The sequence below is a fragment of the Actinomadura harenae genome (assembly GCF_003696215.1).
In the GTDB taxonomy this organism is placed as follows: Bacteria; Actinomycetota; Actinomycetes; order Streptosporangiales; family Streptosporangiaceae; genus Spirillospora; species Spirillospora harenae.
The window spans coordinates 1-42,110 of record NZ_RFFG01000068.1 but is presented as its reverse complement, the minus strand read 5'-3'; the positions used below and the strand labels follow the sequence as shown (position 1 = coordinate 42,110).

The following is a 42,110-nucleotide window of genomic DNA, read 5'->3' as shown; positions in this document are numbered from 1 at the left end:
TCCGCCACCCGCCACCTCCCCAGACTCGATCCCGACGGGATCGAGTCTGGACACAGAACCCGCCCGAACCCGGCAAGCCCGACGGCGTGTCACCCAACCCGGTGATCATTTCCGGTCAGCGCACTAGCCGCCTCAACCTGGTCGCCGCCTGGCGCGAGTCCACAGTGTTCACCGACGCCGAACGCGCGGCGCTGGCACTGACCGAGCAGGGCACCCGCATCGCCGATGGCGCCGGCGGCGTCACCGACGAGGTCTGGGCGGACGCCGTCGAGCACTATGACGAGGAGCAACTGGCCGCGCTGGTGGCGTTCATCGCCCTCATCAACGCCACCAACCGCTTCGCCGTCATCAACCGGCAGCGCGGCGGCGACTACCAGCCCGCCCAAGCCGGATAAGCAGGTCCGACAGCCAGAGGCATGTCGTCGCCTCCGCGTTCTGCGCGCCGATGCGCCGAGCGCGGGGGCAAGGCCCACAGCAGGTCGGCTCCGGCAGTCCGTTCTCGACCATGTCACGCGCGCAAGCCGCCGTTCCCAGCGCTTTGTGGACGCCACCGACCAGTGGCGCACGGCCGGCACAGGCGCGGGGCCGTCGGCATCTCTTCATCCACCAGGCGGACGGTCCCTGCCGCTCGGGCTTGCCCCTCCGCGATCTGCGCAGGCTCCAACTACCAGGCCGGACCACCCCCACGTGCGTGGGGACGACAACTGCCCCGGATCAGGGGCAGGCGGGTCAAGCCGTCCGTATGGACCGCCGAACGCGTCCAGCGCTGGCAGGAGACCGACAGGACACCATGGTCTGGACCCCGCGCAGCCCGGCGCGTTCCTCGCTTCGCCGTCGACGAGCGCCTGTACGCCCCTTCCACCTGGTCGCCTTCCGTGGGCTGCGACGGGCCGAGGTCGCTGGGCTGTTCTGGCAGGACACCGACCTGAAGCGCTGGTCGATGCGCCTCGTACTCCACGCTGCTCCTCTGCCCGCGCCCTCCGCTGAGCTTCGATCGGCGATCCGTGCGGCGCTCGGCGAGGGACCTGCAAGGGCGGGTGAGCGCGAGGCTCCTGTGGAGGACGGAGGTCTCGACCAGGGACGGGTTCAGGCGATTGTGCCAGTTCGGATTCCGGGTGGCCTTGGGCGCTCCAACAGGCCCAGGGCGTTGATCCGGTGGGCCACTGGGGCAGCCCGATCCTGGGGCCGCGTCGGGGTCGGGATATGCGCGTGCGGCTGCTGATATCCGTCCCAGCCGGGCTCTGCGTCTGGGGTTGCGATCGTGCAGACCAGATCGAGGGCGCTGGGAGGTGGCTGCATGGGGCGGTCGCTGGGGTGCGATGAGTTGGTGTGGTGCTCCAGGAGTTGTGGGGCGGCTTGGATTGTCGGCTTGTCAGGGGACGCAGGTGGGCTCTGGCGAGTCCCGCGGGCGGCGGCTCAGGGTTAGCTGGTTCTGCTTCTCTTGGGAGGGCGGGGGCGGTTGGGCTTCAGGCCGAGCACGTTGAACAGGCGGTCCCGGGCTTCGGTGCGGGAGACGGCAGGGAGGCGTATGGGCAGTTTGCACGCCAGGGCAGGTGGGGCTGTGAGGAGGCCGTCATCGTCCACGGTTGCCTTGTCCCCGGGCCAGTCCCCGAGGAGCACGGCGGAGATCTGCGTGGGGTGGCGCGTCACGAGTTCGGTGATTCGGTCGGCCTCCTCCTCGCAGTCGGCTGCGAGAAGGAGCCGGCGTCCGCAGGTAGGGCCGTTGCCCTTGCGGATGGCGAGTTCCGTCTCGAGGTAGGCCAGGGCGGCGTCCAGGTTGCCGGGGATGAACAGGGGCTCGATGCAGTCTTCGAGCAGTTCGTCCTCGGTGAGGCCGAACAGGGCCGTGGCGTCGGGACGAGGGATCACGACGAGGGTGGTGTCCGTGCACTCTTCCAGGGCGGAGAGGGTGAGGATCCGTGCGGTTGCCGGTGCGCCGGGACCGGAGAGGCCGAGTAGCGGGATGGCGAACGGGTCGATGGCCGGGCGATAGGTGAAATGCGCCGTCCGTTCGCCGTTGAGGGGATCGCCTCCCGGAGGGGGAAGCAGTGCCGCACCTGCAAGAGCGTAGATCCGGCGACGGAAGGGATATCCGCCCATGGCCGCCGCGGAGAGGAGCAATCCGAGGAGCAACAGGGGACGGAGCGATGCCTTGAGGGAGAGGTGGCCTCCAGAATGCGGTGGGGTTCGAGCCCCTTGCGTCATCGAAGGAGACGGGCGCCTGTGTGCCGGCGGTGTCGCCCCCTGCGGAAAGCCCTGCTCTCGCTGAGCGTCTGCGGGGTGCCGGTGGAAAGGAAGGTCTGCGGGGTCTGAGGTCGCTGGGTTTCTACCGTTGTGTGTTCCGTGGTGTGCGGGCGATCGGGTCGGTTGCGGTGCGGAGAGCTCTCCGCGCAGCACAGCTGCCCAAGCGGCATGGCACATCTGCGCGGTGAACCAGTGGGCGTAGGTCTCGGACTGGAGGCATACGGCGGGCACCCTTCCGCGTGGAACGGGTTTCCATGCGGAGGATGTGTCCAGGTTCTTGGCGTCGGTGCGGCTGGAGTCGGACGGGGGCGGCGAGGTGGGCCGGTCTGGGGTCGGCCTGCTGTCGGGGTCATGTCCCGCGGCGCTGGGGAGGCCTGCGCTGCTGCTCCTGATGGATACGAGCCGAAGTGAGGCGGGGATCGCTGGGCCTGTTCGGTCACGCGTTGCCGATTCTGGCTGTACCGAGCCGACTGCGGCCGCTGACGGCCAACTCGCTGTGTCCGGCTGCGCTGTGCCGGGGTCTGCGGTGAACGCCGTGCTCAGCTGTGTCGCGGTGGTGACTGATGAGTCGGGCTGCTTGGGAGCAGCCTCCCTGACCTGGGGCAGCCTCCCTGGTCCCGTACGGGAATGCTGCGGTTGTGGGACAGCTGCCGTCGTCAGCGGCGACTGCCAAATCTGCACAGGGACTGCAGCGCCGACTTGTGCGGCGGGGAGTTCCGTGTGCGCGGGCGGGGGTGAGCCGGGAGCCAGCGGTGTTGGGATTGGCTTTCGCTTCTGCGGGGGGAGGGGCGCATTCGTGGGGGCGGGGATGGGGGTGTTGACGTGCGCACGAGGGTGGGTCTCGGATGCGTCGACCGTGAGGCTTGCCGGGAGCGAGGAGCGGTGATGAGCGGGAGGCTCAGCGGTGTCTGCGGGGAGGTAGAGCGCACTGGCCAGCGCTGTGCAGCTGAGTACGCCGCAGGTGCAGCGGGGCGGGCCGCCGGGTAGGCGTGCGTGGCCGAGCTTTGCCAAGAAACGGTTCATCTTTGCCTTGGGGGATCGCGGTGGTCACCGTCAGGAAGTCGATCGTAGCCAGTTCAACTACACAGCGTGGTGAATTGGTCACTCTTGATAATGGGCGAGTTGCCCCGCGAGTGAGGATGTCCTGTCGGTGAAGCACGACCCGAGCGAGCTTGCCTGGCCGTGTAGACCAGGAGTTCGCAGGTAACGGAGGTGGCCGGGAGGTGGGGCACCGGCAGGTGGTGCACCGGGCCGGCCCCGGAAGCGACCATTCTTCGCTCTGCGGTTCGCGACAGTGCAGTGGGTGCGGCAGCGTCTCGAGTCTGTGCCTCGGCAGGCTCGGCCGCTTCAGCCGGGCCCGGCAATGCGTTCAGCAGCCGTCTGCGTGAGTGCGGACGGGCCCATGCGGGGAGCTGCCGGTGATGATCCCCGCACCGGCCCCGCAATAGCCGGACGGCGCCGTCCGGCGCGCGCCGCCGAACCGAGTGCGAAGGCGCGTCCTGACTTGTGCCAGCGCTGATCCTGTGCCAACCCTGCCCCTCCGACGCGATTGAGAAGGCTGGGCAGGACGCCCGGCCCCGCCAGGCCGGGGCGACGCTGTCGCCGACGACCGACGACCGACGACCGGCGACCGGCGACCGGCGACCGGCGACCGGCGGCGGGGCGCCCATCACGGGTGTGTCGGGACATGGGGCGCTGGGCGTCGATTGCGAGACGGCGGGCACGGGCGCGGGGTACGGGGCGCTGGCTGTGGAACTCGGGATGCTGGGCCTGGGGCGCCATGCGTGGGACGTCGGCGGCGGGACTTGGGCGCCGGTGTTGGCGTGGGGTACGGCGTGCGGGATACGGGGCGTGGGACGTTCGGCGCGTGGACTCGGGACGCCGGGCGTCGGTGAGGGGTGCGGGGGCGTCGGGCGCGCGCGGGATGTTGGACGGGGAGGTCGAAGCGCGGGGACGCTGGGAATGGGGGCGCGGGGTGTTGTCGGGGGGTCTGGGAAGTGGTTGTTGGTCGGGTGTTTCTGCTGGTGAAGCTGGGGTTTGGGGATGGGGTGAAGGGTTTGGTCGTTCGGCGGGGCTAGGCGGCCAGGGCGGGGGTGAAGGTGGGGGGTTGGAGGGCGGTTGATGGGGGTGTGGTGTTGCGCATGTCGTTGGGGAGTTCGGGGGAGAGGAGCCAGTCGTTGATGGTGCCCTCGTGGCTGGGGGGCGGGCCCACGGTCAGGAGGTGCCGTGTGCGGGGCGTCAGGTGGATCGGGAAGGGGGAGATGCGGTGGGGAGGTCGCGGGGGTGTGCCCCAGTAGGCGTCGAAGTCGAGGCCGGTGATGGTCAGGTCGGCGGGGAGAGGGCAGGTGTGGCCGGAGGGGCCGGTGGCGAGCCAGGACCAGAGGTCGGTGAGGAGGAGGTGGGCGGTGGCGCGGAGGACGTTGAGGGCGGGCAGGTCGTGGGGGCAGGCGACGTTCGCGATCTCGAGTTCGGGAAGGCCGAAGCGGCGGAGGCCCTGGGTTCTGAGGCGGACGCAGGCGCAGGTGTCGGCGCCTTCGGGATCGAGGTGGGGGTCGGGAGCCGTGCAGCGGCCGTTGGCGCGGAAGGGCGGTAGGACGTCGCCGAGCCACTTGTCTCCCAGGGCGAACCGGGGGCGTTCCACGGGGTCCAGGTGGGGGATGGTGCCGGATGTCGGGGCCCAGAGGATGTGGCCGGTGACCATGTCGGCGACCGTGCCTCCGGTGTGACGGGCGATCGTGTAGGCGGCTGAGCGGGCGACCTGGACGGCGCGGGGCTGGTCGGTGATCGGGGCGCAGGTCGTGATGACGGCGATGCGTGCGGCGGTGCGCAGGAGCGTCTCGGTGCCCGCGTGCTCGGGGTCGACCGAGCGAATCTGGGTCGGGTCCCAGCGGTACCGGGTGGCGTCCTCGTTGGTGATCTCCAGCTGCGGGGTGTGGAGGCGGTTGACGAGGTGGTCGCCGAAGGCGCCGTCGGCCTGCTCTTTGACCAGGTTGACGAGGTCGGCGGGGAGTCTGGCGGCCGCGACGACGAAGCGGGAGGTCGTGGTGGCGGGGACGGGGAGCGTGACGATGTCGGCCATGGCGGTGAGGTCCCTTCGAGCGGAGCGGGTGGAGGTCCAGCCTGCGTCGGCGTCCTGGACCGGCGATAGCCGAATGTCGTTCTGTGGATAACTCCGCGAGCGGGCTGGGGAGGCTGGTCCATGGGGGTTTGTCTGATCGCGAAACGCCTACTGCCGTGGAAACGACCACGTGTGGCCGAGAAGATGTCGAATCGTGCGGAGTGGCGGCCAGTTTGCGGGGAATGTGTACGTTGGGGTAGATCATCAGTGCTGTGAACTGCGGGGACGTCCCCCGTCGCGCAGCGCGGTAGTCATCCAGGAGGTACTCGTGACCCGCACTCTGTCGAGGGGCACCCGCGTGACCGGTGCCGAGCGCACCAAGTTGGCCGCGGAGCTGGCGCCCCGGTACGCCGCCGGAGAGAGCATTCGTGATCTGGCCGCCGAGACCGGACGGTCCTACGGCTTCATCTACAACGTGCTCAAGGAGGCCGGTGTCCCGTTGCGGGGACGCGGCGGTAACACCCGACGCAAGAAGAGCAGCTGATCAGGCTGCCGTCGCCCCTCCCTGAAGGCTTTCGTCCTCCCGCGACCTGCCGATGAAGTCAGGCGCGTGGAGCCGCTGCCGCCAGGGGGCCAGAGAGGACGGTCACGACGCGCGCGCGTACAAGGCCGGGGACGACGTGAACGAAGGTAAGGAATGCGTCCGGTTGCTGGAGTGAGGGCCGGACGATCACAGGGCCAGGAACCGCCAACGCCAGAGGCGGGCGGCCCGGAGGGGATGTGGCCGCGGCCCAAGGGGCGTTGCGGCTTCTGAGAAGCCACTCGGCTTCACAAGCACCGGTTCAGCGTGTGCCGTGCGAGCAGCGCGGCGAGTTTGGGGTGCGCTGAATCGGTGCGGGAGTCGCCACGGTGGCGGGCATGGCGTGTCGACCGACGGGCCTGATGCCGAATCTGGTTCCAGTGGGCGGACGGCCTTGGGCGGTCCACGTCGAGAAGCGGCCGAAGCCCGGCTAGGGCGTTGCTGAGGGGATCTCGTCGTTGGATTGCAGTGCGGCCAGGTCGGCTGCGGCGCGTCCGGCGATCCAGCCTTCGTAGTTGGAGACGCGGCGGGCGCGGCCTCGGGTCAGGGCCGGGAAGAGGTCGTTCACGGCCTGGTCGACGGCTTCGTCGCGCGCGGAGAGGACGGGCAGGAGGTCCTGGTTGGTGGCGGCCTCCTGTGTCGCGCGGGTGCTGGCGGCTTGGAGGCGCTCGCCGATACGTGCCGCATAGGCGTTGAGGAAGGCGTGCCGGAAGGAACGCGTCCGCGACCGGCCCAGCATGTCCTGCTGGGATCCGGCTCGGACCATCGCCGAGGTGGCCTGTACCAGGAGCGAGGTGAAGAGCATCTCGGTCGCGGCGAGGTCGGCGGGGAAGCCCAGGACCGTGGACAGGCCCAAGTCCCGATGCCAGACGGCTCGGCACCGGTTGGCCTCTGCGACCACGGTGAGTAGAACGGCCTTAGGGGATTCGTAGGGCGCGTCCACGGGAATGCGGCAGCCGTCCGGCCCAGAGGGGTCTTCCTGGGAGACGGACAGCAGGGCATGGTCGATGCTGTGCTTCGTCATGAGTTCCTGGGCGCGGGCGCTGAGCGCTTCGGCCTCTTCAGGGAACTCAGTGGATTCGGCCTTCGCCAGAAGCGCCCGGACTTTGCCGAGCATCCGCTGATCCGGTGCAGTAGCGGGGGCCCGCCTAGCGGACGTGTCGCTGCGGGCGGTTGTGCCGGGGAGTGGGCCGATCATCGCCAGTCGCGGTAGGACGGCCAAGAGACGCAGTAGTTCCAGGGCAGCCTTTACCGAGGCCGACATGGAGACGGCCTTGCGGGCACGCCATGCTGTTAGGCGCTCGTCATCCGAGTCCCACCAGATGTCGGCACCCAGAGCCTCGAGTTGGGCTCGCCAACGGTCGTCGACGGTGGCGGCGCCATAGGAGCGCAGCTCGTCGGCGATGGAATCCACGAGAAGCGATCGATGCCTGGCGCTCAGCTCTCGTGCCGTATGGCGGGCCAGGTCCGCGGGCAGCCAGCCGCGCTCCCAGGCGGTGCGCACCGAAGAGCGGAGGCGTCGGAGGAGCGTCAGATCCACGGTTCGGGGGTCGCCGTGGAACGCGGAGAGCCGGTCGGCGTACAGCGTCCACGCGGACGCGTCGTCCAGCGTGAGGGCCTGCAAAGCGGCGCTGACCAGCGACTCCGCGGCATCCCGCAGTGCCGCGTCCGGTGCTGGCGTGGCCTGGTGGGCTGATTCGCCGGGGTGGCTCGCACCGCGCGCCCATGAGCGCGTTGCCTGCCGCCATCGCCGCGCATCCGGCACCCCGGTACTCCTCCCCGTCGCTTTCTCGCATCCTGCCACGGGCGTGGGGGCGAACGTTCCAACCGGACGGCGGGCCGAAAGGGGCAGGCTGGAAAACGGGCGACCGCCCGTCCCTCTGGGAGGTTCGGGCGGCCGCGTGCCAGAAAGGGAAGGTCAGACAGGTGACGTGTCGTCCCCCCAGAGTTCCTCGGCGACGACGCTCTGGTACTCGCGCGTCGTGTCCGGGACGTAGGTGAGGCGGGCGAGCGTGCGGCCCAGGTGGTCGCGGATCTCGAAGCGGTAGTGCTCGCGGGGTCGGCCCACGTGCGCGACCGCCTGGTCGTGGCGCAGTCGGCACATGGTGTCGACCTTCTCGAGTGCGACTTCGAGACTTCCGGCTTCCGTGATGCGCCGCGGGGGCTCGCCTATCTCCCAGATCTCGAACATGGTCGCGTCCTGTCGGCGGTACGGGGTCGGGCGTCGGGCCGGGGCAGGCGGCGTGGAGAAGGCGGGGTGGGAGTCCGCGTCGGCCACGGCTGTGGAGCCGCCGGACGCGGACCTTTGCGTTAGGGGCATGTCTGAACTCGCCAGGAGTCATGGGACGGTGTCGCGGGGTTGACCCAGACAGCTTGCGCTCAAATCGTGGATCTTTCAATCAGTCCAGGTCTCGGCTTGATCACTATTGGACGCGGCTCGCGCGCGTGGGGTGACGTCGGCTCGCGGACGCTCAGGTGGGGGAGACGACGTCGATCTGCTGGTCCGTGGCGTCCGGCTCGGCGAAACGCAGGAGGGATTCGCCTTCGGCGGTGAGCGCCTTGACGGCCTCACGGGGGAGGGACGCGAAGGGGCGAAGTCGCAAAGTTGCGGTCTTTCGCTTGCGTTCCAGCTCCCAGAGGCCCGCTGCGAAGCCGTCCCATAGGAATACAGCCCGGACGCGCAAGTTTTTGGTGGTGAGCTGAGGACGGTGCGCGTTGGAGATGATCCGCTGCCGGTCGGCATGCGCCAGGACGAGATTGTCGAACTCGGGCAGGAACCGCGCCGGGGCGGGGACGTCCTCGTGCGGGCGCGGTGCCTCGGGCAGATCGAAGAGCTCGCGGCCTCGCTCGTCCTGGAACGTCCGGAGCCGGGGGCGTAGCCGTTCCAGGGCCTCGCCACAGGCCGCCATGCCCGACCAGGTCTGCGCGTCGGCTGCTGTGGCCGGGCCGAACGCCGCCAGGTATCGCAATGCCAGCGCCTCATCGTCCGGGACGTCGGAGGCAGGCGCGTCGAGCCAGGTGTCGGCGAGGGTGAACGACGCGGTGCGCGGGAAGGCCCAGCGGTCGTCCGTCGGCACCATCGTCAGGGGCAGCCACATGCGGACGGCATAACCGAGCGCTCGGTCGTTGACCTCTGGGAAGTCCTCCTGGAGCAGGGCGCGCAGCTCGTTGAACGTGCGTGGCCCTTCTCTAAGGTGCCGCCGGGCCGCCTCGAGCACGGCGGGACGGTCGAGACCGGCCGCCCGGTCGCCGAGGACCTTCAACGCCCCGTCCAGCATGGGCTGGAGCGTCGTCCGCAGGGCCACATAGTCGGCGGCGGACGTCAGGTGCAGCGTCCCGCGCAGGAACGTCGCCCGCACCACGGACCGGTCGTGGACCGCGCCGTGCAGATCCTCCGTGCGAAATCCCTCCAACCGCGACCACAGGCCGAAGAACGGCGGCTTCGGCTCCTGCGCCTGTAGCCCGCCGAGCCGTTCGACCGCCTCGGGTACTGGAACGGCCTCCCGGGCCAGCAGCATCTGACGCGCGAGCGTCGCCCGGTTCAGCTGACGCAGGCTGAGGATCTCGGTCATGGACGGTCGCCTCTCACTAGATCGGCAGTGACCCTAACGCGCGCGCGCGCGCGTGGGGCGGCTTGGAGCTGTCCGGCAGAAGCACCTAAGAAGTGGACGGCTGAGGCCCTTTAGTCCCGTGCGCCCAGATGCTCAGCAGGATCAGCAAGGCCATGAGGACGCCGGTCAAGGCGACGGCGTTCCCGGTCCAGGACGAGGCGACGGCCAGCACCCCGATCAGTGGCATGCCCCACGCGTAGGGGGCGTCCGCCCCGTGCGGGCGCACGAGCAGCCACCAGACCACCAGCAGGTAGCAGAACACCGGAATCGTCAGGGCCAGGCCCGCCGTCGTGGACGAGATGTGCGCCTCATGGGTGACGTGGGCGGCGTTCACGGCGATCCCCGCGCCGACGGCGGCGCCGGACGCGTAGATCACGTAGTGCCCGTATCCCCAGGCGATGGCCTTGCGCAGGTTCGTGAGCAGGCCGGCCGAGGACATCGAGAAGTACACCCACCACATGCCGAACACGGTGATCAGGCCCCCGGCCGCGATCGTGTAGAGGTGAAAGGACGCGTCGCCGGACAGGGCGTCCCGCACCGCGTAGGTGGACGACAGGACGGTCTCGCCCAGCACGATGATCGTCAGCAGCCCGTACCGCTCGGTGATGTGGTGCGGGTGCCAGGTCGTCCGGCCTGCGGCCTCCGCCCACGGCGGGACGAGCAGCTCGGCGACGATCCCGGCCACGATCAGCCAGGGCTGCCAGTCCTTGGGGGCGGTGAAGGCGATCACCAGCCAGAAGATCGCGCAGGCGCCCTCGCCGGTGACGAAGCGGAGCATGGTCGTCCGGTGTGAGGGGTCGCCGCCGGCGGCCCGGAGACGCTGGGATTCCAGACCCAGCCGCATGATCGCGTAACCGGCCGCCAGGACCCGCAGGTCCTGATGGTCGAAGGCCCGCGGGACGCCCGCCGACAGGACCAGCGCGCCCGCCATGACGACCATGGTCGCCAGCCGGAAGAAGGTGTCGTCGGTGTCATAGGCGGAGGCGAACCAGGCGTAGTTCAGCCACGACCAGTTGATCGCCGCGAAGATCACCAGGAACGCGACGACGCCCCCGAGGACATGGCCCTCGGCGAGCGAGTGCTCCAGGCGCGCGGCGTCCGCGCCGACGGCGACCACGAAGCAGAGATCGAAGAACAGTTCGAGGGAGGACGCCACCCGGTGCCGCTCGGCGGGGTCGCGGGCCTGCATCCGGCGCCGCCACGGGCGGCCGACGATCACGGGGCGATCGGTCATGAGCGCATCGTAGGGAACCGGTCACTCATGATCACCGAACGGCCCCGCCCGCGTGCCGCGCCCGCCGCGTTCCGATCTTTCTTCCCCGGCCGCGCGGCCGGCCGTCCGCCGCCGGCGCCCGGTCCGGGACGCCGCGGACGCGCGGGAACCCTTATGGCATAGGGGCTGGTGGCGGATGGTGCGGGGCTCTTCGGACGGTCTCGGAGGGCAGGATTCGAGGGGCTCGGAAGGGCCGCCGGGAGGGGCTTCACGCGCAAAGATCCGTGAATCTGCACGTGCATCAGATCTTGCACCTGCACGCTATTCCTAGCAGGATTGCCCCCGGCCCCCGCACGTGAACTCCCCGGAGATCGCGATGACCGCACATCTCAGCGACAGCGACCGACAGGCGCTTCGCCTCGCCCACGACCTGCGCGAAGAGCTGGCCCGGAACCTTCCGGACCGCATCGCGTCACCGTCGATCTCCCCCTACGTCGACCCCGCAGGACGGCCGAGCGTGCTCGTCCGGCTGGACGACGAGACCGCCCGAGCGCTGATCGCGCTGCTGGGCGATCGGGGAGTTCCTCCGGCCCCGGAACCACGCCGGATGGACGGTTCGCTCCACGCACCGCAGCCCGCCCCGGCGCAGGCTCCGGCCCCGCAGCAGCCCTACCCCCACCCCGAGCCTCACTACGGCGCTCCGGAACACCCCTCGGCCTCGCCGTTCGCGGCGCAGTCGAGCGGCCAGTTCGCGACGCGGCCGGGACCGGGGATGGGGCAGGGACCCGGCATGGGACAGGGCGGGCAGGCGCCGTTCGCGGCGCAGCCCGCGGCGGCCATGCCGCCCGGACCGGCCTTCGGCGACGGCCCGGCCTTCCGCGACGGCCCCGCCTACCGTGAGGGGCCCGCCTTCCATGAGGGGCCCGGGTTCGCCCACGGCTCCGGGTACGCGGACGGCCCCGCCTACGCCGACGGCCCCGCCGTGGCCTCGCCGTTCCACGATGGCCCGGCGAGGCCCTACCAGGAGGGGCCCGGCCCGCAGGACCCGTTCACGCCCGCACCGGCTGTGAACACCGGCGGGTACCCCACCTTCCACTGAGGAACCAGGAGCCGGCCCGCCGCTGATCCGGTCGGGCCGCAGAACGCCTGGATCCCCTGCCCCCTGGTGCGTTCGGGGGTGTCGGGGCACCCAGGACCGCGCTGACGCTGACGCAGTAGCCCGGGAGACGGGAAGTCTCCCGGGCTTTTGCGTGTTCGAGAACGGAACGCCCGCCGTCCAGTGGTCCTGGACCGGCCGGGCCGCACCGGGCCCGATCCACGTGCCCGACCGGCGTGGGGGGGCTTCCGGGTTCGACCTGGAGTCCGCCCGGAGGCGCCGAACCGGCCCCAAGCGGGGGTCAAGGGCCCGTCCGAGGGTCTGATCCCGATGTGATCCAGGCGACAGCGCGCCGAATGCAAAGCGCCGAAAGGCCTATCCAGCAAGGGATCCAGAAAGAAGATCTACCTTTCGAAAGGTAAAGAAGGCCGAGATTTGACAGAACCGTGGTAATGCCACCTATAGTGGGCCATGGCTGCGGGTCAAGAACCATTGACTCGGCCTTTTCATAGCCGTCATGCCCCGTCCGCCAGACGGGGACCCCGGCACCGGAACGCGGTCGTTCATGCACGTCCGCCCAGGTAGAGCCTAGGTGCCCCTGGCCGGTGCCCCCCGCACACTTTCCCGGTCCGCCGCTGCGCGGGTCGTTGCCGCGGCCCGTCCGCAGGTGTGCGTGCGGATTCTCCCTCCCGTTGTAGCGGGGCTTTCCAAGCGTGGGTTTCCGTCTCTGATGGCTATCTCCCGAGCGACGCCTCGGGGCCGTTTCCTCACACCCTTCCGGGCCCCCGCCCGGCCTGGAAACGGCTGCCCAGTCCGCCGAACAAAGGATTTCCATGCAGAAGCGAGCGCTCAACATCGCCATCACCGCTCTCACCGGCTCCACCCTCGCCGGCTTCCTGGTGGCGGGTGTGGCGATGGCAGGCGACGACACCCCCGACCGCGGGAAGCTCACGGCGCAGCACACGCAGGCCGCGCTGGACCTCTCCCGCACCCAGGAGCCGACCGCGGCTCAGCAGAAGGCCGCCGCGGACAAGGTGGCCGCCGACAAGGCCGCCGCGCAGAAGGCCGCCGTCCAGAAGGCGGAGGCCGCCAAGAAGGCCGCGCAGCCGAAGGCGCTGCTGACCGGCTCCACCAAGGCGTCCTACTTCTGGGACGACGGCTCCGGCATCAACGGCGACACCGGCGCTCCCGCCAGTGGCAAGCCGATGCAGAAGGGCCTGTTCGCCAGCCCGAGCTGGCCGATGGGCACCAAGGTCAAGGTGACCTTCAACGGCCGCAGCGTCACCGGCTTCGTCGGCGACCGCGGTCCGGGCTCCCCGTCCAGCAGCGGCGTCATGCTCGACCTGGACACCTACACCTTCCGCTACCTGCTCGACGGCGGGAAGCCCGCCAGCAAGTACAACTCGGGCACCGGCGAGGGCCACCTCAACGGCGTCAAGTGGGAGGTCCTGTCCTGGGGCTCCGGCGCCGGCAGCAAGGGCATGCCGAAGGCCATGTGATCCCGGCCCCACGAGGCCGTGTGATCCCCGCCCCCACAGGGCGATGTGATCCCCGCCTGACGAGGACAGGTGATCTCGGCCTGGCAAAGGCCACGTGATCTCCGCCTTCAGGCGATCAGCGAACGCGCGAAGGGCGTTCCACCGACCCCCGGTCGGCGGAACGCCCTTCGCGCGTTCCGCGTCCGGCGCGTCCGGCCCTCGTGAGGCCTGAGCCCTGTGAGGGGGCTGGTTTCGGACGGGTGGAACGTTCAGGATGGCGGGTGCGCCGTTCCCCCTGCGGCCGTCCCCCCAAGGGAGGTTCTCACCCGTGACCGAACCGCCTTCCGCCGGGCCCGGACCCGTCAGCAAGATCGTCGCTGGCGTGCTGCTGGTCCTGCCGTTCCCCGTCTACCTGGCCGTCCCGTCCTACGCCAAGATCACCCCGCGGATCGCGGGCTTCCCGTTCTTCTACTGGTGGCAGCTGCTCTGGGTGGTGCTGACCGCGGTCTGCATCGGCGGCGCCTACCTGCTGACCAGGCGGAATGACGGTGGGGTCCGGTGAAGGACGTCAAGGGCCTCGAACTGACGATCTTCGTCTTCTTCTTCGCGGCCGTCACCGTCGTCGGGTTCGCCGCCGCCCGCTGGCGGCGCGGCCAGACCCTCATGCACCTGGACGAGTGGGGCCTCGGCGGACGCAGCTTCGGCACGTTCGTCACCTGGTTCCTCCTCGGCGGCGACCTCTACACCGCCTACACCTTCGTCGCCGTGCCCGCCGCCGTCTTCGCGGGCGGCGCGATGGGCTTCTGGTCCGTCCCTTACGCCGCCATCGCCTACCCGATCGTGTTCCTCGTCGGGCCGAGGCTGTGGTCGGTGTCACACCGGCACGGCTACGTGACCACCGCCGACTTCGTCCGAGGACGGTTCGGGTCGCGGGGGCTCGGCCTCGCGGTGGCGCTGACCGGCATCCTGGCGATGATGCCGTACATCGCGCTGCAGCTCGTCGGCATCCAGGCCGTGCTGACCGTGATGGGCGTCACCGGGTCCGGGCTCGCCCGGGACCTGCCGCTGTTCATCGCGTTCGCCCTGCTGGCCGCCTACACCTACACCTCGGGCCTGCGCGCCCCCGCGCTGATCTCCTTCGTCAAGGACACGCTGATCTACCTGACGATCATCGTGGCGGTGCTGTACATCCCGTCCAGGATCGGCGGCTGGGGGCACATCTTCGACGCCTCCCAGGCGTCGCTGGCCAAGCCGAACCCCGCGACCGGCAAGCCGTCCGGGTCGCTGATCACGTCGAACATGACGCACTGGGCGTACGGGACGCTGGCCCTCGGTTCGTCGCTGGCGCTGTTCATCTACCCGCACACCGTCACCGGCGCCCTCGCCGCCGGGCGGCGCGACGTGATCCGCCGGAACGCGGCGCTGCTGCCCGCCTACTCGCTCGTCCTGGGGTTCCTGGCGCTGCTGGGCTACATGGCCCGGGCCACGCCCGAGGTCGCGCAGGGGGTCGCCAAGGCCAAGAATCCGCAGCTCGCGGTGCCGCTGCTGTTCGACCACGCGTTCCCGCAGTGGTTCACCGGCCTGGCGTTCGCCGCGATCGGCGTCGGGGCGCTGGTCCCGGCCGCGATCATGTCGATCGCGGCGTCCAACCTGTTCACCCGGAACGTCTACACCGCCTTCCTCCGCCCGGACGCCTCCCCGGCGGAGGAGACGCGGGTCTCCCAGCTGGTGTCGCTGCTGGTCAAGGTCGGTGCGCTGGTGTTCGTGCTGGGCTTCGACAAGTCGCTGGCGATCAACCTGCAGCTGCTCGGCGGGATCTGGGTCGTGCAGACCTTCCCGGCCCTCGCGATCGGCGTGTTCACGCGGTGGTTCCACCGGTGGGCGCTGCTGGCCGGGTGGGCGATCGGCATGGGGTACGGCACGTGGACGGCCTACGACACCTCGTCCCCGACGCAGAAGCACTTCGGGCAGTCGCTCGCCGACATCCCGTTCGTCGGGCACACCGGGTACATCGCGCTCACCGCGTTCGTGTTCAACATCGTGGTCGCGGTGGTGCTGACCTTGCTGTTCCGGTTGGCCAAGGTCCCGGACGGGACGGACGAGACCACCGCGTCCGACTACACGGCGGACGCGGACGACCGTCCGGCCGAGCCGGGCGAGTCCGGCGATCCGGGCCGCGAGCTGACCCCGGCCGCCGGCTGATCCCGATCCCCGCGCGGCCGGCTGCAGCGCGGGAGGAGGCCCCGGAGATCCGCCAGTGGATCTCCGGGGCTTCTCATTCCCGCCCTCCTGAGGTAAGTATGTGCTTACTATGGTGGACACCTCGACGCTCATCGTGCGCGGCCCCGAGACCGTCACCTGGCGGGTCGTCCTCGACCCGCTGATGATGGTGGCCGGGGTCCGCGCGCTCATGCTCCAGGCGCTCCAGCCGACCACGATGCGCGGCGTCTGGCAGAACTCGAACTTCCTGGAGGAGCCCCTCGAGCGGCTCTTCAACACCGCCCACTTCGTCACGGTCACCGCGCTCGGCACACCCCGGCAGGCCGACGAGCTGGGGGCGCGGGTCCGGGCCGTCCACCGGACGCTGCGGATCAAGGACCCGGACACCGGCCGCACCCACCGCGTGGACGAGCCGGAACTGCTGCTGTGGGTGCACTGCGCGGAGGTGTCGTCCTACCTGGAGGTCATCGAGCGCGGCGGGCTGCGGCTGACGCCGGCCGAACGCGACCGGTACTACGACGAGCAGCGGCGGACGGCGACCTACGTCGGCCTCCACGCCGAGGACGTGCCGGGCGGCGTCGCCGCGATGGCCGCCTACTTCGACCGGGCCCGCGCCGAGCTGGACCTTCGGGTGATCTCCGAATCCCGGGCGACGGTGCGGTTCCTGCTGTGGCCGAGGATGCCGCGCAAGCTACGGCTTCTCGCGCCGTTCAAGCCTCTCTGGCTCCCCGTCGGCATGCTCGCCTACTACACGCTGCCACGCTGGGCGCGGGACGAGTACCGGGCCCTGCCGGAGGTCCCGGGCGTCCAGCCGCTGGTCACGCTGGGCCTGCGCGTCGTCCGGTTCCTCGTCGGGCTCGTCCCGGACAGGATCGCCGGACGGCCGTTCAAGCCCGAGACCCGCGAGCTGATGGCCGATCTTCCGCGCCGCCTGGCCGACTCGGGCGTCCGGCCGCACCGCAGGCTCCAGAAGGTGCGCGTGCCCGCCTGAGCCCCTGGGGGGATCAGGCGTCGGCGATGAAGGACTGGGCGCGGCGGAAGAGACCGAGGGTGATCGAGTGCAGCAGGTCGCCGGTCTCCTTGGGGGCCTTCCCGGCGCAGGCCCGCGCGTGCGTGCCCTCGAGGACGATGCCCAGCTTGAAGCAGGCCAGCACCGCGTACCAGGTGATCGACGACAGGTCCCGTCCGGCGACGGCCTCGGGCCGCTCGGCGTAGGCCGCGACGAGCTCGGCCGCCGACGGCAGGCCGCCCGCGGCGCCGAGCGGACCGGCGAGCAGGGCGCCCTCGTCGTCCCGGTCGGGCCAGGTGGCCAGCAGCCAGCCGAGGTCCAGCAGCGGGTCGCCGATGGTGCACATCTCCCAGTCGACGATCGCCGCGACGTCCGGGCCGTCGAAGGAGAACATGAGGTTGGCGAGGTGGTAGTCGCCGTGCATGATCCCCGGACGCCAGGTCGCCGGGCGGTGGGCCTCCAGCCAGGCGGCGACCGCCTCCAGGCCGGGGATCTCCGGGCCGGGGTAGCCGTCCAGGGACGAGTAGGACTCCAGCTCGGCAGTCCAGCGCGGGACCTGCCGCTCCAGGAAGCCGTCCGGCTTGCCGAAGTCGGCGAGGCCCGCGGCCTCGTGGTCCACCGCGCCCAGCGCGGACAGCGACCGCGCGGCCGACAGGCCCATCGCGCGGCGGATCCCGGCGTCCCCGGCGTGCGGGTCGGGGAGCGAGACCGTCGCGTTGAAGCCCTCGACCGGCGTCATCAGGTAGAACACCGCGCCGCCCAGGACGGTCTCGTCCGGGCAGGACGCGATGATCCGCGGCGCGGGCACGCCGGTGCCGTCCAGCGCGGTCAGGACGCGGGCCTCGCGGCGCAGCACGTCGTTGGTGCGGGCGCGCAGGTGCTTCGGGCCGCGCCGCAGGACGTAGTCGCGGCCGCCGCGGCGGAACCGGATGAGGATGTTCTGGGTGCCGCCGCTGAGCGGCGTGACCTCCTCGAAGGGCCCGCCGGGCAGGTCCTGCTCGTCCATCCACGCGCCGAGGACGTCGAAGTCCACCACGGCGGGGTCGATCTGCTCGGGCTGCGGCACGGTCCGGTCCTCTCCACGGGTTCTACCGGAGAGTAACAGCGGGTTCTCCCTGGTCGGCGTCCGGGTCGGCCCGTCCGATCGGCGGTCGAACCAACAGAAATCCGGGTGATCCGGATACCGTCCGGTGCTACGGTCTCCCCTGCCGGCCGCGGGACTACGGTGCGACTTCCGGAAACCGCCTTTAATGCGATCATTCGCTGCTCGTGCCCTCACGCCCCGGCCGGCGCCTTCGACCTGGAGCGCCCATGACCGAGACGATCGCCGACCTGGTCGCCTGCGAGGACGTCCTGACCTTCGTCAACGCGGCGATCACCGGGACGGGACAGCGCGAGTTCCACCACGGGGCGTACGAGCAGAGCCTCTCCCTCGGCTTCCTGCACGAGTACATGCAGGTGAACTACCGCGAGCTGTACGCGGCGACGCTGGCCCTGGACATCAACGACCACAACGCGGCGCTGATCGTCCGCGGCCTGCTGACCACCGCGCGCGACGCCGGTGAGGCCCAGCGCCGCCTGGAGGGACGACTCGTCGCGCGCCGCCTGGAGACGCTCCCGCCGCAGCGCGTGTACCGGCTGTTCCGCGCCCTGCGCCGCGACGGCGTCAACAACCGCCGGACCCGCGCGATCATGCGGGACTGGCTCCGCGCCCGCCCCGACCTGGCCTTCGACGCCGTCAAATACCGCAGCGCCCTGAAGGACGCCGTCCGGCACGCCCACCTCGACCCGCGCGCCCTCGTCCCGAATGCCCCCGGGCACGTCCGGGACGAGATCGGATGCCTCCTCTACGGCGCGACCGGCCGGCCGTTCACCACGCCGATCTTCGAGACCTGGCGGCAGGCGCACTACGCGCAGGAAGCGGTCTACAAGCTGCCGTTCACCGTCGCCGAGGGCTTCGCCGCCGCCCACGGCATCCCGCGCAAGCGCTTCCTGGAGCGCGCGGAGAAGAGCATGACCCGGCTGGAGCGCCTCCGCCTTCAGGGACACGCGGGCCAGAACAAGACCACGATCGACATCGACCTCGCGACGGTGTCGCTGACCCGCCTGACCACCTACGTCCTGTCGCTGCCGCTGGACGAGCGGTCGCGTCGTCGCGGCGAGCTGACCGGAGCCCTGCGCGCCGCCGCCCGCCGCGCCGCCGGACCCGAGGCCGGACGCTGGGGACGCGTCGCCGCCGTCCTGGACGACAGCTTCTCCACGGTCGGCTCGGCCGAGAAGCGCCGCCGTCCGCTCGCCGTCGCGCTCGGCGGCCACTTCCTGCTGGAGGCCCTCGCGGGGGAGTACGTCCCGCTCTGGACGTCCGGCCGCGCCGACCCGCTCCTGCTGTACCCGTTCGGGCCGACGCCGCTCGGCACCCGCGTCCTGGACGCCCTCGACACCGCCCCGGACCGCCTCGTGATCATCTCGGACGGCTTCGACAACGCCCCGTCCGGTCTCGCCACCGAGGTCCTGCGCGTCTGGCGGACCCGGCTCGACCCCGGCCGCCGCGTCTCGATCACCCACCTCAACCCGGTCTTCGACGCCGGCGACTTCGACGTGCGGCGGCTCGCCCCGACCGTCCCCACGGCGGGCATCCGTGACGCCGAGGACCTGCTGACCCTCGTCGAGCTGGCCCGCTTCGCCGAGGGCCGCGTCGGCCTGCCCGAACTCCGCGCCCACCTCGACACCCGCGTCGCGGCCTTCCTCGACCCGGCGAAGCCCCGCCCCGCGAAGCCGGTGAGCGAGGCGGAGCCGGTGAGCGAGGCGGAGAACCAGATCGGCGAAGCGACCGCGAAGACGGAGGCGTCGTGAACACCGACCTCCCGCCCGACCCCAACGGGGACACCGCGCCCTGGAGCGGGCCGGGCTGGGTTCGCCGCGCCGGGCTCGTCACCATGCCCGCGCAGACGTGGAACTCGATCCGGCTGGTCCCGCTCGTCCGGGAGACGCCGATCCCAGGGCTGCGGCTCGACCGGCGCGTCTACGACGAGCCGTCCATCGTGGACGTCGGCGATGGCGCTCACTACTTCTCCTACATCCCGCACGCCTTCGTCGCCCGCTGGGAGGACGACGGCGACGGCATGACCGCCTCCTACGGGACGCGCCTGCTGGACCGCGACGACAAGGGCATCGGCCCGGCCGGAATGCCGATCCGGGTCCGCCGCCGGATGGCGCGCCGCCTGGCGGGCGACCGGTTGCGGTTCCTGCCGCTGCACCTGGCCGTCGAGGGCTACCTCGCGCTGCACTTCGGCGGCCCGCAGATCGCGTGGGAGGAATGGTCGAAGCGTGCGGTCACGTCGGGACTGTCCCCCCGCGAGGAGCAGACCTACCTGGGCGCGTTCGTCGGGGGCCTGGCCGACGCGCTGCGGCTCTTCGAGATGCACCCCGGCCAGTGCGGGGCCCTGGTGTACGTCGCGGACGCCTTGGCCAGCGCGTTCGTCGTCCCGCACCCGGACGACTACCGGGCCCTCCACGCGACCCTGATCGAGGACCTGTTCGGCGAGCTCGTCTACCAGTACGGACGTCTCTGGCTGCCCGTCTCCGAGCTGGCCGAGCCGATCGACGAGACCGCCGTCGGCTCCCTCGCCGACCTCCGCGCCGAGGCCGAACGGCGGATGGCCGACTGGGCGGACTTCCATGACGAGCTGATGGCCGAGGAGGTCTTCGACCAAGCCGGACGCCACGAACTCGTGCAGCGGATGCGGGACGTCCGGCTGTACCGGTTCCTTCCGTCGTTCACGCCCGGCCGTCCCAACCACATCGGCGAGCAGATCACCGTGGGCAAGGGGGCCGGACAGCGCCTCGCCTACCTCAAGACGTTCCGGTTGTCCGAAACCCAGATCCGGCGTGGCCATCTGCTGACCAAGCTGGCCGCGCACGACTGGCGGTTCGCCGACACCGCCGCGTCCCTGGGCATCGACCAGGGCGCGCTGGCGCTGCGGATCCAGCGTGCGGGCTTCGGCTACCTCCTGCGCCAGGACGTCCTCGACCACTACAGGGCCGCGGCACGCAGCCGCGGGCGGTCCCGCCGCTGACCCCGGACTCCCACGCCCCGAGCGGCCATGAGCGGTGCGAACACGTAGAAGGCCTGGGCCGCTGTCGCGAGCCCAGGCCTCATACATGAGGACGCGGATCAGTCGTGCAGGCCGGCGAACAGGTCCTGCTCGGGAAGCGGTGAGTCGACCTTGCTGAACCGGCGGACGAACGACTCGGAGCCGAACACCCGCGCCTGCATCTCGTCGGGGAGGCGCAGGAGGAAGATGTTCTCGCCCTGGCTGGCGTGCGCCTCCAGGGCCTTGAGCTTGCGCTCGGCGTAGGGCGCCACGTCCACCACGGTCGTGATCAGCTCGTCCGGGGTGCCGAAGTCGTCCGGGAGCTCGTCGCCGAAGTCGAGCCCGGCCTTCTTGCCCTCCTCGAACATCATCTTGATGCCCGAGCGTGGGACGGCCGTCTCGTAGAACTTGCGCGGGATGCCGGTGCTCTCGGTCGCCGCGATCGCGATCCGGTGGGCCTGGATGTGGTCCGGGTGGCCGTAGTTGCCGTTGTCGTCGTAGGTGATCACGACGTCCGGGCGGTACCGCTCCATCAGCTCGGCGAGCCGGGCCGCCGCGTCATCGAGGGGGATGTTGGCGAAGGCGCGCGGGTCCTCGTTGGTGGACCAGCCGACCATGCCCGAGTCGCGGTAGCCGAGCAGTTCGACGTGCTCGATGCCCAGGATGGCCGTGGACTCGCGCAGCTCGGCCAGCCGGACGCGTGCCACGCCCTCGGCGTCGTGCCCCTCGTCCTGCGGCTTCAGCCCGCCCGCGTCGTCGCCCTGCTCGCCGTTGGTACAGGTCACCAGGACGGCACGGTGGCCCTCGGCGGCGGCCCGCGCCAGCACGCCGCCGGTCCCGAGGACCTCGTCGTCCGGGTGGGCGTGAACCGCCATCAGGGTCAGTGGGTGCTCCATCGTGCGGATACTCCTTGTTGGCTGGGGGACTGCCGCCCGCCCGTGGATCGGGCGGCACCCACTCTACGAGGAGCCTCCGACATAACCCGCTAGTCGAGCACGCCGGCGGAACCCGCTAGTCGAGCACGTCCGCGGAACCGGGGTTGCCGCCCGCGTTCACCCGGCGGCGGACGAGGAACCAGCCCGCGACCAGGGCGGCGATGATCAGCGGGACGGCCAGCACCGTCCGGTGCCCCTCGCCGTCGAAGTCGAACCACATGAGCACCACGACCGCGGCCAGGAACGCCAGCGTGACGATCTCGGTGTACGGGGAGCCGGGCAGCCGGTAGGACGGCCGGTCCAGCTCGCCGCGGCGGCACTTCCGCACGAACAGCAGGTGCGAGATCATGATCATCGCCCAGGTGCCGAGGATGCCGATCGCGGCCAGGTTCAGCACGATCTCGAACGCGTCCTTGGGCACCCACGCGTTCAGCCCGACACCGAGCACGCAGACGACCGAGGTCATCAGGATGCCGCCGTAGGGCACCTGGTGGCGGCTCATCCGGGTGGTGAAGCGCGGGGCCGAGCCTGCGGCGCCGAGCGAGCGCAGGATCCGGCCGGTCGAGTACAGCCCGGAGTTCAGGCTGGACAGCGCGGCGGTCAGCACGATCAGGTTCATGACGTCGCCCGCGGCGGGCACGCCCAGCTTGGACAGGACGGTCACGAACGGGCTGACGCCGTCCTCGTACACGTTGTACGGCAGCAGCATCGCCAGGATCACGACGGATCCGACGTAGAACAGCAGGATCCGCCAGACGATCGAGTTGATCGCCTTCGGCATGATCTTCGCGGGGTTCTCGGTCTCGCCCGCCGCGACGCCGACCAGCTCGGTGGAGGCGTAGGCGAACACCACGCCCTGGATGACCACCAGCATGGGCAGCACGCCCATCGGGAAGAGCCCGCCGTGGTCGAGCATCAGGCTCGGCCCGGACTCGTAGCCGCCGACCTTGTGCCCGGTCGCGAGCAGGACGATCCCGATGACCAGGAACGAGACCAGCGCGCCGACCTTGACGATGGACGCCCAGAACTCGAACTCGCCGAAGAACCTGACCGAGACCAGGTTCACGGTGAGGACGACCGCGAGGGCGATCAGCGCCAGAACCCACTGCGGGATGGTCGTGAACGCCTTCCAGTAATGCATGTAGAGGGCGATCGCGGTGATGTCGACGATTCCGGTGGTGCTCCAGTTGAGGAAGTGCATCCACCCGGCGACGTACGCGCCCTTCTCGCCCATGAACTCGCGCGAGTACGACACGAACGAGCCCGAGGACGGCCGGTGCAGGACCAGTTCGCCCAGCGCCCGGACGACCATGAACGCGAAGAAGCCGCAGACGGCGTAGGCGATGGCGAGGGACGGTCCGGCGTTGTGGAGCCGTCCGCCGGCGCCGAGGAACAGCCCGGTCCCGATCGCGCCGCCGATGGCGATCATGTTCACGTGCCGGGTCTGGAGGCTCTTGCGGTAGCCCTCGTCGCCGGCGTCGACGATCGTGCCGCGATCGGGCGGCGACGCCGCGGTGGACGGGGACGTCCGGAGGTCCTGCTCGCTCACGCTTCGTTGCCGCCTTTCCACGGGATGTGCTCGGTCACGGCCCGGTGCAGTTTCGGTCAGCAGACCGAAACTGTCAAAACGCTGTCCCAAAATCGGGTGATCAAACGGGATATGGATCACCACGGGCCACGCGTCGTACCGTTCGGGAATGAGCCCTCCGCTGGTGCTGGTCGACGTCGACGGCGTGCTGAACCCGTTCCGCCGTCCTCACCGGCGTTTCCGCCACCACCGGGTGCACCCGGACGGACAGAGCTTCCGCGTCTGGCTGGACGCCCGCCACGGCCGGATGCTCCGCGCCCTCGCCGCCGAGGGCGGCGCCGAGCTCGCCTGGGCGACCTACTGGGAGGACGAGGCGAACCAGTGGATCGGGCCACGGCTCGGCCTCCCGCGGCTCCCGTTCGTCCCGGTGCCGGCGTTCCCCGGCGTCGAGGAGGGGCGCAGCCTCGGCGCCTGGAAGGCCCGCCACGTCGCCGCCTGGACCGGAGGGCGCGCCTTCGTCTGGTTCGAGGACCAGGCGGACGCCGCCGAGACCCTCGCGGGCACGCCCGGCGTCGGTGATCACCTGCTCGTCCGGGTCGATCCTGTGACCGGTCTCACCCCCGAACACTTCGAGGAGGCCGCCGCCTGGCTGACCGGCCGTCGGCCCGGGCCGCCCGCCGACCGGTGATCGCCCCCGTGCCGGAAGGCTCTTATGCGGGCGCCCCGATCCGTGCAGGATGAGGAAGGCCGCCCAGGACGCGGCCGCCCAGCACATGGAGGATCGATGAGCGCTCTCGCCGGACGCGTCGCCCTGGTCACCGGGGGAAGCCGGGGGATCGGCAGGGCCATCGCCCTGGCTCTCGCCGAGGACGGCGCGGACGTGGCCCTCGCCTACCGCCGCGACGAGGACGCCGCCCGCAAGACCGTCTCCGACCTCGCCGAACTGGGCGTGGAGGGCCGCGCCTACCGCGCCTCCGTGGACGCGCGGGACGACTGCGAGCGCCTCGCCTCCGACGTCGCCTCGGACCTCGGACGCCTCGACATCCTCGTCCACAGCGCCGGGATCGCCAGCCGCGGCAACACGGTCGCGGACACCGACCCGGCCGAGGTCGTCCGTCTGATGAACGTTCACGCGATCGGCCCGCACCACCTCACCCGCGCCCTGCTGCCGCTGCTCCGCGCCGCCGGCCGCTCGGACGTGATCTTCGTGTCGAGCGTGATCACCGGCGTGTTCCCGCCGTTCAGCGCCCCCTACGCCATGGGCAAGGCCGCCATGGAGGCCCTCGCGCACACCCTCGCCAAGGAGGAGCGCGCCCACGGCATGCACGTCAACATCGTCGCCCCCGGCCTCGTGGACACCGAGATGGGGCAGCGCCTCGTGCGCGCCACGATGGGCGTCGAGGACATCCGCCGGCAGGACGCCATGTCCCCGTACGGCCACGTGTGCTCGCCTGAGGAGGTCGCGAACGTCGTCCGCTTCCTGGTCTCGGACGCGGCGTCCTATGTCACCGACCAGCGCGTCGTGGTCGACGGCGGCACCTTCTGAACCCGGCCCGGAAGACTGGCGCGTTTCTCCAAGACCGCGGCCGGATCAGGGGCTAGGGTCTCCGCATGGTCGAACAAATGATCGAAGGACGTGCCTGGTTCGGTCCCGCGACGGAGGCGATCGTCGCGCTGCTCCGCCAGGTCCCCGACGACCGGCTGGACGCCCCGGCGCCCTGCTCCGACTGGGACGTCCGCACCACCGTCAACCACGTGATCTTCTGGAACGGGCGGGCCGCCACCGCGGCCGCCAAGCGGAAGCCCGTCGGCCCGGAGGAGGACCACGACTTCACCGCCGAGCCCGGCTGGGCCGACCGGTTCGCCGAGCAGGCCGCCGCCACCGCCCGCGCCTGGGACGACGCCGACGCCTGGACCGGCAACACCAGCCTCAGCGGCGCCGAGCCCGGCATGCCCGCGCCCACGATCGGGTCGATGGTGATCGGGGAGTGCGTCGTCCACGGCTGGGACATCGCGACCGCCCTCGGACTGGAGCCGGACTTCGATCCGGGCCTCGTCCAGTACGCCTACGACGGACTCGTGGGGATCGCCGACATGGGCCGCAAGCACGGGGCGTTCGGGCCGGAGGTCGCCGTCCCCGAGGACGCGCCCCTGCTGGACCGCCTGATCGGCATGTCCGGCCGCGACCCGAACTGGAAGCCCTGACGCCACATCGGCACCCGTCCCGCGCCTGACGCCCCACCGCGCCGGACGCGCCACGCACGCCCGAAGTCCACGCAGTCCGGGGGCCGAAACCCCTGGGCGCGTCCGGAAATCCCTGAGAACGCGTCAGGAAGGCCCGTGCCGCGCGGGTCGCGGTGCGCGAGCGGGGCCCGGAGCGCTCTACGCTGTTGGGCATGTCTTCCGCGTCTTCGATCCGAGTACGTTTCGCGCCCTCGCCCACCGGCATGTTCCACGTGGGCGGGGCCCGGTCAGCCCTGTTCAACTGGGTGATGGCCAAGCAGTCGGGTGGGACGCTCGTGCTGCGGATCGAGGACACCGACGCCTCCCGCAACAGCCCCGAATGGACCGAGGGAATCATCCGCGCGCTGGCGTGGCTCGGCATGGACGGCGGCGAGTACGAGGGCCCCTACTTCCAGTCCGCCAACGCCGACAAGCACGCCGAGGCCGCCGCCACGCTGCGCGAGCAGGGCCGCGCCTACTACTGCGACTGCACCCGCGAGCAGATCGTCGAGCGCACCGGCGACTCGCACATGGGCTACGACGGCTTCTGCCGCGACCGCGGCCTCGAGCCGGGTCCGGGCCGCGCACTGCGGTTCCGCACCCCGGACGAGGGCGAGACCGTCGTCGTCGACCTGCTGCGCGGCAAGCCGGTCTTCAAGAACTCCGCCCTGGAGGACTTCGTCGTCGCCCGCGCCAACGGCTCGGTCACGTTCCTGCTGGCCAACACCGTGGACGACATGAGCCAGGGCATCACCCACGTGGTGCGCGGCGAGGAGCACCTGTCCAACGCGCCCAAGCAGCAGCTGCTGTGGGACGCCCTCGGCGGCACCCCGCCGGTCTGGGCGCACGTCCCGGTCATCGTCAACGAGAAGCGGCAGAAGCTGTCCAAGCGCCGCGACAAGGTCGCGCTCGAGGACTACCGCGACGAGGGCTACCTCGCCGAGGCCATGCGCAACTACCTGATGCTGCTCGGCTGGGCCCCGTCCGGCGACCGCGAGATCGTCCCCTGGGACGTCATCGTCGACGAGTTCCACATCGACGACGTCAACGCCTCGCCCGCGTTCTTCGACGTGAAGAAGCTGCGCGCGATCAACGGCGACTACATCCGGATGCTGCCGGTGGAGAAGTTCGTCGCCGCCTGCCTGCCGTTCCTGGAGCGCACGCCGTTCGAGGTCGACATGGCGGTGTTCGACCAGCTCGCGCCGCTGGCGCAGACCCGGGTCGCGGTGCTGTCGGAGATCGAGCAGATGATCGACTTCGCCTTCCTGCCCGAGCCGCCGTTCGACGAGCAGTCGTGGAAGAAGGCCATGAAGGAGCCCGCGGCGCAGATCCTCGCGGACACCGCCGAGGCGTACCGGGACGCGCCGTGGAAGGCCGACGAGCTCAAGGAGCGGCTCGAGGCGGTCGGCGCGGCCCACGGCCTGAAGCTCGGCAAGACCCAGGCCCCGGTCCGCGTCGCGGTCACCGGACGCACCGTCGGCCTCCCGCTGTTCGAGTCGCTGGAGATCCTCGGCCGCGAGCGGACTCTCGAGCGGATCGCCGCGGCCCACGCCCGCCTCACCAGCGAGGCGTCCGCCTCCGAGTGAGCCCCGAGGCGTCCGCCCGCTGAGCGGTCGACGAGGCGTCCGCCTCCGCGTGACCGGTGAGGCGGGCGCCTCCGCGCGACCCGCCCGCCCCTGGCGGGGTCACCTGAAGGTGATCTCGCCAGGGGAGTGGCCGGACGCGCAGACGTAGCGCATCCGTCCGGCCTTCGGCACGCCGAGGTCGACGCGCGTGTCACCGGTGACCGGCAGCACCACGTCCTGGTTCCGGCCGGGGATCGTGAAGGCCCGCGTGTGGCCGTGGGTGTTGCTCGTCCGCAGCACGAGCACGGTGTGGACGCCCGCGCGGGCCGTGAGCGCGGCGGGCCGGTACCCCTCGTCCAGCGCGTACACCGTGATCAGCTGCGTCCCGGACGCGTCGGTCGACACGAACCGGGCGGACGCGGCGGCGGTGGCCTCGGCGCCGCCGGACGGCAGCCATCCGCCGAGGCGCAGCCCGGACAGCAGCGTCCAGCCCGCGACCCCGAGCAGCGCCACGGCCACCAGGGCCGTCAGCCGTCCGCGCAGCAGCGTCAGCGCCCGTCCGACGGTCACCCCGACGAGCCCGAACAGCGGCGCGGTCCCCAGCACGAACCCGGCCATCACGGCCGCCCCGCCGAACGGCGACCGCGACGACACCGCGAGCAGCTCGGCCGTCAACGTCAGCGCGCACGGCACGAGGACGGTCGCCGCCCCGAGCGCGACCGGACGACGCGTCCGCGCGGAGGAGGTCGTCGGCGGCGCGCAGTGCGCGTCCTCGGCGGCATCGCCCTTCGGAGCCCTCCGCAACAGGCGCCTGACCGGCGCGAAGCCCACCAGGTCGAGCGCGAACAGCACCATCAGCACGGCCGCGCCGACGAGCAGCACCGCACGGATCCGCGGGCCGGGCTCCACCGCCGACCCGGCCAGCCCCAACAGCGCGCCGAGCACCGCGTGCGTGACGAGCTTGGACGACAGGAACACCGCGACGGGCCGGACGGCCCGCGCCTCGCCCCGTACGGCACCCGTCAGCAGTCCCAGCTGCACGGCGGCGCACGTTGTCCCGCCCGCGATCAGTCCGGTGCCGAATCCCGTGGCGAACAGCGCGGCGGCGTCCATGGCCTCACCTCCGCAGCGGGATCGTCCCCGAGGCCGATCCCGCTGACGCGTCATGGTTGGTGACCTCTACGTCACCAAATGGGTGTTATGGCGGTACTTGCCCGTCTAGGGATGTTCGGCGGGGAACTCCGAAGAGTCCGCGCCGGGCATCCCACCGGGCACGGCACCGGCGCCGGGCGTGGCGTTGAGGGCGATCGCGGCGTCGGCGAGACCGCGTTCCAGCTCCACCACCTCCGGGCGCAGGGCCTCGGAGACCTGGTCGCGCAGCCGGGCCGCCCGGTCGCGGGCGATCGCGATCCGCTGCGCGGCCGGGCCCGGCGACGGCGTCGCCCGCAGCAGCGCGGCCTGGTCGCGCAGCAGCGCCGCCTGCTCCCTGAGCTGCCGGTTCTTGTTGTGCAGCTCCACGAACACCGACACCTTCGCGCGCAGCACCCACGGGTCGAACGGCTTGGAGATGAAGTCCACCGCGCCCGCCGCGTAGCCGCGGAAGGCGTAGTCCGGGTCGCTGTCGACCGCGGTGAGGAAGATGATCGGCAGGTCGCGGGTCTTCTTGCGCCGCTTGATGTCCCGGGCCGTCTCGAACCCGTCCATGCCGGGCATGATCACGTCCAGCAGGATCACCGCGTACTCGTCGGTGAGCAGCGCCTTCAGCGCCTCCTCACCGGAACGGGCCCGGACCAGGTCCTGGTCGAGGGAGCTGAGGATCGCCTCGAGTGCGACGAGGTTCTCCTCCCGGTCGTCCACGAGCAGGATCTTCGCCTTGTCGTCCACGCCTTGCCTTCCCTTTGCGGCACCTGCCGTTGTGCTGGGGCGGCCGCCGAAGCGCCCTGCCGCGCCACCCGGCCGGAACCGGCCGCCGGGGGGCGGTGCCGGGTGCGCCGGGGCGCGGCGTCAGCCGATGACCGAGCGGCCGAGCCAGACCCGCATGACCTCCAGCAGGCGGTCGACGTCGACGGGCTTCGGCACGTAGTCCGACGCCCCCGCGGCGAGGCTCGCCTCCCGGTCGCCCTTCATCACCTTGGCCGTGATCACGATGATCGGCAAGTCCGCGAACTGCGGCATCTCGCGGATCGCGGCGGTGGTGGCGTACCCGTCGAGGCCCGGCATCATCACGTCCATCAGGACGAGCGCGACGTCCGGGTTGCGGTGCAGCAGGTCGATGCCGGCCTGCCCGTCCTCGGCGTAGAACACCTCCATCCCGTACCCCTCGAGCACGCTGGTCAGGGCGAACACGTTGCGGACGTCGTCGTCGACGATGAGCACCTTGCGGCCCGCGAGGATGGTGTCGGTGAAGTCGGTGGGCGGCTCCGACAGCAGGCCCGCGATGCCCGTGCCGCCGTCGTCGCCCGGCACCGAGTCCGACGTCCCGGAGGCGTTCCCGTTGGCGCCGTTCTTGGCGCCTCCGTTGGCCGACTCGGCGGGCGCGAGCGCCGGGACGAGCAGGTCCGGGACGGACGCGCCGTCCCCGCCGCCGCCCCCGATGAGCACCGGGTCGACCGGGGACAGCTCGGGCGCGGGGGACGCCGCCCCCTCCAGCGGGACGGCCGGACGCCGCCGCCCGTCCGGCTCGGCGTAGTGCGCGGGCAGGTACAGCGTGAACACGCTCCCCTTGCCCGGCTCGCTGCGGACCTGGATCTCCCCGCCGAGCAGCCGCGCGATGTTCCGGCTGATCGACAGGCCGAGCCCGGTGCCGCCGTAGCGCCGGTTGGTGGTGCCGTCCGCCTGCGTGAACGGCTCGAAGATCACCTGGAGCTTGTCCGCGCTCACCCCGATCCCGGTGTCCATCACGCGGAACGCCAGCACGTTCGGGGTCTGCCACAGCGAGGCCAGCGCGAACTCGGTGTCCCCGGCGGGCTCGATGGCCAGCTTCACCTGCCCCTCGGCGGTGAACTTCACCGCGTTGGACAGCAGGTTCCGCAGCACCTGCTGGAGCCGCTGCTCGTCGGTGAACAGCGTCTCCGGGACGCCCTGCGCGACCTCGACCCCGAACTCCAGCCCCTTGTCGACCGACAGCGGACGGAACGCCGCCTCCACATAGTCGACCAGCGCCGACACGGGCAGCCGCTGCGGGTGCAGCTCCATCTTGCCCGCCTCCACCTTGGCCAGGTCGAGGATGTCGTTGATGAGCTCCAGCAGGTCGGTGCCCGAGTCGTGGATCGTGCGGGCGAACTCCACCTGCTTGTCGGTGAGGTTGCCGCCCGGGTTCTCCGACAGGAGCTTGGCGAGCACCAGCAGGCTGTTCAGCGGCGTCCGCAGCTCGTGCGACATGTTCGCCAGGAACTCCGACTTGTACCGCGACGACACCGCGAGCTGCTCGGCGCGCTCCTCCAGCGTCCGCCGGGCCTGCTCGATCTGGAAGTTCTGGATCTCGATCGCCCGGTTCTGCTGGGCGAGCAGCGCCGCCTTCTCCTCCAGCTCGGTGTTGGAGTGCCGCAGCTCGCCCTGCTGCCGCTGGAGCTCGTCCGACCGCTCCTGGAGCTCCTGCGCGAGCCGCTGCGACTCCGTCAGCAGCGCCTCGGTCCGGGTGTTGGCCCGGATCGCGTTCAGCGTCACCCCGATCGTCTCGATGAGCTGGGTGAAGAACGCCAGGTGGACGTCGGTGAAGCGGGAGAACGAGGCGAGCTCGATCGCGCCCAGCACCTCGTCCTCGAACACGATCGGCAGCACGATCACGTTCGCCGGGGACGCCTCGCCCAGCCCCGAGCCGATCTTCACGTAGTCGGCCGGGGCACCCGCGATCAGCACCGTCCGGCGCTCCAGCGCGGCCTGCCCGACCAGGCCCTCACCGGGCTGGAACCGGACCCCGCGCAGCCGCTCCCGCGGGATCCCGTACCCGGCGATCAGCACCAGCTCGCGTTCGCCCGGCTGCCCCTCGGCCAGGTAGAACGCGCCGTACTGGGCGCTGGCGGTCGGGGTCAGCTCGTTCATGATGAGGTTCGCGACCTGGTAGAGGTCGCGGTGCCCCTGCATGAGCCCGCCGATCCGGGCCAGGTTGGTCTTGAGCCAGTCCTGCTCCTCGTTCGCGCGGGTCGTCTCGCGCAGCGTCGTGACCATCAGGTTCACGTTGTCGGACAGCTCGGCGACCTCGCCGCGCGCCTCCACCGTGATCGTCCGGGTCAGGTCGCCGCGCGCCACCGCGCTCGCCACCTCGCCGATCGCCCGCACCTGCGTCGTCAGGTTGGACGCCAGCTCGTTCACGCTCTCGGTCAGCCGCTTCCACGTGCCCGACACGCCCTCGACCTCGGCCTGCCCGCCGAGCCGTCCCTCCGTGCCGACCTCGCGGGCGACGCGGGTGACCTCGGAGGCGAACGACGACAGCGTGTCCACCATCGTGTTCAGCGTCGTCTTCAGCGACAGGATCTCGCCCTGCGCGTCCACGTCGATCCGCTTGGTCAGGTCGCCGTCGGCCACCGCCGTCGCCACCTGCGCGATGTTGCGGACCTGGTAGGTCAGGTTGGACGCCATGCCGTTGACGTTGTCGGTCAGGTCCTTCCACATGCCGCCCGCGCCGGGCACGCTCGCCTGTCCGCCGAGGCGTCCTTCGGTGCCGACCTCGCGGGCGACGCGGGTCACTTCGTTGGCGAAGGCCGACAGGGTGTCGACCATGGTGTTGATGGTGTCCTTGAGCTGGAGGATCTCGCCCTGCGCGCCGACGGTGATCTTCTTGGTGAGGTCGCCGTGCGCGACCGCCGTCGTGACCTGCGCGATCCCGCGCACCTGGACGGTCAGGTTGTTCGCCATCGAGTTGACGTTGTCGGTGAGGTCCTTCCAGATCCCCGACACCCCGTGCACCTTCGCCTGTCCGCCGAGGCGTCCTTCGGTGCCGACCTCGCGGGCGACGCGCGTGACCTCGTTGGCGAAGGCCGACAGGGTGTCGACCATGGTGTTGATGGTGTCCTTGAGCTGGAGGATCTCGCCCTGCGCGTCCACGGTGATCTTCTTGGTGAGGTCGCCCCCCGCGACCGCCGTCGTCACCTGCGCGATGTTGCGGACCTGGTAGGTCAGGTTGGACGCCATGCCGTTGACGTTGCTGGTCAGGTCCTTCCAGACGCCGCTCACGCCCGGCACCCGCGCCTGCCCGCCGAGGCGTCCCTCGGTGCCGACCTCGCGCGCGACGCGCGTGACCTCGTCGGCGAACGCCGACAGCGTGTCCACCATCTGGTTCACCGTCGACTTCAGCTGCAGGATCTCGCCCTGCGCGCCGACGGTGATCTTCTTGGTGAGGTCGCCGTCCGCGACCGCCGTCGTGACCTGCGCGATGTTGCGGACCTGGCTCGTCAGGTTGTTCGCCATCGCGTTCACGTTGTCGGTGAGGTCCTTCCAGACCCCCGACACCCCGTGCACCTTCGCCTGCCCGCCCAGCTGCCCCTCGGTGCCGACCTCGCGGGCGACGCGGGTCACCTCGTCGGCGAACGCCGACAGCGTGTCCACCATCTGGTTCACGGTGAGCTTCAGCTCCTGGAGCTCACCGGCCGCCTCGACCGTCACCTTCCGGGTCAGGTCGCCGCGCGCCACCGCGGTCGTCACCTCGGCGATGTCGCGGACCTGGCTGGTCAGCCGGTCGGCCATCACGTTCACGGCGGTGGTCACGTCCCGCCAGCGTCCCGCCATGCCCCGCGCGGACGCCTTGCCCCCGAGCCGCCCCTCGGTGCCGACCTCCCGGGCGAACTGCGTGACCTCCCAGGTGAACTGGTCGAGCAGCTCGACCATCGCGTTCACCGACTTGGCCATCCGCAGCAGCTCGCCCCGCATCGGACGGCCCCCCGCGCGCAGCTCGACCCGCTGGGTCAGGTCGCCCTTGGCGACCGCCTCCACCACCTTGTACATGCCGTTGGCGAGGTCGGTCAGCTTGTCCAGGATGGCGTTGGAGTCCTCCACGGCGCCGGCCCACGAGCCGCGCAGCGTGCCCGGCGTGAGCCGGCCCCGCAGCTGCCCGTCGCGTCCGATCTCGCGGCGCACCCGGGCCAGCCCGGAGGCGACCTGGTGGCCGTTGTCGCGGATCTGGTCCAGCACCGCCATGGCCTCGGCGACGGCGCCCTCGCCGGTCACCTCGACGGGCGTGCGCAGCCTGCCGTCCCGGACGGCCGCCAGGGCCCGCAGCAGCGGTTCCAGGTCGGCGTCGCTGTACCGCGGGGTGGTGTCGCGCGAGACACCGTCACCCGCTCGGGATCGCGTGGCGCTACGGGGCATCAGTTCATCCTCCTGGCCGACGGGTGCCCGCTGGCTCGGGCGCCTCGTCCGGCCCGCATCTGTACTCTACGTCGCCACTGGCTCGGCGGCCGTGTGCCGGAACCCTCCTCCCGGCCGGTCCGCGGCACCGCCCCGCGATGCCGCCACGGGCGACCGCACCCGCCCCCCACAGGCTTCGTGTTACGGTCTGTCCCGGCGCGAGCACGGCGGACGGTCCCGGCGCCCGGCTGGTCGAGCCAGTCTGTCACGGCGGCCGGACTCGGATGTGCGGCCGGACTGAGAAGTGACGACGAGCGAGGGACGGCATTGGATCGGCACACGGCGGCGGCCACCTTCCCGTCCGCTGCGGCCTCCGTGGCGGAAGCCCGCCGCTTCGTCCAGCGGACCCTCCGCGAGTGGGGGCTCTCCGACGCCGCCGACGACGCGGTGCTGGCGACGAGCGAGCTCGCCACGAACGCGATCGCCTACGCGGGCACCGCCTTCGACGTGATCTGCAGCCTCACCGACGACGAGATCCAGATCGAGGTCCGCGACCGGCACCCCACCCGGACGCCGGTGATGCCCGGCGTGACCGCCGCGAGCGGCCGCGGCCTGCCGTCGATCGCCCGGCTCGCCGCGTCCTGGGGCGTCGACTACGACCACGAGAGCAAGGGCATCTGGTTCCGGCTGACCCGCCCAGGGCCTGAGCCGGAGGAGCCCCCGACGGACGACTTCGCCCGCCGTCCGGGCTTCCCGGTGCGTCCCGACCCGGCGGGGACCGACGCGACGACGTCCGCCGCTCCCTCGGCCGGACGCCCCGGACGGACCCCCGCCGACCCCGGCTGGGGCGCCCCCGAGGTCGACCCGGCCACCGCCCGCCGTCCGGCGGGCGGCCCCGGCGCACCGAACGGAAGCCGTTCCCATCACACGGACGGCACCGCCGCGGCGCGGGCCGCCGTCCACAAGCCCGCACGCGGCTCCGGAGCGCCCACGGTGCGGCGTTCCGAGCCGCCCGCGCTGCCCGCGGCGAGCGACCGGCTCCTGCGCACCCCCGCGGGCGTGGAGTCCCTGGAGGACGCGCTCTCCTCCGTCCGCGACCTGCTCCACGCCGAAGGCGCGGCCGTCCTCCTCACCGAACGCGACGGCACCCTCGTCGTCGCCGCGTCCGCGGGCCTGACGACCGAACCCGGCCCGGACGAGCTGTCGGTCGTCAACCTCGGCCCCGACGCACGCGCCGGAGCCCCCTGGATCGCCGCCGACGCCTCCGACCCGGTCGCCGCCGCGCTCCGCGCCCGCTCCATGGCCGCCGCGCCCCTGGAGAGCCAGGGCCGCCTCACCGGCCTGGTCGTCGCGGTGTCCGCCGAGCCGGGCCGGTTCGACCCCGCCGACGCCGCCCGCCTGGGCCGCATCGCCGAGGAGATGGCGCTCTCCCTGGAGAAGGCGCGCGTCGGGGAGCTGGAACGGTCCTGGCGCGGCTGGCTCAGCTTCGTCGCCGAGGCCAGCGACCTGCTCGCCGGCACGCTCGACCAGGAGCGCACCATGGCCCTGGTCGCCCAGCTCGTCGTGCCCCGCCTCGCGACCTGGTGCGCCGTCTACACCGACACCGACGCGGGACCACCCGCCCTCGCCTACGTCTGGCACGCCGACGAGACCCGCGCCGACGCCCTGCGCGCCCAACTCGACCGCGCCGCGCAGGGCCCCCGCCCGGACACTCCCGGCCCCTGGTACGGCCTCGCCGAGGTCACCGGCCCGGACGTGGCGGGCACCGTGTTCGCCTTCCCGCTCGTCGCCCGCGGCCGCCGCATCGGCGCCCTCGTCATCGGCCGTCCGGTGGGGGACCGGTTCCCGCGCAGCGCCATCGAGCTCGCCGAGGAGCTGAGCCGCCGCGCCGCCCTCGCCGTCGACAACGCCCGCCTGTACTCGGCGCAGACCGCCATGAGCAGCGCCCTCCAGCGCAGCCTGCTGCCACCGGACGTCCCCGACATCCCCGGCCTGGAGGTCGCGGTCGTCTACGAACCCGCGGGGGAGGGCAGCGAGGTCGGCGGCGACTTCTACGACGTGTTCGAATGCCCCGAGCGGGAGGGCGGCCCCGGCGGCCCGCCCGTCACCGGCCCGGTGGACCGCTGGCGGTTCGCGATCGGCGACGTGTGCGGCACCGGCCCGCAGGCCGCCGCCGTCACCGGCCTCGCCCGGCACGCGCTGCGCATCCTCGCCGCCGAGGAACTGCCGGTGCCCGGTGTTCTGGCCCGGCTGAACCGGCTGATCCTCGGCGAGGGCGAACGCGGGCGCCTGCTCACCCTCCTGCACGGCGAGATCACTCCGCGGCCCGGCCGGGACGGCGTGACCATCGCCCTGACCAGCGCCGGGCACCCTCCGGCCCTGATCCTCGACCCGGACGGCACGGTTCACGAGGTCGGCACCGCGCAGCCGCTCCTCGGCGTCTTCGACGACGTCGACTTCCACGCCGACACCGTCGAACTGCGCCGCGGGCAGGTCCTGCTCTGCGTCACCGACGGCGTGACCGAACGCCGGCACGGCGGGCGGCTGCTCGGCGACGACGCCGGCCTGGAACGGCTCCTCGCCGGATGCGCGGGGCTCAGCGCGGGCGCCGTCGCCGCGCGGATCCAGCGCGTCGTCCGTGATTTCGGCCCTGAGCCCTCCAACGACGACGTCGCGCTCATCGTCCTGCGCGCGTCATGATGAGAACGGCTATCGGTAAGGTGGTGTGGCGTGGGTCTGGCCTTGCACACGACACGAGGTGACGGCCGCGCGACGATCGCCGCGCGCGGCTCCATCGACCTGCACTCCTCCGACGAGCTGCGGGCCCGGTTGACCGAGCTGCTCGACGCCGGAGAGCGCGCCGTGGTGGTCGACCTCACCGCCGTGGACTTCTGCGACTCGTCCGGGCTGAACGTGCTCGTGCGCGCCTACAAGCACGCCCGCGCCCAGAACGCCTCGCTGACCGTCACCGGTGCCTACGGACGGGTCGAGAACGTCCTGCGCACCACGGGCCTGGACCGGTTCCTCATCGGTGGGGCCGAAGAGGGAGTGGGTTGATGACCGGAGTTGTGACCGAGACCACCCTGCGCGCCGCGCCGCAGACCGAGGCCGTGGAGTACGCGCGCCGCCTCGCCGCCCGCACCATGCGCACCTGGGCGCTCATGGAACGCGAGGAGCTCGTCACCGCGATCGTCGCCGAACTGGTCGCCAATGCCGTCCGGCACGCGGGGACGGCCCTGGAGCTGCGCCTCCAGCGCACCGCCGGACGCGTCCGCGTCGAGGTCCGCGACCGCGCCAGCCAGCTGCCGCGCCTCACCGTCCCCGGCCCCCTGGACGAGTCGCACCGCGGCCTGTTCATCGTCGACCGCTTCGCCACCGCCTGGGGCGCCGAACCCGTCACCGGCGGCAAGGTCGTCTGGGCCGAGGTCGCCCTCTAGAACGCGCGCTCAGAAGAGCACGAACGGAGAAGGGGGACGCGGCGACCGCGTCCCCCTTCTCCGTTCGCTCTTCTTTCTTCGCTCCTGGGTTCAGGAGGTCTTGCGGTACAGCTCCGCGACCATGAACGCCAGGTCGAGCGACTGCCCGCGGTTCAGGCGCGGGTCACAGGCCGTCTCGTAACGCTGCGGCAGATCCGACTCGTCGATCTCGTCCCCGCCGCCGACGCACTCGGTGACGTCGTCGCCCGTGAACTCGATGTGGATGCCGCCGGGGTGGGTGCCGAGCGACCGGTGCACCGCGAAGAACCCGGCCACCTCGTCCAGCACGTCGGTCAGCCGGCGCGTCTTGTGCCCGGTCGGAGCCTCGAAGGTGTTCCCGTGCATCGGGTCGCACACCCACGCGACCGGCGAGCCGTTGCGGCTCACCTTCTCCACCAGCGGCGGCAGCGCGTCCCGGATCCGGTCGGCGCCCATCCGCGTGATGAACGTCAGCCGCCCCGGCTCGCCGTGCGGGTTCAGCTTGTCCATCAGCGCCAGGGCGTCGTCGGCCGTCGTCGTCGGGCCGAGCTTCACCCCGATCGGGTTGTGGATGTGCCGCAGGAACTCCACGTGCGCGCCGTCCAGCTGCCGGGTCCGCTCGCCCAGCCACAGGAAGTGCGCCGACACGTCGTACGGGGACCCCGTGCGGCTGTCGATGCGGGTCAGCGCCCGCTCGTACTCCAGGATCAGCGCCTCGTGGCTGGAGTACAGCTCCACGCCGTGGAACTCGTCCGGGTTCGCGCCGCACGCCTTCATGAACGTCAGCGCCCGGTCGATCTCGCCCGCGAGCTGCTCGTACCGCCGTCCGGCCGGGCTCTGCGCCACGAAGTCCTGGTTCCAGGCGTGAACCTGCCGCAGGTCCGCGTACCCGCCCTTGGTGAACGCCCGGGTCAGGTTCAGTGTCACCGACGACGAGAAGTACGCCTGCAGCAGCCGCCGCGGGTCGTTGCGCCGCGCGTCGGCGGAGAAGGCCAGGCCGTTGACCGCGTCCCCGCGGTAGGCGGGCAGCTCCACGCCGCCGCGCACCTCCACGGGCTTGGACCGGGGCTTGGCGAACTGGCCCGCCATCCGCCCGATCTTCACCACCGGCACGCTGGCCGCGTAGGTGAGCACCACGGCCATCTGGAGGAGGGTCTTGAGCTTGTTGCGGACGTCGTCGGCGGTCGCCCCCGCGAACGTCTCCGCGCAGTCGCCGCCCTGAAGGACGAACGCGCGCCCGTGAGTCACCTCGGAGAGCTGGTTCTTGAGCTGGTCGCACTCGCCCGCGAACACCAGCGGGGGCTGCTTGGCGAGTTCGGCCGTCACGGCCGCGACCTCGGCCGGGTCGTCCCACATGGGCTGCTGCAGTGCCGGGAGGCCGCGCCAGGCGTCCAGCTCCCCCGTGACGCTAGATGTACTCACAGTGGACAAGGCTAGGGCACCTGAGGGCCGCCGGTACTAGCAGGACCACGCAGTCGGCATGAATCCGACACCTGGTGGCAACAGGACGGACACCGGAAAGGCGACGGGACGGGCGCCGGAATGGCCACGGGACCGGTGCCGGGAAAGGCGAACGCCGCCGCGAGGGGGTTCGCGACGGCGTCCGGCAGGTCTTCGGACCAGGGCTGCGGGGGTCCGGGGCTGCGGGGGCTACGGAGGGTCAGGCGGCCCGGACGCGGGAACGCGGATCCACCGGGTGGGGGATCGCACGTTCCTTGGTGGCGGTCAGGGTGCGCGCCGCGGGCTCGTGCTCGGTCGCCATCTGCCGCAACCGGCGCAGCGAACGGTCGGTGATCTGGCGCACACGGTTGTGGCTCAGCCCGTACCGCGCGCCGATCTGCGCGTACGACAGCGGCTGGCCGTTGTCCATGCCGAAACGCGCGCGCAGGATCGCCGACTCACGCTCGGGCAACCGCTCCAGCATGCGGCCGAGACCCTCCAGGTCGTCCAGCGCCACGACCTCCGCCTCGGGCGTCACGGCCTCCGGGTCCTGCAGCAGATCGCCCATGGCGGTCTCGCCAGCGTCGTCGACCGTCGCGTCCAGGCTGGCCGGGTCGCGCCGCCAGCTCAGCAACTCGTCCACGTGTTCCGGGTCGGCGCCCACGGTCTGCGCCAGCTCCTCGCGGGTGGGCTCACGGCCCAGCTCACGGCTCAGCTGACGCTCCGCGCGCCGCAACCGGGACAGCTCCTCCTCCACGTGGACGGGCAGCCGGATCGTGCGGGCGGTGTGACTCAGCCCACGTCCGATCGCCTGCCGGATCCACCACGTCGCGTACGTCGAGAACTTGAACCCACGTCGATAGTCGAACTTCTCCACCGCGCGCATCAACCCGAGGTTGCCCTCCTGGATGAGGTCGATGAGCGGTAGCGAGTCCGTGGGGTACTTGCGGGCGATGGAAACGACCAGGCGGAGGTTGGCCTCGACGAAGCGCTGCTTGGCACGCAGCCCCGCCTCGACCAGCTCCTCAAGCTCCTCGGGCGCGGTACCGGAGGGCACGCGGCCCTCCTCGAGCAGCTGCTCGGCGTAGAGCCCGCCCTCGATCGCCTTCGCCAGGTCGACCTCCTCCACCGCGTCCAGCAGCGGGGTGCGACCGATCCGGTCGAGATACGCCCCGACGAGGTCCTTGTCGGGGGTGTCGACCCTGTCGCCCTTGTTACGGGTTGCAGCCATCCTGACCCTTCTCCGGTGCGATCTCCCTAAGAGGAGAACGCTAATTACCGCCCTGTGATTCCCGACTTGGGAATACTTCGGTGGTGTACGCCGCTCTACCTGACCTGATACCCGGACCGAGGAGAAAACGACATGGCGACGGTCACACTGACCGCTGAGAACTTCGACGAGGTCGCCAAGGGCGACGGCATCGTCCTGGTCGACTTCTGGGCAGCCTGGTGCGGACCGTGCCGCATGTTCGCCCCCGTGTACGAGAAGTCCGCTGAGAAGCACGACGACATCACCTTCGCCAAGGTGGACACCGAAGCCGAGCCCGAGCTGTCCCAGCGCTTCGGGATCTCCTCGATCCCCACGCTCATGGCGATCCGCGACGGCGTGATCGTGTTCGCTGAGCCGGGCGCGCTGCCCGAGCAGGCACTGGAAAGCGTCATCCAGCAGGTCGAGGGCCTGGACATGGAGGACGTCCGGCGCCGCCTCAAGGGCTGACGCACACCGTCCCTTCCGGCCGCCCCACCACGGGGCGGCCGGACGTCGTACACGCGGGATGCACGATGATGGACGGGTGCTCGCCGACGTCGTCGAATACCTGACCTGCCCCGTGTGCGGACAACCCCTCGCACAGGACGACCGAGGGCTGCGCTGCCCCGAACGGCACAGCTTCGACGTCGCCAAGCAGGGCTACGCGAACCTGCTCCCCGGCAACGCCCGTCCCGGCACCGCCGACACCCCCGAGATGGTCCGTGCGCGCGACGCGTTCCTGACCGCAGGACACTTCGCCCCCATGGCCAAGGCACTGGCACACCTGGTGCCGACCCCACTCGATGAACCGGACGCACACCACGGTTGCCTCCTCGACGCGGGCGCCGGCACCGGCTACTACCTGAGCACCGTCCTGGACGGACCCCAGTGGCAGAAGACCCCCGGCCTCGCCCTGGACATCTCCAAGCACGCCGCCCGACGCGCGGCTCGTGCGCACCCGCGCATAGGCGCGATCGTCGCGGACCTTTGGCGTCCGCTCCCCGTCGCGGACGGATCGGCGCTCGCCATCCTCAACGTCTTCGCACCCAGGAACGCCGGTGAGTTCCACCGCGTCCTCCACCCGGACGGCTCGCTCGTCGTGGTCACACCGTCCAGCCGGCACATGGGCCCCCTCGTGGACGCCCTCGGCCTCCTCAAGGTGGACGAGCAGAAGTCGGAACGCACCGACGCCACCCTCGCCGACCACTTCGACCTCGTCTCACGCGACGAGCTGGAGTTCGAGGCGTCCCTCGCGCACGAGGAGATCCTGACTCTCGTAGGCATGGGCCCGAGCGCGCACCACATCCCGGCCGACGTCCTCGCCGAGAGACTCAGCGCGCTACCCGACCCGCATCCGGTGCCGCTGTCGTTCGTGCTCTCGCACTTCCGCCGCAAGCCCTAGCCCGGGCCACCGGCCCCGACACCTCGAGCACGACCTGCGGAACGTCCCCAGGAGTGAGCAGCGGCCGCAACCCCTGCTCGTCCACGACCTCGTACATGAACGAAACCGAGGCCGACCGCACCGACGCGTCCAGCAGAACCCGTTGCAGGGCCTGCCCCGTGCGCACCCACGAGCCGGGCCCATCTCCTCGAGTGCTCAGCACCGCCTGCCGGGTAGCGCTGCCGCCTCTCGCCGAGAGCAGATGGAACGTGACGCCCTCCAACCGAGCGGCCTCAGCAAGACCGTTCAGGAACGGCGCGGTCGGCGGGCCCGCCAAGCCCGACCGGCGCCCAGCCGACGGACGCATGGTCGCCGCATAGAGAAGCCGTTCAGCCCGTGCGGTGCGATGTCCCCGCGTCACGCGCACGCGCGCGATCAGAGTCGGATCGTCTTGATCGGGAAGCAGCCGGACGACCGTCCCATGGCCGAGCTGCGCTGCGGCGAGCCTCAGATTCACCAAGGCCGCTCCGCACCCGAGGTGAAGCCCCCGGCCGTGAGGATCGTCCATGGCCCGGAAACAGGCCGGATCCGCGCGAACCTCGATCCCGTCGCCCGAAGGCCGGAACCGCCACGCCCGCACACCATGAACAGAGGGCCCCACGGTCGCGGCCACCACCAGGTGAGAGGCCGACGTCGACCGTCCGCCGGCGGCGCTGAGGAACGGGTACACGCTGCGCTCCCTCCAGCCACCCGGACGAGGTGAGCCGAACCGTACCGCACGCTCACCTGCCGTCCCCAGGCCCGGAGACCAAGATCCTCAGGCGCCGATTTGACCATGCTCCAGGCGCCTCCTAGAGTTCTCATCACCCGAGGGGATGCGGGACGCCGACACCGGCGGACGGCCCTGGGGGAACCGGATCTGGAAATCGGTTCGAGTCAGTCTCGGACCTGATGTACGATGGTCCGGTCAGCCTGAAACGGGATGCAGAACGCCGAAGCGGCGGTCGGCCCGGCAGGCACACCACGAGGTAAAAACGTCAGCCGACTTCGGTCCGGCCGGTGTTTGACGCCCGTGACTCGGAAGAACTCGCGAGTTAATCGGTTCTTACAGACCGATTTGACAGACGAAAGAAACCGAGTAAGATTGAAGGGTTGCCCCGGAGTGAAGCCCGCGAGAGCGGGTGGAGCACGGTGGGTGTCCGTTTCTTGAGAACTCAACAGCGTGACAAAAGCCAGTGCCTTTATAGATCAGGCAATGCCTGATCACCCCGTGCACGTGGATCTTCGGATTCGGGTGCGGGGATTTCTTTGAGGCAAATGCGATCCCTTTCGGGGGGTTGTTTTGCTGGGATCTTCGGATTCCTCTTTCGGGTTTGGCGGGTTCCGGGTTCGCCCCTGGTTCCTGTCGTTTGGACCTTGATGGAGAGTTTGATCCTGGCTCAGGACGAA

The 42,110-nt window shown here is 71.1% G+C and carries 32 protein-coding genes; 18 read left to right on the top strand and 14 right to left on the bottom strand.

The features are described from left to right. Positions 1 to 395 (top strand): carboxymuconolactone decarboxylase family protein (locus tag EBO15_RS29925; RefSeq protein ID WP_407643393.1); only part of this gene is annotated, 395 nt, incomplete at its 5' end. A gap of 1,027 nt (positions 396 to 1,422) precedes the next feature. On the opposite strand, the gene EBO15_RS29920 is transcribed toward EBO15_RS29925, so the two are convergent. Further along, on the bottom strand, positions 1,423 to 2,121 hold the full coding sequence (locus EBO15_RS29920; protein ID WP_147481712.1) for a hypothetical protein: 699 nt from the start codon (positions 2,119 to 2,121) through the stop codon (positions 1,423 to 1,425). Between the two features lie 2,197 nt (positions 2,122 to 4,318). After that, a complete protein-coding gene (locus tag EBO15_RS29915) occupies positions 4,319 to 5,323 on the bottom strand; it encodes a hypothetical protein (protein WP_122197811.1) in 1,005 nt (334 codons plus the stop codon). A gap of 307 nt (positions 5,324 to 5,630) precedes the next feature. On the opposite strand from EBO15_RS29915, the gene EBO15_RS29910 reads away from it, so the two are divergent. Further along, positions 5,631 to 5,846 (top strand): helix-turn-helix domain-containing protein, encoded by a 216-nt coding sequence (locus EBO15_RS29910; RefSeq protein ID WP_122197810.1) that lies wholly within the window; start codon positions 5,631 to 5,633, stop codon positions 5,844 to 5,846. 466 nt (positions 5,847 to 6,312) lie between these two features. Here the strand turns inward: EBO15_RS29910 and EBO15_RS29905 are convergent, their stop codons facing one another. The 4 genes from EBO15_RS29905 to EBO15_RS29890 all read right to left on the bottom strand — a co-directional run bounded on the left by EBO15_RS29905 (position 6,313) and on the right by EBO15_RS29890 (position 10,727). Next, positions 6,313 to 7,647 (bottom strand): DUF2786 domain-containing protein, encoded by a 1,335-nt coding sequence (locus EBO15_RS29905; RefSeq protein WP_147481711.1) that lies wholly within the window; start codon positions 7,645 to 7,647, stop codon positions 6,313 to 6,315. Between the two features lie 153 nt (positions 7,648 to 7,800). Then, positions 7,801 to 8,073 carry a hypothetical protein gene (locus tag EBO15_RS29900; RefSeq protein WP_122197808.1) on the bottom strand — a complete coding sequence of 91 codons (273 nt, stop codon included), beginning with the start codon at positions 8,071 to 8,073 and terminating at the stop codon, positions 7,801 to 7,803. Between the two features lie 280 nt (positions 8,074 to 8,353). Continuing rightward, positions 8,354 to 9,454, bottom strand: a complete 1,101-nt coding sequence (locus tag EBO15_RS29895) for a winged helix DNA-binding domain-containing protein (RefSeq protein WP_122197807.1) — start codon at positions 9,452 to 9,454, stop codon at positions 8,354 to 8,356. Between the two features lie 85 nt (positions 9,455 to 9,539). Beyond that, entirely contained in the window at positions 9,540 to 10,727 is a 1,188-nt protein-coding gene (locus EBO15_RS29890; protein ID WP_122197806.1) for a low temperature requirement protein A, read from the bottom strand. A gap of 355 nt (positions 10,728 to 11,082) precedes the next feature. Here EBO15_RS29890 and EBO15_RS29885 point away from each other — a divergent pair, with 355 nt between their 5' ends. The 5 genes from EBO15_RS29885 (at position 11,083) to EBO15_RS29865 (ending at position 16,491) form a co-directional block, all read left to right on the top strand. After that, positions 11,083 to 11,805 carry a hypothetical protein gene (locus EBO15_RS29885; RefSeq protein ID WP_122197805.1) on the top strand — a complete coding sequence of 241 codons (723 nt, stop codon included), beginning with the start codon at positions 11,083 to 11,085 and terminating at the stop codon, positions 11,803 to 11,805. Between the two features lie 830 nt (positions 11,806 to 12,635). Then, entirely contained in the window at positions 12,636 to 13,301 is a 666-nt protein-coding gene (locus EBO15_RS29880) for an RlpA-like double-psi beta-barrel domain-containing protein (protein WP_122197804.1), read from the top strand. 307 nt (positions 13,302 to 13,608) lie between these two features. Beyond that, positions 13,609 to 13,842: a DUF3311 domain-containing protein gene (locus tag EBO15_RS29875; protein ID WP_199744892.1), complete on the top strand. Its 234-nt coding sequence runs from the start codon at positions 13,609 to 13,611 to the stop codon at positions 13,840 to 13,842. Further along, the gene (mctP, locus tag EBO15_RS29870; protein ID WP_122197802.1) at positions 13,839 to 15,482 is read left to right on the top strand and encodes a monocarboxylate uptake permease MctP; all 1,644 of its coding nucleotides are present in this window, start codon (positions 13,839 to 13,841) and stop codon (positions 15,480 to 15,482) included. Before EBO15_RS29875 ends, mctP begins: the two co-directional genes overlap by 4 nt. Positions 15,483 to 15,591: 109 nt before the next feature. Further along, a complete protein-coding gene (locus tag EBO15_RS29865) occupies positions 15,592 to 16,491 on the top strand; it encodes an oxygenase MpaB family protein (protein ID WP_122197801.1) in 900 nt (299 codons plus the stop codon). A gap of 13 nt (positions 16,492 to 16,504) precedes the next feature. Here EBO15_RS29865 and EBO15_RS29860 read toward each other — a convergent pair whose 3' ends face one another. Continuing rightward, a complete protein-coding gene (locus tag EBO15_RS29860) occupies positions 16,505 to 17,575 on the bottom strand; it encodes a phosphotransferase family protein (protein ID WP_233616523.1) in 1,071 nt (356 codons plus the stop codon). 245 nt (positions 17,576 to 17,820) lie between these two features. Between EBO15_RS29860 and EBO15_RS29855 the strand changes: the two genes are divergently transcribed. After that, positions 17,821 to 19,362, top strand: a complete 1,542-nt coding sequence (locus tag EBO15_RS29855; protein WP_199744891.1) for a hypothetical protein — start codon at positions 17,821 to 17,823, stop codon at positions 19,360 to 19,362. After that, a complete protein-coding gene (locus tag EBO15_RS29850) occupies positions 19,359 to 20,585 on the top strand; it encodes an ARPP-2 domain-containing protein (protein ID WP_233616522.1) in 1,227 nt (408 codons plus the stop codon). Before EBO15_RS29855 ends, EBO15_RS29850 begins: the two co-directional genes overlap by 4 nt. Positions 20,586 to 20,683: 98 nt before the next feature. On the opposite strand, the gene EBO15_RS29845 is transcribed toward EBO15_RS29850, so the two are convergent. Together EBO15_RS29845 and EBO15_RS29840 are read right to left on the bottom strand one after the other, a co-directional pair. Beyond that, entirely contained in the window at positions 20,684 to 21,499 is an 816-nt protein-coding gene (locus EBO15_RS29845) for a PIG-L family deacetylase (protein WP_122197800.1), read from the bottom strand. A gap of 115 nt (positions 21,500 to 21,614) precedes the next feature. Then, complete coding sequence (locus EBO15_RS29840) at positions 21,615 to 23,087, bottom strand: amino acid permease (protein WP_122197799.1); 1,473 nt, start codon at positions 23,085 to 23,087, stop codon at positions 21,615 to 21,617. A gap of 148 nt (positions 23,088 to 23,235) precedes the next feature. Here EBO15_RS29840 and EBO15_RS29835 point away from each other — a divergent pair, with 148 nt between their 5' ends. The 4 genes from EBO15_RS29835 to gltX all read left to right on the top strand — a co-directional run bounded on the left by EBO15_RS29835 (position 23,236) and on the right by gltX (position 26,875). Beyond that, the gene (locus EBO15_RS29835; RefSeq protein ID WP_122197798.1) at positions 23,236 to 23,754 is read left to right on the top strand and encodes an HAD domain-containing protein; all 519 of its coding nucleotides are present in this window, start codon (positions 23,236 to 23,238) and stop codon (positions 23,752 to 23,754) included. 96 nt (positions 23,755 to 23,850) lie between these two features. Beyond that, the gene (locus tag EBO15_RS29830) at positions 23,851 to 24,612 is read left to right on the top strand and encodes an SDR family NAD(P)-dependent oxidoreductase (protein WP_122197797.1); all 762 of its coding nucleotides are present in this window, start codon (positions 23,851 to 23,853) and stop codon (positions 24,610 to 24,612) included. A gap of 77 nt (positions 24,613 to 24,689) precedes the next feature. Further along, positions 24,690 to 25,271, top strand: a complete 582-nt coding sequence (locus tag EBO15_RS29825) for a TIGR03086 family metal-binding protein (protein ID WP_122197796.1) — start codon at positions 24,690 to 24,692, stop codon at positions 25,269 to 25,271. A gap of 191 nt (positions 25,272 to 25,462) precedes the next feature. Further along, a complete protein-coding gene (gene gltX / locus EBO15_RS29820; RefSeq protein WP_122197795.1) occupies positions 25,463 to 26,875 on the top strand; it encodes a glutamate--tRNA ligase in 1,413 nt (470 codons plus the stop codon). 99 nt (positions 26,876 to 26,974) lie between these two features. On the opposite strand, the gene EBO15_RS29815 is transcribed toward gltX, so the two are convergent. The 3 genes from EBO15_RS29815 to EBO15_RS29805 all read right to left on the bottom strand — a co-directional run bounded on the left by EBO15_RS29815 (position 26,975) and on the right by EBO15_RS29805 (position 33,157). Beyond that, positions 26,975 to 27,967 carry an urease accessory protein UreH domain-containing protein gene (locus EBO15_RS29815; RefSeq protein WP_122197794.1) on the bottom strand — a complete coding sequence of 331 codons (993 nt, stop codon included), beginning with the start codon at positions 27,965 to 27,967 and terminating at the stop codon, positions 26,975 to 26,977. A gap of 105 nt (positions 27,968 to 28,072) precedes the next feature. Continuing rightward, positions 28,073 to 28,738 (bottom strand): response regulator, encoded by a 666-nt coding sequence (locus EBO15_RS46290; protein ID WP_122197793.1) that lies wholly within the window; start codon positions 28,736 to 28,738, stop codon positions 28,073 to 28,075. Positions 28,739 to 28,858: 120 nt separating this feature from the next. Beyond that, positions 28,859 to 33,157 (bottom strand): HAMP domain-containing protein, encoded by a 4,299-nt coding sequence (locus tag EBO15_RS29805; RefSeq protein ID WP_122197792.1) that lies wholly within the window; start codon positions 33,155 to 33,157, stop codon positions 28,859 to 28,861. Positions 33,158 to 33,250: 93 nt separating this feature from the next. Here EBO15_RS29805 and EBO15_RS29800 point away from each other — a divergent pair, with 93 nt between their 5' ends. From EBO15_RS29800 to EBO15_RS29790, 3 genes are read left to right on the top strand one after another with little or no spacing between them, the layout of a single operon-like run. Next, positions 33,251 to 35,836, top strand: a complete 2,586-nt coding sequence (locus tag EBO15_RS29800) for a SpoIIE family protein phosphatase (protein WP_407643392.1) — start codon at positions 33,251 to 33,253, stop codon at positions 35,834 to 35,836. Positions 35,837 to 35,866: 30 nt separating this feature from the next. Beyond that, positions 35,867 to 36,193, top strand: a complete 327-nt coding sequence (locus EBO15_RS29795) for an STAS domain-containing protein (protein WP_122197791.1) — start codon at positions 35,867 to 35,869, stop codon at positions 36,191 to 36,193. Further along, positions 36,193 to 36,573, top strand: a complete 381-nt coding sequence (locus tag EBO15_RS29790) for an ATP-binding protein (protein ID WP_122197790.1) — start codon at positions 36,193 to 36,195, stop codon at positions 36,571 to 36,573. The genes EBO15_RS29795 and EBO15_RS29790 overlap by 1 nt, the downstream gene beginning before the upstream one ends. 90 nt (positions 36,574 to 36,663) lie before the next feature. Here the strand turns inward: EBO15_RS29790 and EBO15_RS29785 are convergent, their stop codons facing one another. Together EBO15_RS29785 and EBO15_RS29780 are read right to left on the bottom strand one after the other, a co-directional pair. After that, positions 36,664 to 38,013, bottom strand: coding sequence for a class II 3-deoxy-7-phosphoheptulonate synthase (locus tag EBO15_RS29785; RefSeq protein WP_199744890.1), 1,350 nt, complete (start codon positions 38,011 to 38,013; stop codon positions 36,664 to 36,666). A gap of 238 nt (positions 38,014 to 38,251) precedes the next feature. Next, the gene (locus tag EBO15_RS29780; protein WP_233616520.1) at positions 38,252 to 39,262 is read right to left on the bottom strand and encodes a sigma-70 family RNA polymerase sigma factor; all 1,011 of its coding nucleotides are present in this window, start codon (positions 39,260 to 39,262) and stop codon (positions 38,252 to 38,254) included. 132 nt (positions 39,263 to 39,394) lie between these two features. Here EBO15_RS29780 and trxA point away from each other — a divergent pair, with 132 nt between their 5' ends. Both trxA and EBO15_RS29770 read left to right on the top strand, forming a co-directional pair. After that, positions 39,395 to 39,748 (top strand): thioredoxin, encoded by a 354-nt coding sequence (gene trxA / locus EBO15_RS29775; RefSeq protein ID WP_122197789.1) that lies wholly within the window; start codon positions 39,395 to 39,397, stop codon positions 39,746 to 39,748. A 58-nt stretch (positions 39,749 to 39,806) separates the two neighbouring features. Then, positions 39,807 to 40,682: a putative RNA methyltransferase gene (locus EBO15_RS29770; protein WP_233616519.1), complete on the top strand. Its 876-nt coding sequence runs from the start codon at positions 39,807 to 39,809 to the stop codon at positions 40,680 to 40,682. Positions 40,683 to 42,110: the final 1,428 nt, after the last annotated feature.

Coding starts and splice junctions, on each gene's coding strand:
- EBO15_RS29915 (WP_122197811.1), bottom strand. CDS start 5,323: ATGGCCGACATCGTCACGCTCCCCGTCCCCGCCACCACGACCTCCCGC.
- EBO15_RS29900 (WP_122197808.1), bottom strand. CDS start 8,073: ATGTTCGAGATCTGGGAGATAGGCGAGCCCCCGCGGCGCATCACGGAA.
- EBO15_RS29895 (WP_122197807.1), bottom strand. CDS start 9,454: ATGACCGAGATCCTCAGCCTGCGTCAGCTGAACCGGGCGACGCTCGCG.
- EBO15_RS29890 (WP_122197806.1), bottom strand. CDS start 10,727: ATGACCGATCGCCCCGTGATCGTCGGCCGCCCGTGGCGGCGCCGGATG.
- EBO15_RS29885 (WP_122197805.1), top strand. CDS start 11,083: ATGACCGCACATCTCAGCGACAGCGACCGACAGGCGCTTCGCCTCGCC.
- EBO15_RS29880 (WP_122197804.1), top strand. CDS start 12,636: ATGCAGAAGCGAGCGCTCAACATCGCCATCACCGCTCTCACCGGCTCC.
- EBO15_RS29865 (WP_122197801.1), top strand. CDS start 15,592: ATGGTGGACACCTCGACGCTCATCGTGCGCGGCCCCGAGACCGTCACC.
- EBO15_RS29855 (WP_199744891.1), top strand. CDS start 17,821: ATGACCGAGACGATCGCCGACCTGGTCGCCTGCGAGGACGTCCTGACC.
- EBO15_RS29845 (WP_122197800.1), bottom strand. CDS start 21,499: ATGGAGCACCCACTGACCCTGATGGCGGTTCACGCCCACCCGGACGAC.
- EBO15_RS29835 (WP_122197798.1), top strand. CDS start 23,236: ATGAGCCCTCCGCTGGTGCTGGTCGACGTCGACGGCGTGCTGAACCCG.
- EBO15_RS29830 (WP_122197797.1), top strand. CDS start 23,851: ATGAGCGCTCTCGCCGGACGCGTCGCCCTGGTCACCGGGGGAAGCCGG.
- EBO15_RS29825 (WP_122197796.1), top strand. CDS start 24,690: ATGATCGAAGGACGTGCCTGGTTCGGTCCCGCGACGGAGGCGATCGTC.
- gltX (WP_122197795.1), top strand. CDS start 25,463: ATGTCTTCCGCGTCTTCGATCCGAGTACGTTTCGCGCCCTCGCCCACC.
- EBO15_RS29815 (WP_122197794.1), bottom strand. CDS start 27,967: ATGGACGCCGCCGCGCTGTTCGCCACGGGATTCGGCACCGGACTGATC.
- EBO15_RS29805 (WP_122197792.1), bottom strand. CDS start 33,157: ATGCCCCGTAGCGCCACGCGATCCCGAGCGGGTGACGGTGTCTCGCGC.
- EBO15_RS29790 (WP_122197790.1), top strand. CDS start 36,193: ATGACCGGAGTTGTGACCGAGACCACCCTGCGCGCCGCGCCGCAGACC.
- EBO15_RS29780 (WP_233616520.1), bottom strand. CDS start 39,262: ATGGCTGCAACCCGTAACAAGGGCGACAGGGTCGACACCCCCGACAAG.
- trxA (WP_122197789.1), top strand. CDS start 39,395: ATGGCGACGGTCACACTGACCGCTGAGAACTTCGACGAGGTCGCCAAG.
- EBO15_RS29770 (WP_233616519.1), top strand. CDS start 39,807: ATGCACGATGATGGACGGGTGCTCGCCGACGTCGTCGAATACCTGACC.